The organism is Stutzerimonas stutzeri, from assembly GCF_000952685.1.
Lineage (GTDB): Bacteria > Pseudomonadota > Gammaproteobacteria > Pseudomonadales > Pseudomonadaceae > Stutzerimonas > Stutzerimonas stutzeri_E.
The window spans coordinates 57,202-114,872 of sequence record NZ_JYHV01000018.1; the positions used below are offsets into that span (position 1 = coordinate 57,202).

A 57,671-nucleotide genomic window follows, 5' to 3' on the forward strand; every position below is an offset into this window, starting at 1 on the left:
CCATCGCCAGTGCCAAACTACTGGGCGCCGGGCGCGTCTTTGCCATCGACCAGTTCGAGGACCGCCTGCGCATGGCGCAGCGCCAAGGCGCGGAAGTCATCGATTTCAATCGTGAGGATCCGGTCGAAACGTTGAAGCGGCTCACCGCCGGAATCGGTGTCGACCGCGTGATCGATGCGGTCGGCATTGATGCCGAACATGGCTGCTGCGGCGGTAAGCCGGCCGACGGTGCGCAGTCCGGTCAGGGTGCCCAGTGGCAGCCCGGCGACGGCCCATCGCAGGCCCTGGAATGGGCGGTGCAGAGCTTGGCGAAGGCCGGCACCCTGTCCATCATCGGCGTCTATCCACCAGATGCGATGACTTTTCCCATCGGCATGGCGATGAACAAGAACATCACCATGAACATGGGCAACTGCCATCACCGCAAATACATTCCGCGGCTGATCGAAATGATCCAGGCGCGGCGCATCGACCCTGCGAAGATTCTGACCCAGATCAAGCCGATGACCGACGCCATCGCGGCCTTCGAGGCGTTCGATCGGCGCGAGCGCGGCTGGATCAAGGTGGAATTGCAACCACAGCGGGGCCATTCCGCCGGGGCTGGATCGGAGGAGAACGTCGTCGATCAGGCGGTTGCCGACACCTTCCCCGCCAGCGATCCAACCAGCATGCAGAGTCCCGGCAGGTAGCAGGAGAAAAGCGATGGCGGCCATCCATATCGGAATATCGGGCTGGCGCTACGCACCCTGGCGAGGCGACTTCTATCCCAAGGGCCTTACCCAGAAGAACGAGCTCAGGTTCGCCTCGCGTGCGGTAAACAGCATCGAGATCAACGGTTCCTTCTACGCGCTCCAGCGACCTGAGCTGTACACCGGCTGGTACGACGAAACCCCGAAGGGCTTCGTCTTCAGCGTCAAGGCGCCGCGCTATATCACGCATATCCTGCGCTTGCGCGATGTGGAGAAGCCCATCGCCAATTTTCTTGCCTCTGGCGTACTGGCGCTCAAGGACAAGCTCGGGCCGATGCTGTGGCAGTTTCCACCTTCGTTCAAGTTCGACGCAGCGCTCTTCGAAACCTTTCTCAAACTGTTGCCGCACGACACCGAGGCAGCGCTGGAAATGGCCAAGGGATGCGAGGCGCGAATGGAGGGCCGCAGTTATTTGCAGATCGACCGCAAGCGCCGGCTGCGCCACGCCGTGGAAATTCGTAACCAGAGCTTCGTTGACCCCGCGTTCGTTGCGCTGCTGCGCAAGTACAAGGTCGCACTGGTCGTGGCGGACACCGCCGGCAAATGGCCCTATCGCGAGGATCTCACCAGCGATTTCGTCTACATCCGCCTGCATGGCGCCGAAGAGCTCTATACCAGCGGCTACAGCGAAGAGGCGCTGGACAACTGGTGCCAGCGCATAACGCTGTGGAACCAGGGCGGGCAACCCGACGACGCCCATCTCATCTCGGACGATAAGCCCCCATCACGCCAGGCGCGGGAGGTGTACTGCTATTTCGACAACGACGTGAAGGTCCGAGCGCCCTACGATGCGCGGCAGCTGTTGCGCCGGCTCGGGCTGGAGGAAAACCTGGAGACCACTCCGGGCCACCTGGAAGGAGCACTGGCTTGAATCTGGACAAGAATCACCCACTGGACAGCAGCGACCTGGACGCCCACATGTCCACGGCGGTCAACGCAGTCCGCCTGCTTACCGTCAACACCCACAAGGGCTTCACCGCCCTCAATCGCCGATTCATCCTGCCGGAGCTGCGCGAGGCGGTCAGGGCGGTCTCGGCCGACGTCGTATTTCTTCAGGAAGTGCTGGGCACCCACGAGAAACACGCCTTGCGCTTTCACGACTGGCCGAAGATGTCGCAGTACGAATTTCTCGCCGACAGCATCTGGACCGACTTCGCCTATGGCCGCAACGCGGTCTACCCGGACGGCGATCACGGCAATGCGCTGCTGTCGAAGTTTCCGATCACGCGCTACGAGAACCTCGACATTTCCATCGCCGGGCCGGAGCGCCGCGGCTTGTTGCATAGCGTGCTGCAGGTGCCGGGCCATGAGGAGTTTCATGCCATCTGTGTGCACCTGGGCCTGCGCGAATCGCACCGACAGCAACAGCTCGGTCTGCTGTGCGAGCTCCTCGACTCGCTGCCCCAGGGCGCCCCGGTGGTGGTCGCCGGCGATTTTAACGACTGGCGGCTGAAGGGCGCTCAGATCCTGGATCGTTGCGCCGGCATGCATGAGGTATTCGCCGTGTCCCAGGGCAAGGTGGCCAAGACCTTCCCGGCGCGTTGGCCGATGCTGCGCCTGGACCGCATCTATGTGCGCAACGCCACGAGTCATAAAGCACGGATTCTCGGTAACAAACCCTGGACGCACTTGTCCGATCATCTGCCCTTGGCGGTGGAGATACACCTATGAATTTTCACTGGAGAGACGGGAATCGTCTTCAGTTGCTGGAAAACGGCGAGGAGTTCTTCCCCGCCGTGTTCGAGGCCATTGCGGCCGCAGAAAAGGAAGTCCTGCTGGAAACCTTCATTTTCTTCAAGGACAAAGTGGGCCAAGAGTTGCAGAAAGTCCTGATCGCTGCTGCCGAACGCGGCGTCAGCGTCGACGTCACTGTAGACGGCTATGGCTCGGCTGACCTGAATGGCAACTTCGCCGCGGCGATGACGCGGGCCGGTGTACGCATTCATATGTTCGACCCGGGCAAACGGCTGCTCGGCAAGCGCGTCAACGTGTTCCGACGCATGCACCGCAAGATCGTCGTGGTCGATGGTCAGGTCGCCTTCATCGGCGGTATCAATTTTTCTGCCGATCACCTGGGCGATTACGGCCCTGCAGCCAAGCAGGATTACGCGCTGCAGGTCGAGGGGCCCATCGTCCACGACATCCATCGCTTCGCCCTCAGCACCATCGCGCCGAACCAGGCGAATCGGCGCTGGTGGCATCGACGGGTGCGTACGCAAAGCAACGGCTACGTTGGTGTCAGTCGGGGCGAAGCACGTGCGCTGTTCGTGACTCGAGACAACCACAACCACCGCAACGATATCGAGCAGCATTATTTGCAAGCGATTCGTGACGCTCGCTCGCGCCTGTTGATCGCCAATGCCTATTTCTTTCCCGGCTATCGGCTGCTGCGCGAGATCCGCAACGCCGCTCGGCGCGGCGTGCGGGTGCGGTTGATTCTGCAGGGTCAACCGGATATGCCGATCGCCAAGTTCGGCGCGCGCATGCTGTACAACTACCTGATGAACGACGGCGTCGAGATCCATGAGTACTGCCGCCGGCCGTTGCACGGCAAGGTCGCGCTGGCCGATTACGAATGGTCAACGGTGGGTTCGAGCAATCTCGATCCGCTCAGTCTGTCGCTCAACCTAGAGGCCAATCTGATCATTCGTGATCATGCGTTCAACCGCCAACTGCATGAAAATCTGGACCGTTTGCTGCAGGAGGATTGCCGGCGCATTCCGCTGGAACGCATGATCCGCGGTTATTGGTGGCGCGCACCGCTAGCCTTTTTCATCTTCCATTTTCTACGGCATTTTCCGCAGCTGGTCGGCCTGTTCCCAGCACACCGCCCCAAGCTGCAGCTGATCGACCCGGAGCCGCTTGAGCCCAGTCCTCCGGCACCCTTGCAACGAGACCATCAATGAGCGAGACCCAAGACGCGTCACGCAGCGGTTGGCGGCGACGCTGGCCGCTGATCAAGAAGATCCTGACCTATGTCTTCTTCGTGCTGGTCGCCGGGCTGCTGGTGGGCTTGGCGCGCAATGTCGACTGGCCTGAGGTCTATCGGACGCTGAGCAACTACAACGCCCGTACGCTCTGGCTCGCAGGCGCCGCCACCTTCGGCAGCTACGCCGTGTATTGTAGTTTCGACGTCCTCGGCAAGCGCTACGCGCAGCACAATTTGCCGGTGCGCCAGATCGTGCCGGTGACCTTCGTCTGCTACGCCTTCAACCTCAACCTGAGCGCCTGGGTTGGCGGCATCGCGCTGCGCTATCGGCTGTACTCACGATTGGGTTTGCGCGCTTCGCAGATCACCCGAGTGTTCACGCTCAGCGTGCTCACCAACTGGCTCGGCTATATCTGGCTGGCCGGATTGATCTTTTCGTTGGGCTGGATCACCCCACCGGAGAGCTGGGAGATTGGCGATACGGCGCTGCGCATGCTCGGTGCCGGCTTGCTGCTGCTCGCGCTGGTCTATCTTTGGGCGTGCGGCTTCTCCAAGCGCCGCCACTGGACGATACGCAAACATCAGATCCACCTGCCATCACTGCGATTGGCTGCCTTGCAGATGCTGCTGGGCGCTGCGAACTGGTCGCTGATGGCACTCGTGGTCTATTTCATGTTGTCGCAACAGGTCGCCTACCCCACGGTGCTGGGGATCCTCATGATCAGCAGCATCGCCGGAGTGATTGCCCACATTCCGGCGGGCCTGGGTGTGATCGAAGCGGTGTTCGTGGCAGCCCTTGGCGGCGAACTCAGCAACAGTACGATCGTAGCCGGCCTGATCGGCTATCGCGTCGTGTATTTCCTGGTGCCGCTGTGCTTGGCCACTATGCTCTACGTCGTGCTCGAAGCCCGGGCGAAGAAGTTGCGCTCCGGAAACGAGGCTCAACCCAGCGAAGAAAAAGCGCCGGGAGACCATCCGTCCAGCGCTCAAAAAGCCGTTAGCCGCTAAACGAGACGAATAAAAATAAGCCGGGACGATTGTCCCGGCTTCTGTCTTTCCGGCGTCCTGTTGGACGCTTGGGCATTACACCTGCGGTCGCAGGATGATCACGCCCAACGGTGGCAGTGTCAGCGAGAGCGATACGTCCTGCCCATGCGCCGGGACCGACTCGGCCAGCATGCCTCCGCCATTGCCCACGTTCGAGCCGCCGTAGCACTCGGCATCGCTGTTGAAGATTTCCAGCCAGCGGCTGTCCACCGGCACGCCGATCCGGTAGCCCTCACGCACCACCGGCGTGAAGTTGCCCACGACCAGCAGCGGATGTCCGGTCGAGCTCTTGCGCAGCCAGGCGAACACGCTATTGGTGCGGTCATCGCCGATAAGCCACTGGAAGCCCTGCGGGTCGCTGTCCAGCTCATGCAATGCGGGCTCTTGTCCGTACAGGCGATTGAGATCGCGCACCAGGTTCTGCGCACCCCGATGATCGGCCTCATCGAGCAGATGCCAGTCCAGTTCGCGGTCGTGGCTCCACTCACGCCATTGGCCGAACTCGCAGCCCATGAACAGCAGCTTCTTGCCAGGGTGCGTCCACATGAACGACAGGTAGGCACGCAGGTTGGCAAACTTTTGCCAGCGGTCACCGGGCATCTTGTCGATCAGCGAACCCTTGCCGTGCACCACTTCGTCATGCGAGATCGGCAGCACGAAATGCTCCGAATAGGCGTAGACCATGCCGAAGGTAAGCTTGTCATGGTGGTACTGACGATTGATCGGATCTTCCTGAATGTATTTGAGGGTGTCGTGCATCCAGCCCATGTTCCACTTGTAGGCAAAGCCCAGGCCGCCCTCGGACGTGGGTTTGCTGACGCCCGGGAACGCGGTGGACTCCTCGGCGATGACCAAGGCTCCAGGCGTCTCGGTCGCGACCACATCGTTCAGATGACGCAGGAACTCGATGGCCTCCAGATTCTCCCGACCGCCATGACGGTTCGGAATCCATTCGCCTTCTTTGCGTGAATAATCGCGATAGAGCATCGAAGCAACGGCATCGACCCGCAGCGCATCGACGTGGAATTCACGCAGCCAATGCAGCGCCGAGGCCAGCATGAAGCCGTGTACCTCGGTGCGCCCCAGGTTGTAGATGTAGGTGTCCCAGTCCTGATGGAAGCCTTCGAAAGGGTGCGCGTACTCGTAAAGCGCTGTGCCATCGAACTCGCCCAGACCGTGGGCGTCGGTCGGGAAATGCGCCGGAACCCAGTCGAGGATTACGCCGATGCCGGCGTTGTGGCAGGCATCGACGAAGGCAGCGAAATCATGCGCAGTACCGTAACGAGCGCTGGGCGCGAATTGCGACAGCAGCTGATACCCCCAGGATCCGCCAAAGGGGTGTTCCATGATTGGCATCAGCTCGATATGGGTGAAGCCCAGGTCCACGACATAGGGAATCAGCCGTTCGGCCAGTTCGTGCCAGTCGTACAACCGACCATCGTCACCGCCCTCCCGGCGCCAGGAGCCAGCATGCAGTTCGTAGATGGTCATCGGTGCCTGCAGCGATTGCCGCGCAACCCGCTGCTGCAACCAGGCATCATCTTTCCATTCGTACTCCAGCGGATGCGAGATCACCGACGCGGTGCCCGGCGGCAACTCGGTGGCCAACGCCACGGGGTCGGCCTTGAGCGGCAATATCCCGTGTGGGCCGAGAATCTCGAACTTGTAGCGGTCACCGGGTTGCAGACGCGGGATGAAAATCTCCCAGACACCGGCGGGAAACCGCAGACGCATCGGATGCCGCCGCCCGTCCCAGTCGTTGAAACTGCCGACCACCGAGACTCGCCGGGCGTTGGGTGCCCAAACGGCGAAGCGCACGCCCTGCACGCCTTCGACTTCCATCGGTTGCGCACCGAATACGCGGCCGATCTCCCGGTGGTTGCCTTCGGAGAACAAGTACATGTCCATCTCGCCGAGCTGTGGACCGAAGCTGAACGGGTCTTCGGTGACCTGCTCGCCGCCGGCCCAGCGAATCTTCAACAGATACGGCTGCGGGTTGGTCAGGCGGGTAAAGAAGAATCCGGGCACCTGACCCTGCTCCATCGCGGCCAGCACGCGGCCACCGGAGCGCTCCAGTACCTCGACGCCGAGCGCATTGGGCAGATAGGCGCGCACCACCAGCCCGTCCCCGTCCGGGTGTGGGCCGAGTATGGAAAACGGATCGCCATGTTCGGCGCGAACCAGCGCATCCACATCGGCATCGCTGGGTAGCAGGGTTTCCCCAGGCATGGTTACGACCGGTCGATCAATCATTAGGAACCTCCATCGGAAATCTGTTGTGCCAGAACTGCAAGCCCTTGCAACGGGACGGACAGCCAGGCCGGGCGGTTCTCTGCCTCATAGGCCACTTCATACGCGGTCTTTTCCAGGCTGAACAGGGCCAGCGCGGCGTCAGCACCGGCGGCATCCTTCCAGGCGTGCGGCAGTTGCGCGGTAGCCTCGCGATAAGCCTCGAGGAAGACGCTGCGCGCGCTCTGCTGGTAGGTTTCGGAAATCGTGCGCCGTGCCAGATCCGCGGCTTCGGAGCTGTCGCTGATCTGGGCATTGCGCAGTGTCATGGCGCTGGCGTATTCGAAGGAGCGCAACACGCCGGCCACATCCTTGAATGGGCTCAGCTTGCTTCTGCGCTCGTCGAGCGAGCGCGCCGGCTCACCTTCGAAGTCGATGAAATAGGCATCGCCCTGGGCGACCAGTACCTGGCCGAGGTGAAGATCGCCGTGCACCCGGGTTCGCAGCCCCCCGACGGTACGTTCTGCCAACCGTTTGACCTCAGCCAGCAGCGGCTTGCGTTGTCCAAGCAACTGATCCACAAGCGTCGCTGCCTTGCGGTCCAGATCGCCCCGACGGGCTTGCAATAGATCCAGTGCGCGCTCTACTTGAGCCGAGATCGCCTTGGTCCATTCCTTGGTGTCGGCCGAACGCGTCGGCTCGCTGGCAAACGCCAGATCGTCAGTCTGTGTCGCCAGGGTCATATGCATCTCGCCCAGCCGTTGACCGAGCAGGCGATTGAAGGCCTCAAGCTCCTCGAGGGCGCTGAACTGGTTCTCGTGCAGAGAGACCCCGCCGGCGATCTGGTCGCGAACAGCGCGATCCAGCGTGTTGAGCGTCCATTCCCACGCGTCGCCCTGGTTGTCGAGGAAGCGCTGTACCACCATCAACGCGTACTGCTCGCCCTGTTTGTCGACCCGGGTGACCTGTCCGAGCATCGCCGAGATGTGCATGAAGCCCTGCTCGGTCAGGAAGCGCCCCATCTCCAACTCCGGGTGTATCCCCGCCGAGACCCGGCGTAGTACCTTGATCATCATGCTGCTGCCGATGATTGCCGAGCTGTTGGACTGTTCTGCCGTGAGGTAACGAACCTCGGCATCGGCCGGCAATTCCACCTCGGCCAGTTTGTCCATCGGCTCGAAACGGATCTCCCCTTCGCCGCAAGGCAACACTTGCTCTTCACGCAGCGCCTGGATAACGCCCAGCACGAACTGGTTCAGCGCGAAGGCATCGGTCAACAGGCCGACCTGTGGGCCACGGCGCACCCGCGCCATGGCCAGCTGTTGCGGCAACGCAATGTCGAAATCGCCTTCGTCGAGGAAACCCAGCGGCAGCTGATAAAAATCGATGCGCCCTGCCGTTTCCACTGCAATCTCACTCAACAGCACGGGCCTGTGGGCATCGCCGAAGGGCACGCTGTAGCAGATCTTGATCGAGTCGATGGTCGCGTCCTTGCTGGCGAACCAGCGCCGTTTCGGCAAATACGCCGGTAACGACTCGGTCTCGAGAATGCGTTTGTTCGCAGCGGTGAGCGTGTCCAGACGTTTGAGCACAAGCGTTTGAAAGTCGGGCATGGTTTCCACCGGTGCCTGGTGCCAACTGGGCATCTGGTGACTGGTCGCCAACTGAAACCAGTAGAAGCCATAAGGTGGCAACGTCAGCAAATAGGGTAATTGGCCGATCGGCGGGAAGGCACTTCCGCCAACCATCTCCACCGGCACCATGCCGGCATAGTGAGAAAGCTCGAGCTCCGCCGCCTGAGCCGAACGCGAAACGTTGGCGACGCAGAAAATCACCTCGGTTTCCCCGCTGGGTGTCGTGTATTCGCGCAGATAGGCCAGAATGCGGCGATTGCTCGGCGCCAGCATCTTCAGCGTGCCGCGGCCGAACGCCTTGAATTGCTTGCGAATCGAAAGCAGACGGCGCGTCCAGTTCAGCAGCGAATGCGGATCGCGCTGCTGCGCCTCGACGTTGATCGCTTGATAGCCGTACAGCGGATCCATGATCGGCGGCAGTACCAGGCTCGGTGGATCGGCGCGGGAAAAACCGCCATTGCGGTCTACGGACCATTGCATGGGCGTGCGCACGCCATCACGGTCGCCGAGGAAGATGTTGTCACCCATACCGATCTCGTCGCCGTAATAGATCACGGGCGTACCCGGCATCGACAGCAACAGACTGTTGAGCAGCTCGATGCGGCGGCGGTCGCGCTCCAGCAGCGGCGCCAGGCGCCGGCGAATGCCGAGATTGATCCGCGCGCGTTTATCCGATGCGTAGTAGTTCCAGAGGTAGTCGCGCTCCTTGTCGGTCACCATTTCGAGGGTCAACTCGTCATGGTTGCGCAGGAAGATCGCCCATTGGCAATTCTCTGGAATATCGGGAGTTTGCCGGAGGATATCGGTGATCGGAAAACGGTCCTCCTGCGCCAGCGCCATGTACATGCGCGGCATCAGCGGAAAGTGGAATGCCATATGGCATTCATCACCCGGGCCGCCATCTTCGCCGCCGAAATACAGCTGGGTGTCTTCCGGCCACTGGTTGGCTTCGGCCAGCAGCATGCGGTCGGGGTAATTGGCATCGATCTCGGCACGGATCTGTTTCAGCACCACGTGGGTTTCGGGCAGGTTCTCGTTGTTGGTGCCGTCACGTTCGACCAGATAAGGAATGGCATCCAGCCTCAACCCGTCGATGCCCAGGTCCAGCCAATAGCGCATGACGCTGAGTACCGCCTTCATCACCTGAGGGTTGTCGAAATTGAGGTCCGGCTGATGCGAATAGAAGCGGTGCCAGAAGTACTGCTGGGCGACAGGATCCCAGGTCCAGTTCGAGACCTCGGTGTCGAGGAAGATGATCCGCGTGCCGTCGTACTTGTCATCCGTGTCGGACCAGACATAGAAATCGCGGGCTGCCGAACCTTTTTTAGCCTTGCGCGCGCGCTGAAACCAGGGGTGCTGGTCCGAGGTGTGGTTGATGACCAGTTCGGTGATGACCCGCAGGCCGCGTTTGTGCGCGGCGGCGATGAAGCGCCTCGCATCGGCCATGGTTCCGTAGTCGGAATGCACGCCGCGGTATTCGGCGATGTCGTAGCCGTCATCACGCCGTGGCGAGGGATAGAACGGCAATAGCCAGATGGTGTTGACGCCGAGGTCGGCAATGTAATCGAGCTTCTCGATCAGACCTTGGAAGTCGCCGACGCCGTCGTTGTTCGAGTCGTAGAAAGATTTGAGGTGGACCTGATAGACCACTGCGTCCTTGTACCAGAGAGGATCCTTGATAAAGGCGGCTGGTTTACGCGCTTTGGCCATGTTCTCGTTCCTTTCATGACCTCCAGAACCCGCTCCATCAAGGCATCGGGTGGAGACTCAAAACGTGCATCAGTACTAGAATATGGATTAACTAATACATATAACGTGCTGATATTTAAAGGTAAGCAGACACTTCCAAGAATTTACTTTAAGTCAGGATCCGGGGCGTCGGCGGTGAGCCGCCAAATGCCGAACGGCAGGTGCCAGGGTTCGATGCGCATCCACTGTGTCTTGCCGTACCAAGTCCAGCGATGCCCATTCATCAGGTCTTCGCCACGGGTTTCGGCATGGTCGGGCAGCCCCAACTCCCACAGTGGAAGTTCGAAATGGGCTTCCTGAGCGTTGTGTGGATCAAGGCTGATAGCGATCAAAATGAAGTTGGAGCGGTCCGGCGTACGCTTGCCGAAATACAGAATGTTGTCGTTGTAGGCCGTGTACGCGCTGAAGCCGAGGTGGGTCTGCAAGGCCGGGTTCTGCCGACGGATGCGATTGAGCTGAGCGATCTCGGCAACGATGTTGCCTGGCGCGTGATAGTCGCGCGGACGGATTTCGTACTTCTCCGAGTCGAGGTATTCCTCTTTGCCCGGAATCGCGGCGGACTCGCACAGTTCGAAGCCCGAGTACATCCCCCACAGCCCCGAGCCCATGGTCGCCAGTGCGGCACGGATGAGGAAACCGGGGCGGCCGGAGTCATGCAGGAAGAACGGGTTGATATCGGGCGTGTTGACGAAGAAGTTCGGCCGGTAGCAGTCGCGCAGCGGGGGCTCGTTGAGCTCAGTGAAATACTGGCTCAACTCCGCCTTGTTGTTGCGCCAGGTGAAATAGGTGTAGCTCTGGTTGAAGCCAACCTTACCCAGACGCGCCATCATTGCCGGGCGGGTGAACGCCTCGGAAAGGAACATGACGTCCGGATCGCGCTCACGGATGTCTGCAATCATCCATTCCCAGAACGGCAGCGGCTTGGTATGTGGATTGTCGACGCGGAAGATCTTCACGCCCTGCTGCACCCAATGCCAGACCACGTCGCGCAAGGCGATCCACAGGTCCGGCATGGCGTCCTCGGCGTAGAAATCGACGTTGACGATGTCCTGGTATTTCTTGGGTGGGTTCTCTGCGTAACGGATCGTCCCGTCCGGTCGCCAGGAGAACCAGCCCGGGTGTTCCTTCAGCCAGGGGTGGTCCTGGGAGCACTGAATAGCGAAGTCGAGCGCGATTTCCAAGCCGTGCTCACGTGCAGCGGTCACCAGCTCGCGGAAGTCTTCGAGCGTGCCCAGCTGCGGATGCACGGCGTCGTGACCGCCCTCCTCGCTGCCTATGGCATAAGGGCTGCCCGGATCGTTTGGCCCGGCCACCAGGGTGTTATTGCGGCCTTTGCGGTGCTGCCGGCCAATGGGGTGAATCGGCGTGAAATAGAGCACATCGAAGCCCATGTCGCGGATCGATGGCAGGCGCTTATGCACATCACGGAAGGTGCCGTGGCGATTCGGGTCATCGGTTTCGGAGCGCGGAAACAACTCGTACCAACTGGCGAACTGGGCCAGCGGCCGTTCGACTTCGAGGGGGAAGACCTGGCTCTGACTGCAATGCTCCCGTGGGTCGGCATCGGCCATGACAGCGGCTGTTTCTTCGGCCAGCAGAACCGACACGCGCTCGTCGTCCAGATGCGCCGTGCTCAGGCGGTGCAGCAGATCGTCGATGATGGCCTTGACTTCACCTTGGGCACGGCTGCTGGCCCGTTCCAGGAGCAAGCGGCCTTCCTCCAGTTCCAGTTGCACCGGCACACCGGCGGTATGCTTCTTCGATAGTTCGTAACGGTAGGTCTCGTAGATATCCCACCAGGCTTCGATCATGAATTCATGGCCCGCGACCTGCGTCGGGGTGAAATGTCCTTCCCAGCTGTCATTGCCGATCAGCTTGAGACGAGCACGGCGCCAGGTGTCTTCGTCCTTGGTCCGCCAGCAAATCGCGGCGGCGAGCTGGTCATGGCCGTCGGCGAATATCTTGCTGGTTACGTTGACCGGATGGCCGATGATGGCCTTGGCAGCGAAACGCCCACCGTCGAGCACCGGCTCGGTCGACTCGATGGCGATACGCGGCATCTTCAATGCTTGTTCCAGTCGAGGGTGAATCGTTGCGTGGGGCTGTGTATCGGTCATCGAGCGGGCTCCTGAGGCCTAAGTCGTTGCGATACGGCAAACCAACCGCGGCGGAGGCGGCAACCGTTCGGGTTGGATTTACCGTGTGAAAACCCGCGCTGCAGGCTTTCATGGGCTCTGTTCTTCCGAACCAACGGAGGCTGTAAAAGTTCAGCAGAACAGACCGCAGCGGTGCAGCCGAATGTCGCCGTACGACGACTGTCGGAAACTGCAACGCGGGATCCAAGAAAGGTCTGTACTCAAGCGAGGAGCGATGCGCAGTTGCCGCCGTTGTTCTGGCGTCCGCTCGCCCTTGGTTGATTGGCGATTAAACATTCCGACTGATGGGAGGCCGTCATGACTCCGCATGCCCGCCCCGATGTGCCCCAACCCGACCCTGTCGTGCACGACAAACCGGGGGATTTGCCGCAGGTGCCCTGTCCTGACGATATCGACGACTACAAACCCGGCACGCCATTCGGTGGGCAGGCTGTGGCTGACGAAGAGCCAGAACCCACTTGAGCGGCTACGCGCCCATGACCAACAGCGGGTTGTAGCCGCTGCGCGCGTACTCGTCCTGCTCGGCCAGCAGCATGTCCAATGCCAAACTGGCAAGATCATCGGCGACCGGGTCGGCGCGTCCATGCAGCTCGCGCTGCATGATTTTCAGATAGCTATGGCACTCGTTGCAGGCCTCCGCCTGGACCGGCAGGAAAGGCTTGCCCTGCTCATCGTCGAGGGTCAGATAGAGCAGCTTGCCGCCGGTATCGCATGCGCCGCAGGTAATGCGTTCCAGATGCCATTCGGTCGCACACAACGCGCAGTGTAGGTAGCGCACACCACTGCGATGGCGCTCGTTGTGTACTACGCTGGCAACAGGTGCAGCGCCGCAACACGGGCATAGCGCCTTCGCCTCGCCCGTCGGGCGCGCCGGCACACCGGTCATTCCAATGGCCAGACGCACCCAGGCGACCTGTAACGCCGCAGCCACAAATGGCAGCAAGGCACGGGTCGTCTCGTTGCCGGGGCGCATCTCGAACACATCGTCAGCCAATGCATCGAGCTGCTCGGGGAACATCTCGCGCAATCGAGCGAGCAATGGCCGCTGGCGCTCCCCTACGTGCAATTCCACCGCATCGAGAATGGCAAGCAAGTCCTGCTGCCAGAGTACATCGCGTCGCAATGCCTGAAAGCCCAGGGGCGGCATGCGGTGTTTCAGCGCCTGGTCGAACGCGTCCGCCGCTGGACGCCAGGCCGGCTCTCGTTCGTTCAGGACTTGGTGCTGGGCCTGTACCAGGCGCGCCATGAACGCGAGAAACTCGTCGAGCGGCGGCACCTGCAGAACCAGTTCCCTCAATCGGGTCGCCCGTTTGCTGAAGACCTTGGCATCCGGCAACACCACATGGGGGGCCTCCATGATCCCGGAAGGTGCACTTCCATAAGCGTGGTTCACTGCAGCTCCTTTCATCGGCGGCGGTCCTGTACTTCGCTGGTGGGCGACGCGCTTTGCGAATCGGTTTTACGGTTGCGCATGACGTCCTCGTACCACAGCCCGTGATGATGTCGCGCCCAGGCATGGCTAACGCGCCCCTGCGTCATGGCACGCACCGACCCTTTGACCCAGATGGCCGCATAGATATGAATGATCAAGGTGATGATCGCGATGAAAGCCGCAATTGCATGGATCATCACCGCCCAGCGCAACGCCCAGACCGGCATGCCGTCGGCGATCCAGGGGCGCCAAAGCACGATGCCGGTAATCAGCAGCACCGGCACGGTGGCCAGGAAGAGCCAATACACCAGCTTTTGTCCGGCGTTGTTCTTGCCCACCGGAGGGAGGCGCTCGTCACGGTTGCTGAGCACATCGCTGATCTGCCGCATCCATTGGACATCATGGCGTCTAATCAGGTTGTCGCCGAAAAAACGCACGGCCTGAATGACGAAGAACAGCGACATGAACACACCGATATAGGGGTGCACGATTCGCGTCGGCTCCGGGCCACCGAACAGTGCGGTAAGGCCGAAGAAAGCCGGATAAAACAACGCCAGCCCGCTCAATGTGAGCAGCACGAAGCTGATCGAGATGAGCCAGTGATTGACCCGTGTCCACCAGCCGTACCGCAGGATGCCGTGGTTGATATTGGAATGGCTCATAGCTGGTCCTCCCCACGCCGATCGAGCGCGCGATCTTCCGCTGCCAACTCAGGATCCGGATCGTCTTCGGGCTCTTCCTTCGGCCCCTTCATCACGTAGTGGAAAAACCCGGCCAGTACCGATACACCCAGCGCCACGGACATGATCGGCTTGGTCACGCCCTTCCACAGCTCCACCGTCGGGCTGATGTGCGGATCCTTCGGCAGGCCGCTGTAGAGCTCAGGCCTGTCAGCATGTTGCAACACATAGACGACGTGGGTGCCGCCCACACCGGGCGGATCGTAGATGCCGGCATTGTCGTAGCCGCGCCCCTTGAGATGCGCGACCCGGTGCGAACCGTAATCGAGCATGTCCTCCTTGGTGCCGAACATGATGGCCGAGGTCGGGCAGCTCTTCACGCAAGCCGGCTCGAGCCCATTGAACACCCGGTCCGAGCACAGCGTGCATTTGTAGGCCTTGTTGTCTTTCTTCGAGATTCGAGGAATGTCGAAAGGACACCCGGCTACGCAGTAGCCGCAGCCGATACAGTGCTCGGAATTGAAATCGACGATGCCATTGGCGTACTGCACGATCGCACCGGGCGACGGACAGGCCTTGAGGCAGCCCGGCTCGGCGCAATGCATGCAGTTATCCTTGCGAATCAGCCACTCGAGATTGCCCTGCTCATCCTCGTACTCGCTGAAACGCATGACCTCGAACGACTCCGGCGACAGGTCCTGCGGGTTGTTGTAGGTGCCGTCGCATTCGCCAACCTCATCACGCAGGTCGTTCCATTCGGAGCAGGCAACCTGGCATGCCTTGCAGCCGATACACACCGATACATCGATCAGCTTGGTGACGGCATCTACGCCCCCGTGCCGCACCTGCGGCGAGGGCGTGGTGGTCGCTGAGCGGGCGATGATGTTCTGCATATTGATCTGGTCACCGCGCATCAGACAGCCCCTCCAATCTTCTCCACGTTCACCAGAAACGACTTGAACTCTGGTGTCTGCGTGTTTCCGTCACCCACGAAGGGGGTGAGGGTGTTGGTCAGATGTGCCTTCTTGGCCACACCCTTGAAGCCCCAATGGATGGGAATGCCGATCTGGTGCACCGTCCGGCCATCGATCTGCAGCGGAATTAGCCGCTTGGTCACCACCGCGACCGCTGTAATGAAGCCCCGCTTGGACGTCACCCTTACCCGATCGCCTGCAGCTATGCCCAACTCCTCGGCAAGTACGGTACTGATCTCGACGAATTTCTCCGGCTGGGCGATGGCGTTGAGCCGGGCATGTGTCGTCCAGTAGTGGAAATGCTCAGTGAGGCGATAGGTCGTCGCCGCATAAGGGAAATCCTTGTTGGAGCCGAACGAGTCGCGATCCTGCTCGAACACACGGGCGATCGGATTGTGCAGCGCTAATGGATTGTTCGGACTCAGCGGGTTCCGGTCGATCGGGGTTTCCATGGGCTCGTAATGTTCCGGGAACGGTCCTTCGTTCAACCACTGCGAGGCGAAAAGCTGCCCGCATCCGGTCTGCGTGACGATGAACGGACCGACGCCCTGGGAAGGTGGCGAAGTCAGCGGGAAGTCCGGGACGTCCGCGCCCGTCCAGCGCTCGCCGTTCCACCAGATGAATGCCTTGTTGGGTGCCCACGGTGTGCCGTCGGGCCGCGCCGAAGCACGGTTGTAGAGCAGCCGGCGGTTCATCGGCCAGGACCAGGCCCACTCCAGCGTATTGCCGGTGTTATAGGGATCGGAGTTGTCGCGCCGGGCCATCATGTTGCCTTCTTCGGTCCAGGCGCCTGAGTAGATCCAGCACCCGCAAGCGGTCGAACCGTCGGCGCGAAGCTCGCTGAAGTCGTTGAGCAGTTCACCCTTGCGACGAACGACGTTACCGGCATCGTCGGTCAGGTCGACCAGCGCGCGGCCGTTGTACTCTTGCGCCAGTTCCGCCGCTTTGGGGAATTTCGGATCCTTGTAATTCCAGGTGAGATTCAGAATCGGATCCGGGAAAGCGCCGCCCTCCTCCTGATACAGATGCTTCAGACGCAACATGACCTCGCCAAGAATCTCGGAATCGGTCATCGACTCGCCAGGGCCAGGTGCTGCCTTCTCGTGCCATTGCAGCCAGCGCGAGCTGTTGGTGATGGAGCCGTCGTCCTCGGCGAAGCACGTGGTGGGCAGGCGGAAAACCTCGGTGCCGATCTTCGAGGGATCGACATCATGGTATTCGCCGAAGTTCTTCCAGAACTCGCCTGTCTCCACCTTCAGCGGATCCATGAGTACCAGGTACTTGAGCTTCGACAGGCCATCCATGACCTTGGCCTTGTTCGGGAACGCGGCCAGGATGTTGAAGCCTTGGCAGAAGGCGCCGGTCATCTTGCCCAGGGTCATGTCGTTGATGGCGTAGAGCACGTCATAGATCGGCACGGACAGCTTCGGCAACCAGTCGTAGCACCAGTCGTTTTCAGCGGTGGCGACATCGCCGTACCAATCCTTCATCAGGCTGACGAAGAAGCGCTCATAGAATTTCCAGTACGACACCTCACCTTCGACCAGCGGCTGTTTGATCCGCGTCTTCATGTAGTCGGCGTAACTTTGCAGATTCACCGATGGCAGGTTCAGGTAGCCCGGCAGCAGATTGGATAGCAGGCCGATGTCCGTCAGGCCCTGAATGTTGGAATGCCCACGCAATGCGTTCACGCCGCCGCCCGGCATGCCCATGTTGCCGAGCAGCAGTTGCACCATGGCACCACAGCGGATCATCTGCGAGCCGATGGTGTGCTGCGTCCATCCGAGCGCGTAGAGGATGGTCATGGTCTTGTCCGGCGCCGAGGTCTGCGCCATCAAATCCCAGATTTCCATCACTTTGTCCCGCGGCATGCCGCAGATATTCTCGACCTGCTCGACGGTGTAACGGCTGTAATGCTGGCGCATAAGCTGGAACACGCAGCGCGGGTGCTCGAGCGTTGGGTCGGAGCGAGCGAAGCCCCGCTCGTCCAGCTCGAAATTCCAGGTCTCGCGGTTGTAGGTCCGGTCTTCGGAGTTGTAGCCGGTGAACAGCCCTTCCTCGAAGCCGAAGCCTTCTTTGACGATCAGGCGAGCATCGGTGTACTCGCGGACGTACTCGTGAGCGTAGCGGTCGGATTCGATCAGGTAGTTGATGAAACCGCCGAGGAACACGATGTCCGTACCGGTCCGGAGCCAGGCGTGATAATCGGCAACCGCTGTGGTTCGGTTGTAGCGAGGGTCGATGGAAATCAGGATCGCGTTGCTGCGCTCCTTGGCATGCATGACCCAACGGAAGCCCACCGGATGCGCTTCGGCCGAATTGCCGCCCATCGACAGGATGACGTTAGCGTTGGCAATGTCGACCCAGTGGTTCGTCATGGCACCGCGACCAAATGTTGGGGCAAGACCTGCCACCGTTGGTCCGTGTCAAACGCGCGCCTGGTTGTCGATCTGAAGGATGCCAAGTGCCCGTGTGATCTTCTGCGTGAGATAGGCCGTCTCGTTGGTGCAGGCTGACGCCGCCACCATCGAGGTGGTCAACCAGCGATTGACCAGCCGCCCCTGTTCGTCATGCGTTTCGAAATTCTTGTCGCGATCGTCCTTCATGTGACGCGCGATGCGTGTGAAGGCTTCATCCCAGCTGATGCGCTTCCATTCGTTGGTGAACGGCTCGCGTACTTCCGGGTATTTGACCCGGGACTCGCTCTTGATGAAGTCCAGCACACCCGCTCCACGTGGACAGAGCGAGCCGCGGCTGACCGGGTGATCCGGATCGCCTTCGACGTGATAGATATCGTCGATGACATTGGCGGCACCATCGCCGCGGGAGTAGAGCAACATGCCGCAACCTACCGAGCAGTAGGTACAAATGTTGCGGGCTATCTTTGCGCCGGTCAGTTTGAACTGACGAATCGACGCGACGGCTTCATCAGGCGCAAATCCCATCATGGCCATGCTCGATGCGCCTACACCTGCCGCACCGAACTTGAGGAACTGTCGCCGGGATACTCGCACGGTCATCGGTATCTCCTGTTACTCGTTATGTTCTCCCCATCTGAATCATCGACTGCAGGCGCTCTGGGATGGTTCCTGCAGGGCGATCGATGAGTCGGCGCCTGTTCGCTGCGCTCGTTCAAGGCTAGCTGGAGATTCGGCGATGGAAAGGTCACCTGTCGAGTCAGGCGTCAAGCCCCTTCAACAGGCGCGCCGAAATGCCCTGGCGCGTCGATGCGTAGTCGGACCAGGGATCCTCTCGCATCTGCTCCAGGCGCTCGTGCAGGTTGTGAATGGTCCACTGATCCGCCCCGGCGATCTGCTCCAGCTCATCGCGCCTGATAGGTACGGAAACCGGCAATCCCGGTCTCGCACGAGCCGAGTAAGCCGCCACGGTGCTGGCGCCCCTCTGATTGCGCAGGTAATCGACGAAGATCTTTCCGACGCGATTCTTCGGCCCCATCTTTTCCACGATCTTTTCGGGCGCCTGTGTGGCGAGGCGCGCCGTCACGCCGCGCGCGAATTCGTTGATGCAGTCCCAGCCCTGGCGACGGTCGATCGGCACCACCACGTGCATGCCACGCCCGCCACTGGTTTTGAGAAACGCCTTGAGGCCCAGGCCGGCAAGCAGCTCCAGGGTCATCGACGTCGCTTCGATCATGCTCGACCATGGCAATGCGGGATCCGGATCGAGGTCGAAAACGATCCGATCCGGGCGATCGATACGGTCGCTGCGGGCATTCCATGTATGAAATTCGACGGTGCCCATCTGCACCGCCTCGACGACAGCGGTGATGTTGTCCGCCTGGATCAGACGCGCATGTTCAGGGTCCAGTGATTTGTCCAGGACGCGCATGTGCGGCATTTTCAAACGCCCGCAATGGCGCTGGAAAAAATTCTCACCATCCACCCCATCCGGAGCACGGACGATGGACAACGGCCGGTTGCGCAGATGCGGCGTCAGCCAGTCGCCGACGGCCAGATAATACTCAGCCAGTTGCAGCTTGGTGCCGCCGCTGCGTGCGTCGATGACCCGTTGCGGATTGCTGATACCAATGCCACCCACGTCAGGGCGGCCGCTCTTGCCGGATGCTGCGGACATGGCTACCTCATGAGGTCAGCTGGCCTTCTTGCTGCTGGATTTGCTAGCCGTGCTCTTGCGTGCAGCCGGCGCCTTGCTGCCGGATTTGCTTGCGGTCGACTTGCTCGCCGTCTTGCCCTTGCCGGAGGCACTTTTGCTCGGTGTGCGTTTAGCCGGTGCGGCCTGTTCTTCGTCGGCTTCCTCCTCGTTTTCGACCTCATCCGCAGGCGCGGCTTTTTTGGCGGTCTTGCCCGCCAGGCTGCGCTTGAGCAACTCGGTAAGGTCAATGACATCGGCGCTGCGACGGTCGACGGCTTCTTCCGGCCCGCCGACAGCCTCGATCTTGCCTTCGCGGGCCTTGGTTTCCACCAGATCCATGATCTGGTCCTGGAAGGTGTCCTTGTACTGCTCGGGATTCCATTCTTCGCTCATGTCCTCCACCAGGCGCTTGGCCATCTCCAGCTCGCGAGGATTCAAATCGGTGTTTAGCGCCTCGTCCTTCATCTCGAGGTATTCCACGCCGCGGACCTCATCGGCCCAGCGCAGCGTATTCATCACCAGAGCCTTGCCCAGCGGCATGACCACTGCCAGGTGCTGCTTGTTACGCAGCACAACGTTGGCGATACCGACTTTGCCGGTCTGGATCAGCGTTTCGCGCAACAGCGCATAGACCTTCTCGCCCCGTCGATCGGGCGTGAGGTAGTACGGCGTATCGATGTAGAGAAAGGATATGTCCTTGGCATCGACGAAGGCGACGATGTCCACCGTCTGCGTGGCTTTCGGATGGGCTGCCTTGATCTCTTCGTCGCTGATCACGACGTAATTGCCCTTCTCGTATTCCACGCCCTTGACGATATTCTCACTGTCGATGTCTTCGCCTGTGGTCTTGTTGATGCGCTTGTAACCGACCCGATCCATGCTGCGTTTATCCAGCCAGTCGAAGTCGATTCCCTGGCGCGTGGTGGCCGGCACCAACGCGACAGGGATATGCACCAGACCGAAACTGACCGCGCCCTTCCAGATCGTGCGAGGCATAGCCTTTCTCCTGTTTGCTGTTGGTCAGCCGTTCACCACCGTCCCGCCGTTCACATGGATCACCTGACCACTGACGTAGGAGGCGTCGCTGCTTGCGAGATAGACATAGGCCGGTGCGACTTCGTCCGGCTGGCCAGGGCGCTTGAGCGGTACGTTGGCACCGAATTCGGCAACCTTGTCCGCATCGAAAGTGGATGGAATCAGCGGCGTCCAGATTGGCCCCGGCGCAACTGAGTTCACCCGTATGCCACGTTCGGCCAGGCTCATCGACAGCGCCCGGGTAAATGCCACGATGGCGCCCTTGGTCGAGCTGTAGTCGATCAGCATCGGGTTGCCCTTGTAAGCCGTCACCGAACTGGTATTGATGATCGAGGCGCCTTCCTTCAGATGAGGCAACGCGGCCTGAGTCATCTGGAACATGCCGAACACATTGGTGCGGAAGGTTTTCTCCCACTGCTCCTGGCTGATGTCCTCGAAAGACTTTTGCGGATGCTGTTCCGCGGCGTTGTTGACCAGGATGTCGAGCTTGCCGAACTTGGACAGCGTCTCGTCGACGACCTTGCGGCACACGTCGCGATCGGCCACATCGCCGGCGAAGGTCAGACATTGGCGGCCATGACTTTCAACGACGCGACGGGTTTCGTTCGCATCCTGATCCTGATCGAGATAAAGAATCGCCACGTCGGCCCCTTCCCGGGCAAAAAGCACCGCGACCGAGCGGCCGATGCCGCTGTCGCCGCCAGTGAGAATGGCGACTTTGCCTTGTAGCTTTCCGGCAGCTTTGTAGTCTTCGCCACGGAACTCAGGTCGCGGATTCATCAAGCCCTCTTTGCCGGGCTCGGGTTGTTCCTGAGGGGGTAGGGTCTGGTTTTCGTCGGCCATGCAAAAATCCTCCGTCAAGGTGAATAACCTGTCTTCGGAGGACTTGAGCCGCGTGGGAAAAGTTTCTGTGAAGCGATGAGAGGGCCGCGGTATGGCCCTGCTCAGTCGACGCGAAGCGCGACTCGACCGCGCGGTATGCCACTTTCAACGTACCGATGCGCTTCGACCACGTCATCGAAACCAAACACCTTATCGACCTGAGGTGTAATCAACCGATCGACCGTGAGCTGGTTGATATGCAACAGCGCGCGCTCGACCGCTTCGCGATTCTGCTTGATGCCCAACTCCGGCTGCCCGGTGAAGTCGCATAGGCAGTGAAGAAAGAACTTGAAGTTCTTCTTGAAGGCCGCACACGCCGGAAATGCCGTTTCGTTGCCGCCGTTGAGCCCGTAGAGGATAAGTTTGCCACGCGGCGCGATAACGTCACCCAGAAGCTTCATCTGCGAGCCGCCACATGCATCGAGCACCACCTCGACGCCGGCACCGCCGGTAATCTTCTGCAGTCGTCCGACCAGATCCTCCTCTTCGGTCACGATCACCGTTTCGGCGCCCAGTTCGCGCAGGAAATCGCGGTCCTCGGCCGTCTCGCACGTGGCGATCACTCTTGCACCCAGCGCCTTCGCCACCTGGACTGCGGTCGGGCCGGTGCAATGGCGCGCCTGGGTCACCAGGACATATTGGTCGGGCTCGAGCTGCGCCAGTTCGACCAGCGCGAAATAAGACACCAGCGCCGGCGTGTAGTGAATGGAGGCTTCGATCGGTCCGAGCATGTCGGGGTAGTGAACGAGCGAGGTGTGCGGCAGCAGTGCATGCTCGCCGTACAGGGGATACTGGTTCAGGTCATGGGCGGGGAAGCTCGCCACCTGGTCGCCGATGGCGAAACCGTTCACCTCGTCGCCCACCGCCAGCACTTCGCCGGCGATCTCACTACCAAGCCCGGACGGTAGTCGCGCATGGCGCGGCGCAAGATCCTGCCGCCAGAGCACGTCGTTCCAGCTGATGCCGATAGCACGAACGCCGATCAGAACTTCGCCGGGACCTGGCCGTGGAACGTCCTGCTGCTCATAGCACAGGACCTCGGCCGGGCCGAACTGGTGGAAACGAATGATACGGGACATTGAAAGACCCCTCGGTTTACTACTGTGTTAGTGACTCTATCTGCACCTTCGGCACAACTCCAGCCGTGATTCCCGCATTCCGCTCGATAGTTGCCATGCGCAGGAATGATGGTGTTATGTATGTAAAGCCGCATCACAACCTGCAGGTTTGTGTAATTGCAAAGCGGAAATGGACATGCCGACGTCACGCCGATCTGTCTAGAATGCAGTCGCAACCTGAAGTCAGTCGCGCCCTTCGTCTGACCCCCGCTTGAAGTGAAAGGCATGAATCGCAACGACCTTCGCCGTGTGGATCTGAACCTGCTCATTGTCTTCGAAACGCTGATGCACGAGCGCAGTGTGACGCGAGCGGCCGAAAAGCTGTTTCTCGGTCAGCCGGCGATCAGTGCCGCACTGGCGCGGCTGCGCACCTTGTTCGACGATCCGTTGTTCGTGCGTACGGGTCGCAGCATGGAACCGACCGCTCGAGCCCAGGAAATCGCCAGCCTGCTCTCCCCCGCGCTGGACTCGATCTCCACCGCGGTCAGCCGTGCTTCGAGCTTCGACCCGGCCACCAGCGAGCTGGTGTTTCGGATCGGCCTGACCGACGAAGTCGAATTCGCTTTGCTGCCACAACTGCTCCGGCGCATCCGTGCCGAAGCGCCGGGCGTGGTGCTGGTGATACGGCGCGCCAACTACCTGTTGATGCCGGGCCTGCTGGCGTCCGGCGAGATATCGGTCGGCGTCTGCTATACCCAGGAGCTGCCAGCCAACGCCAAGCGCAAGATATTGCGCAGGCCGAAACCGATGCTGCTGCGTGCCGACAGCATTCCGGGCCGCATGACCATGGAAGACTACTGTTCGCGTCCGCATGCCATGGTCTCGTTCGCCGGCGACCTGAACGGTTATATCGACGAGGAGCTGGCGCTGCACGGCTGCAAGCGCAAGGTGGTGCTGGCCGTACCGCAGTTCAACGGATTGGCAAGCCTGCTGGCAGGAACAGACCTGGTCGCAACCTTGCCGGACTATGCCGCATCTGCCCTCGCCGCCAATGGTGGTGTGCGCGCCGAGCCGCTGCCATTCGAGACCAGTCAGGACTTCGAACTGTCCATGGCCTGGCGTGGCGCGCAGGACAACGATCCCGCTGAACGCTGGCTGCGCTCGCGTATTCAGATGTTCGTCGGCGACCCGGACAGTCTCTGAAGCTCCAAATCGCGAAGAGTTTCACCGACCCTACCGGACCGTAATCCACCAACCGTGAGTCCACACCGCCCCGATCCTCATCGAGGTTCGGATGCGCTGGCGACACCACCTAATAGGTACCGGCGCCTCGTCCGCCATCGATGAAGCCATCGGCAACATCATCCTGGATGATATTCATATTCGCCTTGTTCGATTTCTGCATCGCAAGGCCAGCCGGCACACTCCCGCCATCGATAAAAACCCGAGTTGCGGAGTCAAGCATGGAACGTTCACTCAAAGCCTTGCGTTACCCACTGGTTGCGGTTGCCGCTGTCCTCGTTGGCGCATGCGGCCAAGCGCCAGAGGCCACCGAAGCGGCAATGCCGGCGCCACAGGTCAGCGTGGCTGAAGTCATCGAACAGCAAGTCACCGAATGGGACGAGCTCACCGGCCGCCTGGAGGCTCCGGAGTCGGTGGAGATTCGCCCGCGAGTGTCCGGCTTCATCGACAAGGTTGCCTTCGAGGAAGGCGCACTGGTCAAGAAAGGCGATCTGTTGTTCCAAATCGACCCGAGGCCGTTCGAGGCGCAGGTGAAGCGCCTGCAAGCCGAGCTGCAGCAGGCCCGTGCTACTCAGCAGCGCACCGCCAGCGAAGCTCAGCGTGGTGAGCGTTTGCGCGCCAACAACGCTATCTCCGCCGAGCTCGCCGATGCCCGCGTCAGCGCCGCCAGCGAAGCGAAATCCGCCGTTGCTGCCATCCAGGCGCAACTGGAAGCCGCCAAACTGGATCTGAGCTTCACCCGTGTGACGGCACCGATCGATGGCCGTGCCGGGCGTGCCCTGATCACCGCCGGGAACCTGGTCAATGCCGGCGAGGCCTTGCTGACGACACTGGTTTCCACCGACAAGGTCTACGCCTACTTCGAGGCCGACGAGCGCACCTACCTGAAATACCGCGAGTTGGCACGCGAAGGCGCGCGGGGGGAAGAAACGCCCGTTTACCTCGGTCTTTCCAGCGAGGACGGTCATCCGCATCTGGGTCATATGGACTTCATCGACAACCAGGTCGATCCACGTACCGGCACCATTCGCGGCCGCGCCGTGTTCGACAACCGTGACGGGCGCTTCACCCCGGGGCTTTACGCGCGTCTGAAGCTGGTTGGTAGCGCCACCTACGAGGCGGTGTTGATCAAGGACGTCGCGGTGGGAACCGATCTCGGCAAGAAGTTCGTGCTGGTTCTGGGCGATGACGGCAAGGTGAGTTATCGCTCCGTTGAGCTGGGGCCGAAGCTCGAAGGTCTGCGCATCGTGCGCAACGGCTTGCATGAAGGCGAGACCATTGTCGTCAACGGCCTGCAGCGTGTGCGTCCGGGCAGCCCAGTACAGCCGCAGAACGTACCGATGGCTGATGCCGACACCCTCGCTGCGCTACGTGAGCAAAACCGTGCCATCACGGCAGCGTTCAAGACCGAAGTCGTCGAGCACAACGTGGCGCGCCGTCCAAGCAGCTGAGGCATCCGTTAACCCCCGTAGACCGTGCGCCTCGGCGCACCCTTAGAAAATCGATTCCGTCAGGGCGCGCCATGCGCGCCCTCGCCCCCGGAGTGCGTCATGAATTTTTCTCAGTTCTTCATTCAGCGGCCAATCTTCGCTGCGGTGCTGTCGCTGATCATCCTGATCGGTGGCGCCATCTCGCTGTTTCAGCTGCCGATCAGCGAATACCCCGAAGTCGTTCCACCCACCGTCGTGGTGCGTGCGAACTTCCCCGGCGCCAACCCCAAGGTGATCGGCGAAACCGTCGCCTCGCCGCTGGAGCAGGCCATCACCGGCGTCGAGGGCATGCTCTATATGTCCTCCCAGGCGACCGCCGACGGCAAATTGACCTTGACCGTCACCTTCGCCCTCGGCACCGACCTGGACAACGCCCAGGTGCAGGTACAGAACCGCGTGACCCGCACCATGCCGACGCTGCCGACCGAAGTACAGCGCCTCGGCGTAACGGTGGACAAGGCCTCGCCGGACCTGACCATGGTGGTCCACCTGACCTCGCCTGACGAACGCTACGACATGCTCTACCTGTCCAACTACGCGGCGCTCAACGTCAAGGACGAGCTGGCGCGACTGGACGGTATCGGTGACGTGCAGCTGTTCGGTATGGGCGATTACTCGCTGCGCGTCTGGCTGGACCCGAACAAGGTGGCCTCGCGCAATCTAACCGCGTCCGACGTGGTCAACGCGATCCGCGAGCAGAACCGCCAGGTCGCTGCCGGCTCGCTCGGGGCACCACCGGCACCGGGCGCGACCGACTTTCAGCTGTCGATCAATACCCAGGGCCGTCTGGTCAACGAAGAGGAATTCGAGAACATCATCATTCGTGCCGGCGAAGACGGCTCGATCACCCGCCTGCGCGACATCGCGCGCGTCGAGCTGGGCTCCAGCCAGTACGCCTTGCGTTCGCTGCTCAACAACCAGCCGGCCGTGGCCATCCCGGTATTTCAGCGTCCGGGCTCCAATGCCATCGCGATCTCTGACGCCGTGCGTGCGCGCATGGCCGAGTTGAAGAAAGATTTCCCGGAAGGCGTGGATTACGAGATCGTTTACGATCCGACCATTTTCGTGCGTGGATCCATCGAGGCGGTGGTGCACACCCTGCTTGAAGCCCTCGTACTGGTAGTGCTGGTCGTTATCCTGTTCCTGCAGACCTGGCGTGCCTCGATCATCCCGCTGGCCGCCGTGCCGGTATCGCTGATCGGTACCTTCGCCGTAATGCACATGCTCGGCTTTTCGCTGAACGCACTGTCGCTGTTCGGGCTGGTGCTGGCGATCGGGATCGTGGTGGACGATGCCATCGTCGTGGTGGAAAACGTCGAACGTAACATCGGCCTCGGCAAGTCTCCGGTCGAAGCCACCAAACAGGCCATGAAGGAGGTCACCGGGCCGATCATCGCCACAGCGCTGGTGCTCTGCGCGGTGTTCATCCCGACGGCGTTCATTTCCGGCCTGACCGGGCAGTTCTACCAACAGTTCGCACTGACCATCGCGATCTCCACGGTGATCTCGGCGTTCAACTCGCTGACCCTGTCGCCGGCATTGGCCGCAGTCCTGCTGCGTCACCACGACGCTCCGAAAGACGGCTTCTCGCGCTTGCTGGACAAGCTGTTCGGCGGCTGGCTGTTCGGCCCGTTCAACCGCGTGTTCGAGCGCGCCAGTCACGGCTATGTCGGGGCGGTAAGGCGCATCCTGCGTGGCAGCGGCATCGCGTTGGTGGTCTACGTCGGCCTGGTCGCTCTTGGTTACATGGGCTTCGCCAATACCCCGACCGGTTTCGTGCCCCCTCAGGACAAGCAGTACCTGGTGGCCTTCGCGCAGCTGCCCGATGCCGCCACCCTCGACCGTACCGAGGATGTGATCAAGCAAATGTCGGAAATCGCCGGCAAACACCCTGGTGTGGCGAACACCGTCGCCTTCCCCGGCCTGTCGATCAACGGTTTCACCAACAGCCCGAACAGCGGGATCGTCTTCGTCACCCTGAAGGATTTCGATCAGCGCAAGGAGCCGAACATGTCGGCCGGGGCCATCGCCGGTGAGCTGAACGGTCAGTTCGCGGGCATTCAGGAAGCGTATCTCGCGATCTTCCCGCCGCCTCCCGTGCAGGGGCTGGGCACCATCGGCGGCTTCCGGGTGCAGGTGCAGGACCGCGGAAATCTCGGTTACGAGGAGCTCTACAAGCAGGTGCAGAACGTTCTCGCCAAGAGCGCCGACTATCCGGAACTGGCCGGGCTGTTCACCAGCTATCAGGTCAACGTGCCGCAGGTGGACGCCGACATCGACCGCGAGAAGGCCAAGACCCACGGCGTACCGATCGATGAGATCTTCGACACCATGCAGGTCTACCTCGGCTCGCTGTATGCCAACGACTTCAACCGCTTCGGCCGTACCTACCAGGTCAACGTCCAAGCCGACCAGAAGTTCCGCCTGGCACCCGAGCAGATCGGCCAGCTGAAGGTGCGCAACAACCGCGGCGAGATGGTGCCGCTGTCGACCTTCGTCAAAGTCAGCGATAGCGCCGGCCCCGACCGGGTCATGCACTACAACGGTTTCCTCACCGCTGAAATCAATGGCGCCGCGGCACCGGGCTACAGCTCCGGCCAGGCGGAGGCCGCGATGGAGCGCCTGCTGAAGGCCGAACTGCCCAACGGCATGAGCTATGAATGGACCGAGCTGACCTACCAACAGATTCTGGCGGGCAACACGGCAGTCTTCGTCTTCCCGCTCTGCGTGCTGCTGGCCTTCCTGGTGCTGGCTGCGCAATACGAGAGCTGGAGCCTGCCGCTGGCGGTGATCCTGATTGTGCCCATGACCCTGCTGTCGGCGATCACCGGCGTGATTCTGTCCGGTGGCGACAACAACGTGTTCACCCAGATCGGACTGATCGTGCTGGTCGGACTGGCGTGCAAGAACGCGATCCTCATCGTCGAGTTCGCCAAGGACAAACAGGAAGAAGGCATGGACCGTCTGGCCGCTGTGCTGGAGGCCTGCCGGTTGCGGCTGCGGCCAATCCTGATGACCAGCTTCGCCTTCATCATGGGCGTGGTGCCGCTGGTGTTGTCCTCCGGCGCGGGCGCTGAGATGCGTCATGCCATGGGTGTCGCGGTGTTCAGCGGGATGCTCGGCGTGACCTTCTTCGGGCTGCTGTTGACCCCGGTGTTCTACCTGGTGATTCGCGCCTTCGTTGAGAAGCGCGAGGAGAAAAAGGCTGTACTGAAGGAGTCCCATGCATGAAAGCTGTCTTACTGCTTGCCGCGATCTTCACCTTGAGCGCGTGCGCCGTCGGCCCGGATTACCGGACGCCCGAAACGGCTCCAGCCAAGATTGAGCGAGCCAACGCCGAGGGTTTCGACCGCTCGCGCTTCGAATCCGCCTGGTGGCGTCAGTTCGACGACTCGACACTCGATGCGCTGGTCGGCGAGGCATTGTCGGAGAACCGCGAGTTGCGCATCGCCTTCGCCAGGTTACGCGCGGCGCGGTCGATTCGTGATGACGCGGCCAATGATCGTTTCCCGACCGTGACTGCCGGTGCCAGCGCCGAGTACGGCAAGGCTCAGCAGCCGGGTACTAGCGAGGAACGTAGCAATATCGAGCGTTACGATCTGGGTCTGGACATGGCCTGGGAGCTGGATCTGTTCGGGCGCATCCAACGCCGCATCGAGTCCAGCGAGGCACAAAGCGAGGCCGCAGAAGCCGAGCTCTATCAGCTACAGGTCAGCCTGATCGCCGAACTGGTGGATGCCTATGGCCAACTGCGTGGTGCGCAGCTGCGCGAGCGTATCGCCCGGGAAAACCTCGCCAATCAACGCGAGTCGCATCAACTGACCGAGCAGCTGCGCGAAGCCGGTATGGGCAGCGAATTGGATGTGTTGCGTGCCGATGCTCGTTTGGCCGCCACCGAAGCCAGCTTGCCGCAACTGCAAGCGACACAGACCCGCGCGCGCAATCGCATCGCCACCCTCCTCGGCCAGCGTCCGGAGCAACTCAGTGTCGACCTTTCGCCTCGCAAGCTGCCGGCAATAGCCAAGGCATTGCCGATCGGCGATCCCGGCGAACTGCTGCGCCGCCGCCCGGACATTCTTTCCGCCGAACGGCAACTGGCGGCCGCCACCGCTAACGTCGGCGTGGCGACGGCCGATCTGTTCCCGCGGGTAAGCCTGTCGGGCTTCCTTGGGTTCATTGCAGGTCGTGGCTCGCAGATCGGCTCGAGCGCTGCACAAGCCTGGGGGGTGGCGCCGAGCATCAGCTGGGCGGCATTCGACATGGGCAGCGTCCGGGCTCGCTTGCGCGGTGCCGAAGCGGATGCCGAAGGCGCGTTGGCGAACTACGAGCAACAAGTTCTGCTCGCGCTGGAAGAATCGGAAAATGCGTTCAGTGACTATGCCCGTGCTCAGGAGCGGCTGCTGGCGTTGTTACGCCAATCCAGCGCCAGCCGCGCTGCTGCGCAACAGGCGCAGATTCGCTACCGGGAAGGCACCGTGGACTTCCTGGTGCTATTGGATGCCGAGCGTGAGCGCCTCACCGCCGAGGACGCCCAAGCGCTGGCCGAAGTGGATCTGTACCGTGGAATCGTCGCGCTTTATAAAGCGCTGGGCGGCGGCTGGCAGCTGGCAGCTGGCCAGCGGTTGACCTGAAACAGCTCTGCGCCGTTGCTTCGGCGCAGAGCTGCGAGGCAAGCGGCAAACTGTGATCCATGCCCGCTCCCGTTCATCCAATCATGAATTTTGCGAGAAAGCGCTTTAGGTGGTTCGGCTTATTTGGCATAACTCCCCGTTGAAGCTCAATCGCGTCCTCGGACGCAATGCCAACCAACCAAAATAAAGAGCCTTTCAATGATCAAGCCGATCATCACCCTCGCCGGTCTGGTGCTGGCGCTAACCGCGACCGCCGTCGAGGCCGAGCCGATTGTCATCAAGTTCTCCCATGTCGTCGCTGAAGACACCCCCAAGGGCAAAGGCGCGCTGCTGTTCAAGCGACTGGTCGAGGAACGTCTGCCCGGCCAAGTGACCGTCGAGGTCTATCCCAACTCCACGCTGTACGGCGATGCCAATGAGCTGGAAGCCCTAAGCAACAATGATGTTCAACTATTGGCACCCTCGTTGGCCAAGTTCGAGAAGTACACCAAACAGGTGCAGGTATTCGACCTGCCGTTCCTGTTCGACGACCTGGAAGCCGTCAACCGCTTCCAGAAGCGTGCCAAGGGGCGTCAGCTGCTGCGTTCGATGGAAAAGGAAAACATCACCGGACTGGCATACTGGCACAATGGCATGAAGCAACTGTCGGCGACCAAGGCACTGCGCCTGCCGGGCGATGCAGCCGGTCTGGCGTTCCGCATCCAGCCTTCGGCGGTGTTGGAGTCACAGTTCTCACAAGTGGGTGCGACCACTAAAAAGCTCCCCTTCGCCGAGGTTTTCGCCTCGCTGCAGAACGGCACGGTCCAGGGCGCGGAAAACCCTTGGTCGAACATCTACAGCAAGAAGATGCACACCGTGCAGCCCTACATCACCGAGAGTAATCACGGCGTGCTCGACTACATGCTGGTGAGCAACGCACGGTTCTGGTTCGGCATTCCGCACCTGATCCGTACCGAACTGGAAGGCATCATCGATGAGGTGACCTACGAGGTGAACCGCGCCGCCGAGGAAGCCAACCAGGCCGACCGCGAGCGCATCCGCAAGGCGGGCACCTCGGAGATCATCGAGCTTACCCCCGAACAGCGCGAAGCCTGGCGGGAAGCCATGCGGCCAGTATGGAAGGAGTTCGAACCGGTAATCGGCGCCGACATCATCAAGGCGGCACAGACGGTGAATCGCAAGCAGCGTCAGTGATCGAGCACAGCAGAAAAAACCAGGCCTCGGCCTGGTTTTTTTTCGCCTGGTGATTATTGCGGATCCAGCTCGGTATCCAGTTGCTGGATGTCCCAGCCGCCACCCAGCGCCGCGATCAGCTGCACGCTGGCGGTCAAGCGATCGCCCAGTAATGTCAGATTGGTGCGCTCGTTGTTCAGCGCGGTGGTCTGCACCGTTGCCACGCTGAGGAAGTCGACGGTCCCGGCGCGATACTGGTTTTCGATCAGCCTTAGTGACTCTTGCGCCGCCTCCAGTGCTTCGCGCTGTACAACTGCTTCCTCGGCCAGCACACGCAGTTGCACAAGGCTGTCCTCGACCTCGCGGAAGCTGTCGAGCACGGTCTGCCGATAGGTAGCCACTGTCTGGTCATAGCTGGCTTCGGCCTGTTCCAGTTCGGCGCGACGTGCGCCGAAGTCGAGCACGGTCAGCGCGAGTTGCGGGCCCAGCGACCAGAAGCGATTGGGTAGGCTGATCAGGTTGCTGAAGCTGCTGTTTCGATAGCCGCCGCTGGCACTGAGGGTCAGGTCCGGATACCAGGCCGCTTCGGCCACGCCAATCTGCGCATTGGCGGCCATCACCTGACGCTCGGCCGAGGCGATGTCCGGACGGCGCTCCAGCAATTGCGATGGCAACGCCAGCGGCACGTCGGGCAACTGTGGAATATCGCGGCGCTCGGCGATGTTCAGTTCCGACGGTGGCACTCCGATCAGCACCGCAATAGCGTGCTCCATCTGCGCGCGCTGCCAACGCAAGTCGATGGCCTGCGCCTGGGTACTTTTCAGTTGCGTTCGTGCCTGGCTGACATCCGATCTAGGTACGATGCCGGCCTGGTACTGGTTGTCTGTCAGACGCAGGGAGCGCGCGTACGCCGCGACCGTCTGATCGAGCAAGCGCTGCTGCTCGTCCATTACGCGTAGCTGCAGATAGGTCTGTACCAGCTCGGACTGCAGGCTCAAGCGAACCGCGGCCAGGTCCGCCGCGCTGGCTTGCATGTCGGCGCGATTGGCTTCCAGATTGCGCCGCAGCCGGCCCCATATATCCAGTTCCCAGGATGCATCGAGCCCTACTTCATAGCTTTCGCTCACCCCGCTGCTACCAATGCCCGTTTGCGTGCTGCTGGTTGAACTGCCCTGTCCACCTCGCGATACGCCGCCACTGGCCCCAACCACTGGAAACAGCTGCGAACGCGCGCCACGCACCAGCGCGCGTGCCTGTCGATATTGCGCCTCGGCGGCAGCCAGATTTTGGTTGGAGACGTTCAGCCGCCCGACCAGCGCGTTCAGCTCGGCATCGCCGTAGAGCGTCCACCAATCGCCGCGTTGCAATACATCAGACGGAGTCGCGCTCTTCCAACCTTCGGCCTGTTTGAATGCTGCAGCCAGCGGCAGCTCAGGGCGCTGGTAGTCGGGGCCCAGGGTGCAGGCGCCCAGCGAAAACGCCATCACGAAGAGGGCCAGCGGGCGCACGGAATACTTCGAACACAACGAGGTCATAGCGGATTTTCCAGGGCGGCGTCGGTACGTATACCGCGCCAGCTATTGAAACGATGACGCGCCCGGTCCAGGTACAGGTAGACCACCGGCGTCGTGTAAAGCGTGAGCATCTGACTGAGCAACAAACCGCCGATGATGGTCAATCCCAGCGGTTGGCGCATCTCGGCACCTTCCGCGCCGCCCAATAGCAAGGGCAACGCGCCGAGAATGGCCGCCATGGTGGTCATCAGGATCGGGCGGAAACGTAGCAAGCAGGCCCGGCGGATCGACTCGGCTGGGGACAGTCCATCGTTACGTTCGAACTGCAGGGCAAGGTCGATCATCAGAATCGCGTTCTTTTTCACCACACCAATCAGCAGGAACAGTCCAAGCAGCGAGATGAGGCTGAACTCCTCTCGCGTCAGGATGATCGCCAACAGCGCGCCCACACCGGCCGAAGGCAGCGTGGACAGAATTGTCAGAGGGTGAATGTAGCTCTCGTAGAGAATGCCGAGCACGATGTACACCAACAGCAAAGCCCCCAGAATCATCAAGGGCTGGCTTTCCTGCGTGGACTTGAACACATCTCCGGTGCCGCCCAGGCGCCCCTGGACTTCGCTCGGCATGCCGATGGCGGCAACCGCTCGTTCGATGGCCCGTGTCGCCTGATCGAGGCTGACATCGGGGGCCAGATCAAAGTCTATGTTCTCGGCGGCGAACTGCCCGTCATGGCTGACCCGGTCCTCTTCCAGGCTGCGTTCGTAACGTGCGAAGGCTGCCAGCGGAACACGCCGGCCATCGCTTGTGATCACCTGAATCTGCTCAAGCACTTCGGGATGCTGGGCGTAACGCGGATCGATTTCCATCACCACCTGATACTGATTAAGCGATTCGTAAATGGTGGATATCTGCCGCTGGCTGAAGGAATTGTTGAGCAACGCGGTGACCGTGCTCATGTCGATACCGAGCCGCTTGGCGGCATCGCGATCCACCTTCAGGCTGATCTGCTGTGCGCCCTCGCCTTCATTGGCATCGATGCTGGTAAGTTCCGGCAGCGCCTTCAGCGCTCGGGTGACCTGCGGCACCCAGGTGCGTAGATCGTCCAGGTCGCTGGCCAGCAGGTTGTAGGAGTACGCCGAGCTGCTCTGCCGACCGCCACCGAACTGCAGGTCCTGATCGGCCATCAGGAACATGCGCCCGCCGGGCACTTTCGGCTGGTTCTTGCGAATCCGCTCGATCACTTTCTGTGCGGAGATCTTGCGCTCAGCCAGCGGTTTGAGCCGGACGATCATGAACGCATTGTTGATGCCGCCCTGGCCGCCGATGAAGCCCGCCACGCTTTCCACTCCTGGGTCGGCCAGCACCGCCTTGCGAAAGACTTCCATCTTCGGCTGCATGACCTGGAACGACAGCCCGTCGTCGCCGCGGATAAAGCCGGTCAGCTGGCCGGTATCCTGCTGTGGAAGGAAGGTTTTGGGAACCTGGATATACAGGAAGACATTGAGACCGATGGTCGCCAGCAAGGTAAAAAGCGTGATGCGGTGATGACGTAACGCCCATCCGAGGGACCGGTTGTAATGCCGCAACAGCCATTGGTGAGCGTCGTGGCTCCAACGATGCAGGCGGCCTTCGTGCTCAGGCTGATGTGGCTTTAGCCAGCGGGCGCAAAGCATGGGTGTTAGCGTCAGGGAGACCAGCAACGAGACCAGGATGGCGGCTGCCAAAGTGATGGAGAACTCGCGGAACAGCCGCTCCACGAGCCCGCCCATGAACAGGATCGAGACGAACACCACCACCAGCGAGAGGTTCATCGACAAAAGGGTGAACCCTACCTCACGGGTGCCGATATAGGCCGCACGCATCGGCGGTACGCCTTCGTCGATATGCCGCGCGATGTTTTCCAGCACCACGATGGCATCGTCCACCACAAGGCCTGCGGCCAGGATCAAGGCCATCAGCGACAGCACGTTGAGCGAGAAGCCGAACAGGTACATCACGGCAAACGTGCCGACCAATGATACCGGCACCGCCAGCGCCGGTATCAGTGCGGTACGCAACCTTCCCAGGAACAGAAACACCAGGACGATGACCAGGCCCACCGCGATCAGCAGAGTCCGTTCGGCCTCGTGCAGCGTTGCGCGAATGACCGGCGAGCGGTCCATCGCCACCGCCATGTTGACGCTGCCAGGAACGATGGCCTGCAGTGCGGGCAGCTCGTTGCGAATGCCTTCGATGGTCTCGATGATGTTGGCGCCGGCCTGGCGATTGATCACCAGCAGCACGGCCCGGTCGTTGTTGAAAAAACCGTCGTTGTAGCGATCCTCAACACCGTCGCGGACCTTGGCCACGTCGCTCAGGCGCAATGCCGCACCGTCTTGATAGCGAATGATCAGCGGCAGGTAGTCGGCCGCCTCGTGCAGCTGATCGTTGGCCTGCACCTGCCAGTGTCGATCATCGTCTTCGACCATGCCTTTGGGGCGGCGCACGTTGGCCGCAGCGATGGTCTGACGGACCTCGTCTAGGGACACACCGTATTGTTCCAGCTGCTGCGGCTGCAGCTCGACGCGCACCGCCGGCAGCGAACTGCCACCAACCTGCACTTCGCCGACACCCGGAACCTGCGAAAGCTTCTGTGCCAAGATGGTCGAACCAATGTCGTAGAGCTGCCCCTTGTTCAGCACTTCGGAGGTCAGCGACAACACCATGATCGGTGCCTGGGCAGGATTGATCTTGCGATAGGTCGGCATGCTGCGCATACCGCTGGGCAGCAAGTTCCGTGAAGCATTGATCGCCGCTTGCACGTCTCGGGCAGCGCCATTGATATCGCGCTCGAGGTCGAACTGGATGATGATCCGCGTCGACCCCTGGCTGCTGCGGCTACTCATCTGGCTGACACCGGCAATGCTGCCCAGCGAGCGTTCCAGCGGCGTCGCCACGCTCGATGCCATGATTTCCGGGCTCGCCCCTGGCAGGCTGGCCTGCACCGTGATGACCGGGAAATCCATGTTCGGGAGTGGCGACACCGGCAACAGCCCGAAGCTGACTCCGCCTAACAACAGGATCGCCAGACTCAGCAACATGGTCGCCACCGGGCGGGCGATGAAGGGCGCCGAGAGGTTCATGGATGCGAACCGGAAGCACGAAGCGAGAAGTGGGACGATAAACCGAAGCCCTGCCCGAGCCGATCCCTGCACCTAGGACGGGTGCAGCCCATCCGAGAAATAGCCACGGGATCGCATAGCGGTGCTGGCCGAATGTTGCCGGTCATACGCGCGCCTCCTGCCCTGCCGCGTCCTTGCGGGCAAAGCGATTGCCCAGGCGATCGAAGAACAGGTAGATCACCGGCGTGGTGAATAGCGTGAGCAACTGGCTGAGCAACAACCCGCCGACCAGCACCAGCCCCAGCGGCTGGCGCAGTTCTGCACCCGAGCCGGACGCCAGCATCAGCGGTACCGCACCGAACAGAGCGGCCAGGGTCGTCATCAGGATCGGACGGAAGCGCAGCAATGCTGCCCGATAGATGGCGTCTCGCGGGCTCATGCCCTGTTGCCGTTCGGCTTCGAGAGCGAAGTCGATCATCATGATCGCGTTCTTCTTGACGATACCGATCAGCAGAATGATGCCGATGATGGCGATCAGCCCCAGGTCGTTACCGGTCAGCAACAGCGCGAGCAAGGCGCCGACTGCGGCCGATGGCAGCGTCGACAGAATGGTGATCGGATGGATATAGCTCTCGTAGAGCACGCCCAGCACGATGTACATGGTCACCACCGCCGCCAGGATCAGCAGCAAGGTGCTCGACAGCGATGCGCGGAACGCCTCGGCGGCGCCCTGGAAGCGGCTCTGGATGCCGGCCGGCAGGCCGATCTCGGCTTCGATGCCTTCGATGACTTCCACCGCTTTGCCCAGCGACACACCGTCGGCCAGGTTGAATGACAATGTCACGGCCGGGAACTGGCCAATGTGATTGATCAACAATGGTGCGCTGCGTTGCTCCAGGGTTGCCAGGCTCGACAGTCGCACCGGGGTGCCTCCCTCGCTCTGCACGAACAGTTGTTCCAGTGCCTGCGGCCCGATACGGTTGCCCGCCTCCGCCTCGAGCACCACGCGGTACTGGCTGGCCTGGGTAAAAATGGTCGAGATCTGGCGTTGACCGAAGGCGTCGTACAGCGCATCGGTGATCGCTGATATTCCGATACCCAGCCGCGCCGCGGCGTCGCGGTCGATATCCAGATAGATCTGCAGACCATCGCTCTGCAGGTCGCTGGCGACGTCAGTCAGCTCAGGGCGTTCGCGCAGGGCCGCGACCAGGCGTGGCGTCCACTCCTTCAGCAGCTCGCCATCCGGTGATTCGAGGCTGAACTGGAATTGCGTGCGGCTGACCCGGTCCTCGATCGACAGATCCTGCACCGGTTGCATGTACAGCTCGATGCCCGGCAGTTTCGCCAGCTCCGGGCGCAGCCGATCGATGACCTGGCTCGCGGTGACGGCGCGCTCGGCGTGAGGCTTGAGGTTGATCAACAGGCGACCACTGTTGAGGGTCACGTTGTCGCCGTCGACACCGATATAAGACGACAGGCTGGCCACCGCCGGATCGGCGAGAATCACGCGGGACAACGATTGCTGCCGTTCGCTCATCGCTCGAAAAGAGATCGACTGCGGCGCCTCGCTGATGCCCTGGATCACGCCGGTGTCCTGCACCGGGAAGAAGCCTTTCGGCACAGCCAGATACAGCACCACCGTCAGCCCCAGGGTCACCACCGCGACCAGCAAGGTCAGCGCCTGATGGCCCAACACCCAGGTCAACCAGCGCGCGTAGCCGCCGATGAGGCGCTCGACCCAATCCGGCTTGGATTTCTCCACCGTGGCTGGCTTTAGCAACTTGGCGCACATCATCGGCGTCAGCGTCAGCGACACCACCAACGAGATCAGGATGGCTACCGCGAGGGTGATGGCGAACTCGCGGAACAGACGCCCCACCACGTCCTGCATGAACAGCAGCGGAATCAGCACGGCGATCAGCGACAGCGTCAGCGAGATCAACGTAAAGCCGATCTGCTTGGCACCTTTGAGCGCGGCCTGCAGTGGCGTCTCGCCCTCCTCCACGTGGCGGGCGATGTTCTCCAACATCACGATGGCGTCATCGACCACGAAACCGGTCGCGATGGTCAGGGCCATCAGCGTCAGGTTGTTCAGTGAGAATCCGGCAAGATGCATCACTGCGAAGGTGCCGATGAGCGACAGCGGCACCGCGATGGAGGGAATGATGGTCGCCGACAGACGCTTGAGGAACACGAAGGTGACCATCACGACCAGGAAGGTGGCCATCAACAGTTCGTGCTGCACATCGGTGATCGCGGCGCGGATGGTCTGCGTGCGGTCGGTGAGCACCACCACATCGAGACCGGCCGGCATGCTGGCGGTGACCTCGGGAAGCAGCGCCTGAATACGCTCGACCACCTCGATCACGTTGGCACCGGGCTGACGCTGGATATTCAGCAGCACGGCCTGGCTTTGATTGGCCCAGGCGGCGAGGCGCTCGTTCTCGGCGCCATCGATGATGTGAGCGACATCCTTCAGTCGCAGTGTCGCGCCATTCTCATAAGCCAATATGAGATTGGCGTATTCCTCCGGCGTTTTCAGTTGATCGTTGGCATCGAGCATCGATACCCGCGTCGGGCCGTCGAAATTGCCTTTGGGCTGGTTGACGTTGGAGCTGGTCACCAAGGTGCGTACATCGGCGAGCGACAAGCCGTAGGACGCGAGCGCCTCCGGATTGACTCGAATGCGCACCGCGGGGCGCTGCCCTCCGGCGATACTGACCATGCCCACGCCGCTGATCTGCGCGAGCTTCTGTGCCATGCGCGTATCGACCAGATCGTGGAGTTCCGGTAGTGCGAGGCTTTCCGAGGTGATCGCCAGCGTCATCACTGGTGTATCCGCCGGGTTGACCTTGTTGTACACCGGAGGCGCCGGAAGGTCGTTCGGCAGCAGGTTGCTGCCGGCATTGATGGCCGCCTGGACCTCCTGCTCGGCCACGTCCAGCTCGACCTCCAGCGAGAACCGCAAGGTGATCACCGACGCGCCGCCGGAACTGGTCGAGGACATTTGGGTTAGCCCGGGCATCTGCCCGAACTGGCGCTCCAGCGGCGCGGTCACGGCGCTGGTCATCACCTCTGGGCTGGCTCCTGGATACAGCGTCATGACCCGAATGGTCGGGTAATCCACCTGCGGCAACGCCGAAACCGGCAGCATGCGATAGGCGATCAACCCGGCCAGCAGGATCGCGATCATCGTCAGGGTGGTCGCCACCGGCCGGAGAATGAAAAGCCGCGACAGGTTCATCGCGCCGGACGCTCCTTGGCGCTCTGGGTATCGACTTTCGGATTTGCGGCCGCTTCTTCGGCGAGCGTCTGGCGATCCACCACTTCGACTTCGCTGCCGTCACGCAGGCGATCGGTGCCTTCCATGACGATCCGCTCGCCGACACTCAGCCCTTTGGTGACGACCGTCTTGTCACCATTACTCGGGCCCACCTCGAGCACCCGCAGCTCGACCTTCGAATCCTCCCCGACGACGTAGGCATAGTTTCCACGCGAGCCGAACTGCAACGCCGCTGACGGAATCAGAATCGCGTCGTCCAGGGTTTCCACGCGCAGGCGAATGTTGACGAACTGGTTGGGGATCAGCAGCTCCGCCTCGTTATCGAAGCGGGCCTTCATTTTCAGCGTACCGGTGGTGGTGTCGATCAGGTTGTCGAGGCTTTCCAGTACGCCTTCGCCGAAGAGCACCCGCTCGCCACGGTCCCAGGCCTGCACCGACAGCTCGTCGCCGCGACGAAAACGCGAAATGACCGGCGGCAGGTCGCTTTCCGGCAGAGTGAAGCTGATCGCCATGGGCTGAGTCTGGGTAATGACCACCAGCGGCGTGGTGTCGTTGGCCGCGACCAGGTTGCCCTGATCCAGCTGGCGCAAGCCGACGCGGCCATCGATCGGCGCGCGAATCTGAGTGAACTGCAGGTTCAGCTTGGCCTCGTTGACCGCCGCCTGATTCGCGGCGAGTGTGCCCTGGTACTGGTTGACCAGCGCCTGCTGCGTGTCGAGGGTCTGCTTGGCAATGCTGTCATCTGCAAACAAGCCCCGATAACGCTTGAGGTCGACCTGCGCGTTCTGCAACAGCGCGCGATTCTGCTGCAGCGTACCTTCCGCCTGTTGCAGCGCCACCTCGTAGGGGCGCGGATCGATCACGGCGAGCAAGTCGCCGGCCTGCACCCGCTGGCCTTCTTCGAAGCGCACTTCGACCAGCTCGCCAGCCACACGGCTGCGCACATTTACCGTGTTGAGGGGCGTAACGGTACCCAGCGCCTTGGCATAAACCTCGAACCGGCCCTGTTCGACCACCGCGACCCGTACCGGTGTCGGGCCACCGAACGCACCGAAAGCCGGACGCCCGCCAGGTTGCTGTTTCGGTTTCTCGGCGGCGGTTGGCCATAGCCACCAGAGCAGCAGTACGATCGCGATGATCATGCCGCCAATGATCAGCCAGCGCCATACGGAGCCGGTAGAAGAAGTGTTTGCCTCGGACATGAACGGGGTTCGCTTGGAAATGAGCGTGAACCATAAGCAGTCGCACGCCGCTCGCAAAGGAGATTTACGGCATTTTTACGTATCCGGAGTTGTCCTGAGCAAAACGGACCGCAAAACCTGCGATCAGGTCCCAGGAACCATGCTTGAGCCTTCCAGTCTATGTATCGTTCTCCGGAGCGCTGGCGAGCGAGACTCAGCGGAACTGCTCCGGCGAGCCACTGCATCTGGTCGACATACCGCTATTCATCAGGCCACCCGATAATGGTCTGCACAGGATCAAGGAATGAACGCATCACTGGTTATCCTGGCGCTGACTGTCGCCAGCTTTCTCCTCGGTTTTCTACGCGACCTGTTCATTGCCAAGGCCTTCGGCCTGAGCTGGGAAGCGGACCTTATCTTCGTCGCGCTGATCCTGCCGATGTTCTTCGAGAACTTCCTCGGTCTCGCCCTGCGCGATGCGATGATCCCGTACCTGCAAAAGCTGCGTAGCCAGTCCGAAGCCCTGTTTGAGACCGTCAGCCGCTGGCTCTACTGGCGGGTAATGCTTATGGGCGCAGCGGTGAGTGGCGTCGCCGTCGTCGGCAGCTACTGGATCCTCAACCTGCTGGCGCCCGGCTGGACAGACGCTCAAGTTGCCTCCGGCCAGATCGTGTTCTGCGTCGGCGCAGCGCTCATCGCCGTTCAGGCTGTCCTGTATTGCCAGGGGGCGCTGCTCAACATGGATGAAGTGTTCATCCTGCCGATGACGCGCACGGTACTGCTCAACGCCGGCGCGATCATCGGGATCCTGCTGTTCCAGCCCACCGGCATGGTGATCTTCATCGGCATGCTGCTGCCCCAACTGGGGTTGATACTGGTGCAACATCGGCGCATCGCCTATCTGCGTGGAGCCAAGACCGTAGAGACGACGGGGCATGCGGGCGGCTTCGGCCTCGCATTCGCGCCGGTTCTGCTGGCCGCCGGGGCGCAGCAAGGCTGCATTCTTGCCGAGCGCATGTTCGCTTCCTTCCTGGATGAAGGCAGCATCACCATGCTGTCCTTTGCGTTCCGCATCGTCACCATTCCGCTCACGCTCTATGCGCTGTCGGTGTTAGCGGTGCTCTTTCCTCGTTTCGTCTCGAGTTGGAACGACGACGATCTCAGCGGCCACGCCGCAGTGATACGCAAAGGATTGCTGGCCACCCTGCTATTCCTGGTGCCGGCGGCGGTGGTGCTATGTTCGTTCCCGCAAACGGTGGTATCGGTGCTACTCGAGCGAGGTCAGTTCGGTGCACCGCAAACCGACGCGACGGCATCGCTGGTGATCCTGTATGCGCTGGGCCTTCCTGCAATGGGGCTGGCGCTGCTTTGGGGACGCGCGCTCCTGGCTCAGCATCAGTCACGTCTGTTTCTGGTAATCACGTTGATCAGCTCTGCCCTGACGATCGGCCTCGACGCACTGCTCTACGCTCCGTACGGTGCAGAGGGCCTGGCGTTCGCCTTCTCCTGCGGCGCGACAATGCAGGCATTGTTCATGGGACTGTACGTCTATCGTGCGTCGCCCACAGGGCTGGCGCCGGGCGTGCTCTTGCGTTGGCTCGCCACCGCGGCTGCAGTCGCCACGGCGTTGCATTGGCTGCCCGCGCCGCAGGGGTTGCTGCAGTTGTGCCTGTATATCGCGCTGGTGCTCTGTGCCTTCGCTGTCGGCGTAGTGCTGCTGGGTGAGCGAGACCTGTTCAAACCCACCTATTGGTCGATGAAGAAAGCCTGACGGCTCCGTGCTCCGAGATGGGCTCCTTGCTGCAACCTTTGTCTACAGACACAACAAATGCTATGTTTGCGTCTACAGAATCAAAGCAGGCACATAAGCCATGACAGCAATTCTCCCAGCACCGGCGTTTACGAAGGATCAATGCGCAACGGGCCTGCGAGCCGCGGTGAATATTCTTGAGAAGTGGCAGGCGACCACCGAACAGGCTTGCAACATCCTGCGGATCTCGCGCAGCACCCATGCGCGCGCCAAGTTGGGTGACGCCAGTTGGTCGGTGAACCTCGACCCGGACCAGATGCAACGCATCAGTTTCGTGCTCAACATTCACGCCGCGCTACGGCTGGTTTTCGATAACCCGGAAAACGTCTACGGTTTCCCTGCCATGGCCAACCACAACGAGTTCTTCAACGGACGCTCGCCGTTGGAGATCATGGCCCAGGGCGACATGATCTCCTTGTACGAATCGTTCCGGCGCATCGATAGCCTACGGGGGGCTCAATGGTAGCGCTGGGCGAGTTGCCGGAGCGGGCTGACGCCCAGCTGCAGGCGTATCGGCTGGTTAACTCGAAGTTTCCGCCTATTGCCTTGTTCGATGATGTTGCAGACGCGGCCGAATTCGACACGCTGTATCAGTTGCAAGCCCTGACGAACCCGAGACTCCACAACGAGACCGGGCGCCTCGAGCTGATACCCCGTACGGAAATCCCCTTCGGCATTCCGGGCTGCTCATACGCAACCAGTCCCTTTACCCATGTGAACCCCGCGGGGTCGCGGTTCAGCGATGGCACCTTCGGCGTGCTTTACCTGGCCAGCACGATGGATACGGCCCTTGCCGAAGTGCGCTATCACCAGGACCAGTATTGGTCGAAAGTTCATGGCTTGAATTACGACCGGTTCGTCTTCCGCGGCTTGTCGTGCCGATTCAACGAAGCCGGGATGCTCGACGCAACGTCCGTCCCGATGACTGACCCCATCTACGATCCCGATGATTACGCTCAAGGCCGTCGCCTCGGACGCTCGGTGAAAGCCTCCGGCAAGCCCGGCTTGCGATACCGCTCGGTACGCAAAGAAGACCAGGAATGCTGGGCGCTGATGACACCAAAGCCGGTGCTGTCCATCGTCCAGACCGCTCATTACGAAATGATCTGGAACGGTCGAATTTCCAGCGTCAGTCTCGTCAGCGCCATTTAAGCGCGCCATAACAGCAAGCGCTCATAAATCCAGAAAATCTCCTGGGTTCAGGCCGCATCGCCCTGATCGCAAGCGGCGCGCCTATTGGCTCCATTCCCATCGCGCGAGCAGGCTTTATCGTCAAAATCAGACTCAGCGGTAAATTCCAAAACCCATGGGCAAAACTTCATAGCGACAGGCAAGGCGGCCTGGCCGGGCGCTCTTCGATACTCGGGACACATCAGAACAAGAGTCCCGTATGAACACCTACCAACCCACTGCCAAGAACGGGGTCGGCCAGATAGGACGGTCCCAGCGTCGCGTCGAGGACGCGGCGCTACTGCGCGGGCTGGGCCGCTATGCCGACGATGTCGCCGTTCCACCCGGCACGTTGCACGCTGCCATTGTCCGCTCTCCTCATGCCCACGCCCGCATCATCTCGGTAGACATGGACGCTGCGCTGGCCATGAAGGGCGTGCATGGCGTCCTCACCGGAGAAGATGTCAAACGCTGGGCAAATCCGTTCCCTGTGGGCGTTCGTGCGCCCATGGAACACTGGTGCCTGGCGATCGACAAAGCCCGTTACGTTGGCGAGCCGGTCTGTGTGGTGATCGCCGAAGACCGCTACCTGGCCGAGGACGCGCTGGATGCCGTGCGGGTCGAATACGAACCGCTCCCGCCGATCATCGATCCGGAGGCCGCGGCGGAAGACGGCGCCCCCGTGCTTCACGAAGCGGTCGGCAGCAACGTGGTCAACGAGCGACACTTCCACTATGGGGAGCCGGAGCAGGCGTTCGAAACCGCCCCTCACCGGGTCTCGATCAAGGTCCATTACCCGCGAAACTCCTGTACGCCCATCGAGTGTTACGTGGTGCTGGGGCAATACCAGCCTACAACCGGCACTTATGACGTCCTTTCCAATTTTCAGGGCCCCTATGCACTGCACTCGGTGATGGCGCGTGCGTTGAACGTACCCGGCAATCGTCTGCGCCTTCGTACGCCGCCAGACTCGGGTGGTAGCTTCGGCATCAAACAGGGGGTTTTCCCCTACGTGGTGCTGATGGGGTTGGCGGCACGCAAGGTCGGCGCACCGGTGAAGTGGGTCGAGGACCGGCTGGAACACTTGCAAGCCTCGTCCAGCGCAACCAACCGGGTCTGCGAGATTCAGGCAGCGGTCGAAAGCGACGGGCGCGTGACCGCCCTGCACTATGACCAGATCGACGACTGCGGTGGCTACCTGCGCGCGCCGGAGCCGGCTACCTTCTACCGCATGCACGGCAACCTGTCGGGTGCCTACGCCATCCGCAATCTGTCGGTGCGCAATCGCGTCGTGCTCACCAACAAAGTCCCAAGCGGTCTCAACCGCGGGTTCGGCGGCGGCCAGGTGTATTTCGCGCTCGAGCGCCTGATGCACAAGGTCGCCAGCCAGCTGGGGCTGGACCCGTTACAGGTCATTCGCCGCAATCTCGTACCAGCGGGCGTTTTTCCCTACCGGGCCGCTGCCGGGGCCCTACTCGACTCCGGCGATTACCCCGCGACGGTCGATCTCGCCGTTCGTGAGGGTGGGCTCGATGAACTGTTACGGCGCCGCGAACAGGCCCGTGCCGAAGGCCGCCTTTATGGCATTGGCTACACCGCAGTAGTCGAGCCGTCGATATCCAACATGGGCTATATCACCACGGCGATGACGCCTGAGGAACGACGCAAGAGCGGGCCTAAGAACGGTGCGGTCAGCACCGCCACGGTCAGCGTCGACCCGCTCGGTGGCGTCACCGTGCATATTTCATCAACGCCCCAGGGTCAGGGGCATCAGACCGTCGTGGCGCAGATCGTCTCGGAGGTGCTGGGCGTGGCGCTCGACAGCATCAACGTCAATGTCGAGCTGGACACCGGCAAGGACGCCTGGTCGATCGCATCCGGCAATTATTCCAGCCGTTTTGCCGGTGCGGTTGCCGGCTCTGTCTACAAGGCCGCCGTGAGAATTCGCGAGCGTATGGCCGATATTGCGGCGTCGATGTGGGACGTGCCGGCCGACCAGTTGCGCTTTGCCAACGGCAAGGTATTTGTCGAGGACGGCCCCAGCCAGGCGTTCCATCGTATCGCGGGGTCCACCCACTGGTCGCCAGGCCTGCTTCCCGATAACGAGGAAGGTGGGCTACGCGAAACCGCATTCTGGACGCCGTCGCAGCTGACCGCTCCGGATGACAACGACTGCATCAACAGCTCGCTGTGCTACGGCTTCATCTTCGACTACTGCGGTCTTGAGGTGGACCGGATCACGGGCGAGGTACAGATAGACCGCTACGTCACCTGCCACGACGCCGGCCGCATCCTCAACCCGATGCTGGTCGACGGACAAATCCGCGGGGGCTTCACCCAGGCGCTCGGCGTGGCGCTGATGGAAGAATTCGCGTATGGCGAAGACGGCAGCTTCCTGTCGGGTACCTTTGCCGACTACCTGGTGCCAACCGCTCCCGAGGCTATCGAGCCGCTGATCCTGCATATGGAAACGCCCTCGCCCTTCACTCCGCTTGGCGCCAAGGGCGTGGGCGAAGGCAACAACATGAGCACACCGGTGTGCATCGCCAATGCCATGGCCGACGCACTGGGACGTTCCGATATCAAGCTGCCGCTGACGCCTTCACGGGTCCGCACCATGATCGGCATCGACGAGCCGCCTCCGCCCGAAGGTGTCACGCTGCACAGTCCACGGGTGGCGGGCGGCTCTGCCCTGCAGGCCCAGGATTCGGTCGAGATTCCGGCACCGCCGCAGGCGGTGTTCGACGCCCTGCTCGATCCGGAAACACTCAAGGCGATCATCCCCGGTTGCCACGCGCTCGAGCTGGAAAGCGAGCACCACTACCGCGCCGACGTGACGGTGGGCGTTGGCATGATTCGCGCGCGCTTCGCCGCTCGCGTCGGGCTTACGGACCTTGAGCCTCCGCATTCATTGCGGCTGTCCGGTTCAGGCAACAGCCCGATGGGCTCCGCTACCGGCAGCGCCAAGGTGAGCTTCATCGAGTTGGAAAGCGGCTATACGCGCCTGGATTACGCCTACGACGCCGCGGTCAGCGGCAAGGTCGCCGCGGTCGGCGGACGCATGTTGCAGAGCGCTTCGAAAGTGATCATCGGCCAGATATTCACACGGCTAGCGCATCGACTGACGGGCAAGCCAGTGGAAACCAGCCTGTGGCAGCGGCTGCGCACGTTGCTGGGTCTCGGAGGTGAGAAATGAAACCCGCCGCATTCGATTACATCCGTGCCGCTGACAAGCGCGAGGTGCTGCAGCTACTGGCCGAACACGGCGAGCACGCCCGCATCATCGCAGGCGGGCAGTCACTCATGGCGGTGCTGAACATGCGCCTGGCGCAACCCAAGGTGCTGATCGACATCAACCACGCCAGCGACCTGCATTATCAGAAGCTGGAAAAAAACCGCCTGGTCGTGGGTGCTGCCGTGCGCCAGGTGGAGCTGTTGGACCGCTCCAGCCTGGTCCATGAAGTGCCCCTGCTGGCTCAAGCCATGCCGTGGATCGGTCATTTCCAGACCCGCAACCGGGGCACCGTCTGTGGCTCGGTCGCCCATGCCGACCCTAGCGCCGAGATCCCGCTGTGCCTGGTCACGCTAGGCGGCACGGTGGTACTCGAATCACTCAAGGGTAAACGTCGAGAGCTGCCGGCCGAGCAGTTCTTCCAGGGCGTGCTGACCACAGAAAAACGCCCAGACGAGCTAGTCGTCGAAGTGCACTTTCCGCTGCTCGAACCCGGTGTCAGCTATCGCTTTCGTGAGGTTGCGATGCGCCATGGCGACTTCGCGTTGGTTGCGCTGGCCGCCTGCATCAGACAGGACCAGGTGGACCTTGGCATTGGCGGCGTGGCTGATCGCTCGGTCCTACGCCGGTTGCCATTGGGCGCGGAACTCAAGGACGCACTCAACACATTCGCCTGGTCGCTTGGCGCGCAGGACGATGTACACGCCAGCGCGGCGTACCGGCGTCAGCTGGTGCGCGAGCTAGGCCAACAACTGATCGAAGGTACCGACCATGCACGCGCCAGCTGACCAGCGCTTCCCCGTCAAAGTGGAACTCAACGGCCGCCAGCGCGAAGCCCCGGCCGAGCCTCGCATGCAGCTGTGCGACTTTCTGCGCCACGAGCTGGGCGCCACCGGCGTGCACGTGGGCTGCGAGCACGGCGTGTGCGGGGCTTGCACGGTACTGGTAGACGGCGTGGCCTCGCGCTCATGCCTGATGCTGGCGGTACAGGCTCATGACCGCCGCGTGGACACCGTGGAATCGCTGGCCCGCGACGACATCATGAACGACCTGCAACAGGCGTTCAGCCGTCATCACGCCTTGCAATGCGGGTTCTGCACCGCCGGGATCCTCATGTCATGCGTCGAATTCCTGGAGCGTATGCCGAATCCGGATGAAACGCAGGTCCGCGACATGCTTTCCGGGCATCTGTGTCGCTGCACCGGCTACACCGGCATGGTCCAGGCGGTACTGGAAGTGTCACGACAACGACAAGAAAACACCGTGGAGAACGACAACCATGTTTGACCTTGGACGCAGCTTTCTCGCCGCGGTCGAGCGCCGACCGCACGCGATCGCGATCAGCGATGGCGAGCTCAGGAAAACCTACGAGGCCTGGTTCGATGACATTCAGCGCGCGAGCTTCGGCCTCGAGCAATTGGGCCTGACGAAGGGCAACCATCTGGTCACCGTCATGCAGAACCGTTGGGAAATGGCCACGCTGCACTGGGCCTGCCAGTTCAGCGGGATCATCATGACGCCCCTGAACTGGCGCTGCACCACGGAGGACCTGACATGGTGCCTCAAGGACGCCGAGGCTCGCGTGCTGGTCTATGACGACTCTGGGCGGAGCGCCGTGGAGGGATGCGCAGTCGAGAATATCCGCTGTATCAGCCTCGGCGGGCCGGTGTGCGACAGCGTCATGAGTTTTCAGCAGCTCTGCGCTCAGCCACCGAACGAAACGATCCTGCGTGCCTCCCCTGAAGATTGGTCGCTCATGCTCTACACGTCAGGCACGACCAGCCGGCCCAAGGGCGTGCCCCGCCGCCATCGCGCCGAGCGAGCCTCCGCCGTGGCGCATGTGGCGCAGAATCTCTACGGCCATGAGGAGCGCACCCTGGGCGTCATGCCGCTGTATCACACCATGGGTGTGCGTTCCCTTCTGTCGATGGCCTTGCTCGACGGTCATTTCGTGTGCGTGCCCAAGTTCGATGTCGAAGCGACGCTGGATGCCATCGAGCGCGAGCGCATCACCAACCTGTATCTGGTACCAACGCTGTATCACATGCTCATCGAGCATCCCGCCTTCAACCCCGAGCGTGTCGCCAGCGTGACCAAGCTCGGCTTCGCTGGCGCGCCGATGAGTGATGGCCTGATGCAGCGGGTCGATCAGGCGTTCAAGCCGGAGCTGTTCGTCAACCACTACGGCAGCTCCGAAATCTACACCTTCACCATCGACCAGAAGGCCAGCAGCAAGCCGGGTTCATCCGGGCGCAGTGCGCTCAATCAGCGCATCCGTGTCGTCGCACTGGGCAGCACCTCGCCGGACGACCTCTGCAAGCCGAACGAGGAAGGTCAGATCATCGCCGACCTGGCCAGTGATGAGGCCTTCGAAGGCTATTGGAAGCGCCCCGATTCCGACGCCAAGGCAATCCAGGCGGGCTGGTACTTCACCAGCGACACCGGCTTTTTCGACGAGGATGGCGACCTCTTTGTGACCGGCCGAGTCGATGACCTGATCATCACCGGCGGCGAGAACGTCAGCCCAGCCGAGATTGAAAACGCGCTGTCGCTGCACCCGGCCGTCGAGGAGGTCGCGGTGGTCGGGCTCCCCGATGAGCAGTGGGGCAAATTGATCGCAGCCTTCATCAAATTACGCCACCCGGTGACCGAAGCCGAACTGGACGCCCATTGCGTCTCCTCGGGACTCGCTCGTTTCAAGCGTCCACGCCGTTACGAATTCATTGACCAGATCCCCAAATCCCCGGTCGGCAAGATCTTGCGCCGCATGCTGGTGGCGCAATACGGCTCCGAAACCGTCAGCTGATCCCCTTCACAATGAGGAAACACGATGAATAACCAGCAGATCGAACAATTTATGGAAACCCAATTCGACGGCTTCACCGTTGAGCTCAGCCTCGACCGCGAACGCGCCGATGTGATTCTGGGTCGCCCGCCGTTCAATGTGATCGCCATGAGCCAACGCGACAGGTTGCGCGAAGTATTCGAAGCCCTGGATGCACACAACGGGATTCGCGTCATCGTGCTGCGCGCCCAGGGCGAACATTTCTCCAGCGGGGGCGACATCAAAGGCTTTCTCGAGGCCTCCCCGGAGCATGTCTCCAAGCTGGCCTGGAACGTCGCGGCACCGGCGCGCTGCACCAAGCCGGTCATCGTCGCTAACCGTGGCTACACCTTTGGCGTCGGTTTCGAGCTGTCGCTGGCATGTGATTTCCGCATCGCGTCCGAGACCACCCGCTACGCCCTTCCCGAGCAGAATCTCGGCCAGATTCCAGGGTCCGGCGGCTCCGCTCGCCTGCAGAAAATCATCGGCATCACTCGCACCAAGCACATGGTCATGCGCGCCAAGCGCATTACCGGTCAGCAGGCCTACGACTGGGGCATCGCCACTGAATGCGTACCGGACGGCGAGCTGGAAAGCACCGTGGACGCGCTGGTCGACGAACTGCGTCGTTTCTCGCCCTTGGCCCAGCGCACCGCCAAGAAGCTGATCAATGACAACGAGGACGCGCCGCTGACAGTCGCCATAGAAATGGAAGGCCACTGCTACAGCCGGCTGCGCAGCTCGGCAGATTTCAAGGAAGGCGTCGAGGCGTTCCACGGCAAGCGTCAGGCGGTCTTTCGTGGTGAATAAGCGCCGCGGCGGGTAACTCTCACACGTGTGCCGTCCACCGCGGGCGGCGCTCGGCGAACGCACAACAACAAAGCGAAGGCGTTGCCATGTCCCAGAACCTTTCCCATCCGGCAGTCGATATAGCCGCCACCACCGGCGAGCCGACGCTGCGCCGAGCATTCAATTCCAAATCCATCAGCGCCGGCGTGGTCGCTGCCCTGTTCGGCTGCACCGGCCCGGCACTGGTGGTGATCAACGCCGCTGAAGCCGGCCGTCTGAGCAATGCGCAGACGGTCGCCTGGCTGTTCGCAATCTACGTCCTCGGCGGGCTGATCAGCCTGTTTCTGGCGCTGCGCTATCGACAGCCAATCTGCGGCGCCTACACCATTCCCGGCGCGGCGATCCTCGCCGCATCGCTGACCGTCATACCGTTCAGCGATGCGGTGGGTGCCTTCATCATGAGCGACCTGCTGGTCTTCATACTGGGCATCACCGGGCTGATCGGAAAACTGATGCGCTGGCTGCCGATGCCGATCGTGATGGCCATGATTGCCGGCGCACTGATCCGCTTCGCCACCGGCGCGATCGATTCCATCGTCAGCGCGCCGCTGATCGCCGGCGTCGCCGCACTGAGCTTCTTCCTGGTCACACGGTTCACCCGTGCGGTGCCGCCAGTGCTGGTCGCCGGCGTGATCGGGCTGGTGATGGCCTTCGCCCTGGGCCAGCTGCAACCGGCGGACGTGAACATCGCCTGGGTGATGCCGGCCTTCACCGCGCCGAGCTTCTCGCTCGATGCCTTCCTGGCCATCACCGTTCCACTGACGGCGCTGGTGATCGGCGCGGAAAACGCCCAGGCCACCGGAGTGCTGATGGCCGAAGGATATCGCCCGCCGGTCAACGCGATGACGGTTATCAGCGGCATCGGCGGCGTGCTGGCCGGGCTGCTCGGTGGTCACAACGCCAATATCGCCGGTCCGATGACAGCCATCTGTTCTTCCGAGCAGGCCGGCGACGATCCGCGCCTGCGCTACGGCGCGGCGATCGTCAATGGGGTGCTGTTCGGGCTGTTCGGATTGTTCGCGGGGCTGGCGGTGCCCTTCATTCTGGCCTTCCCCAAGGCGTTGATCGTGGTGGTCGCCGGGCTGGCCATGATCGGCGTGCTGCTGGGCGCGCTGCAGCAGGCATTCCAGAAAGGCGGCGTCTGTCAGATCGGTGCATTCGTGGCGTTGGCCGTTGCGATGAGCCAGTTCTCGTTGCTGGGCATCAGCTCGCCATTCTGGGCACTGCTGTTCGGCGTCGCGGTGTCCGCGCTGCTCGGTGAAATCCGCGCTGAACGGCGCCAATAGCCCCTGCGCGAATAGCTAGAGCACTGCCTGATGGCCCGTATCAAAAATCGTTAATGGCCAGGCCATCCGACAGGCAGCAAGATGAATCCGCCGCCGATGCCCTGCATCGGCCGAGCAGACAACCGATAAGAAAAACAACGGTGAACCGTCATGATCCTTCGCCAGACCTCCGGGTTGCCGGCCCGTCTCGCCGCCTCCAGTGCTCCTATCCCAGGCTCGAACTGCGCGCACGCCCGCCCTCCGCGCAGCGCCACCATGTTCCGGCCTCAAGCCGCCACCGTGCAGGACTGACCCCATGAGAAAATTCGTCAATCCCGCCTCTTTCGTAGCGCTCTGCTGGTCGGCGTTCCAGATCTACATGGTTTACGGCACGCCGCTGGACCTGATCGTCGCCGTGCCGATCCACATCATGTTCGGCCTGGTGCTGACCTTCATCACCCACCCCCTGCGCAAGCAGGACCTCGGTCATTTCAACGTGGTGCGCGCCTCGGACTACTTGCTGGCCACCGTGGCGGTCGCTATCGGCCTGTTCTACCTGTTCAACGCTGAACAGCTGACGATGCGCATCGCCATGGTCGATCCTCTGCGGCCGATCGACCTGGTGATCGGCATCACCACCATCGTCCTGGTGATCGAGGCCGTGCGCCGCGCGCTGGGCTTGGGTCTGACCGTGGTCATCTTGGTGTTTCTGGTCTACCAGTTCATCGGCCCGCAGCTGCGTGACATCCCGATGCTCGGCATCATCGGCCACGATGGCGAGCCGACCCGCCTGTTCCTCGAAACCTTTCTTGATGTGCAGGTACTGCAGAACGAAGGCGTGTTCGGTATCCCCAGCATCGTCTCCTACGGCCAGGTCTTCTACTTCCTCCTATTCGGCGCCTTTCTCCAGTTGTTCGGCGGCGGTCAGCTGTTCATGGACCTGTCCGTGCTGTTGGTCGGTCGCTTCCGTGGCGGCATGGCCAAGGTCTCGATCGTCTCCTCGACGCTGTTCGGCTCGGTCAGCGGCAGCGCCACGGCCAATGCCGCGGTAATGGGCATGTTCACCATCCCGGCGATGAAGAAATCGGGCATGAGCGCCGAGCAGGCCGCAGCCGTCGAAGCGGCCTCCTCCACCGGCGGCCAACTGATGCCACCCGTCATGGGCGCAGCGGCCTTCTTGATCGCCCAGTTCATGGGCATTCCCTACGCCGAGGTGGCGATCGCTGCGCTGATTCCGGCGCTGCTGTTCTACGTCGCGCTGTATTTCGTCGTCGACCTGCTGGCGCGGCGCAAGGGCCTGGCCGGCCTCAAGCGCTCGGAGCTGGGCACTACCTGGAACAGCGTGCTCAAGCGGTTGTACCTGCTGGTCCCGGTGTTCGTGCTGGTCTACCAGATCATGGCCGGCCGGGCTCTGAGTTCGGCGACCCTCGAGGCTATCTGGATCACCCTGGTGTTCGGCCTCTGCACTCGCGCTTGGGAAGGCTTTCGCGCCGAGGGCGGGCATGGCGTGTTGAAGGCTGCGGGCTCGGTAGTCAGCGATTCGATACAGGCGCTGGACTCCGGTGCGCGCGGTGCCATCGCCGTGGCCATCCCCTGCGCCGGAGCCGGCATCGTGGTCGGCATCGCCTCGATGACCAACCTCGGCCTGACCTTCGGCAGCTTCGTCACCGCGCTGTCCGGCGGCATGCTGATCCCGGCGCTGCTGCTGGTGATGTTCATGGTCATCGTGATGGGCATGGGCATGCCGACCACTGCGGCCTACATCATGGGCGCCATCCTCGCGATTCCGGCGCTCGACAAGCTCGGCATCCCGGCGCTGTCGTCGCACTTTTTTGTGCTGTATTTCGCCGCGCTGTCGATGGTCACGCCACCGGTGGCCCTGGCCGCGTTCGTCGCAGGCGGCATCGCCAAGGCGGATGTCTGGAAGACCGGCTGGGTGGCGTTCCGCTACAGCCTGGCCGGGTTCCTGGTGGCCTTCGCCTTCGTCTTCAGCCCAGCGTTGCTGCTGCAGGGCGACTGGCAGGCCATCGTTCCCGCCGTGGTCACCGCGGTGATCGGCTGCTACGCCCTGGCCGGGTGTGTGGCCGGCTACCTGCGCGCCCACAACTCACTGCTGGAATCGGCGCTGTTGCTGGTCGCCGCTGCGTTGCTGATTGCACCGGTGCTCAAGGCGTCGCTAGGCGGGCTGGTCCTGCTCTGCGCGGTCTGGGTGTGGCAGAGCCGCAAATCCAGAGCCGCGCGGGCGGGCTGTGTGCTGGGACGATCCGGGGTCTAGCGCCACGGGATCAGCTGAATTCAACCAAGGAGAACAACAAGATGAAAAAGATCCTCGCGAAATACGCGGCAGTTGCCCTGCTGGGCACCGTCGGCCTCTGCGGCGACGCGCTGGCCGCCGAACCCGTGAACGTCAAGTTCGCTGCCGGCCCCACCGGTACCACCTGGTACGCCTACGCCGGCGCCCTGCGCGGCGAAATGCTCCAGCGCCTGCCAGAAGGCTCAACGGTCGATATCCAGGGCACGCCAATGGCAATCGCCAACACCAAGCTGCTGGCGGCCAAGCGCGCCGACATCGGTCTGATATTCCCCCCGGTGGCCGCCTGGGCCCAACAGCCCTTCGGCCCATTCGACCGCAAGATCGAAAACGTGCGCGGGTTGGTGGGCGGCATCGACCAGTACTACCAACGCATCACCGTGCAGACTGACAGCGATATCCAGTCCATCGCCGAGATCAAGGAGAAGAAACTGCCAGTGCGCATCGGTACCGGTCCGCAGGGCAGCCTGAATGAATACATCGCCAAGTTGATCCTCGAAGCCAACGGCCTGAGTTATGAAGACATCGAGTCCTACGGCGGCAGCATCGGAAAATCGAACCTGAGCATCCTGCAGGACCAATTCGGCGACAAGAAGCTGGATATGATCATCGGCATCACCACGGCCGGACACCCGAACACCGCGCAACTGTCGATCACCCCCGGCCAGCGCTTCCTCGACCTCAGCGAGGAAGCTATCGCCTATCTGGAGAAATTCGGATTCGTGCGCGCCACCATGCCGGCCAACATGTTCGAAGGTCAGGATGCAACCGTAGAAGGCGTCGGCTTCAGCACCTCGCTGTACGCCACGCAGTCGATGTCCGACGATGACGCCTACGCCATCACCAAAGCCGTCATGGAAGGCCAGGACGCCCTCAAACGTTCGTTCGGCTCGATGAAGGACTGGACCGCCAAAGGCTCGGCGCAGCCGGCCAATCTTGCCGCCCCGCTGCATCCAGGTGCACGCAAGTACTACCAGGAAGCGGGACTGCTAGAGTGAATCCGACCTGCACGGGCCCGGTCCGTGCAGCCTTTGTCAGCCGACTCAGCGAGGCCCCGATGACAGAAGACAACAGACCCGACGGCGGCCAGGCCATCGTCGAGTTGCTCCGGCGCAACGGCGTCGACAGAGTGTTCACGGTCCCTGGAGAAAGCTTCCTGCCCGTGCTCGACGCGTTGCACGACGCCCCCGACATCGCCCTGGTAGTTTGCCGTCAGGAAGGCGGGGCCTCGATGATGGCCGAGGCCTACGCCAAGACCACCGGACGCCCAGGCGTCTGCTTCGTCACCCGCGGGCCGGGCAGTGCCAATGCGTTGGCCGGGCTGCATGTCGCCGCGCAAGACTCGACGCCGCTGCTGATATTCATCGGCCAGGTACCGCGCAACTTCCAGCAACGCGAAGCCTGGCAGGAAATCGACGTCGGCGCGCTGTTCGGTTCGGTGGCCAAGTGGGCCACTGACATCCAGGAGGCCGCGCGTCTGCCGGAATACTTCTCTCGCGCCTTCAGCACCGCCCGTTCCGGACGACCGGGCCCGGTGGTTCTCGGCCTGCCGGAGGATCTGCTGTACGAACGCATCGAGCCGGTCCAGGTCGGCCCTGCGCCGATCAGCCAGGGCTACCCAGCGCCACAAGCGATGACCCGGCTGCGTGAGATGCTAGCCGAAGCCCGGCGACCATTGGCGATCTTTGGTGGCTCCGGCTGGAGCGCCGAGGCTCGTCAGCAATTGCAGAGGTTCGCCGAAACCCAGGGCCTGCCGGTGGCCACCGCCTTTCGGCGTCAGGATCGTTTCGATAACGGCCACCCCAACTATGCCGGTGACGCGGGTCTGGGCATGAACCCCGAACTCGCCAAACTGATCGATGAGGCCGACCTGCTGATCGCCGTCGGCACCCGGCTGGGCGATATCACCACCCGTCATTACGAACTGGTGAAGGTGCCCAAGCCAGGGCAGAAACTGATCCACATCCATCCCGACCCGCACGAGCCCGGACGTGTGCGGGTACCGGATCTGGCGATCTGCGCCGCGGTGCAAGGCTTTGCCGAGGCGGCCGCCGGGTTCGAATCAAGCGATATCTCTGCCGAGCGCCAAAGCTGGCTGGCGCGCGCGCGTGAAAGCCGCGTCGCCTGGCAGCAGCCGACCGAGCTGCTCGGACCGGTACAGCTCGGTGAGATCGTTGCCTGGCTGGGACGCCGGTTGCCGCCCGAGGCGGTGATCAGCAATGGCGCCGGCAATTACACACTCTGGGTGCACCGGTTCTACCCGTTCCGCGGTTGGGGCAGCCAACTGGCACCGACGTCCGGTTCGATGGGCTACGGCCTGCCTGCGGCAATCGCTGCCAAGCTCGCCCAGCCGTCACGACCGGCGGTGTGCTTCGCTGGCGATGGCTGCTTCCAGATGACCTGCCAGGAACTGGCGACCGCCATGCAGTACGGCGCCAACGTCATTGTCATCGTGGTGAACAACGGCTCCTACGGCTCGATCCGCATGCACCAGGACAAGCACTACCCGGGCCGCCGCTATGGCACCGATCTGGTCAACCCGGACATGGTTGCCCTGGCCCAGGCATACGGCGCTGGTGCCACGCGGGTGGAGCGGACCGAAGCATTCGCCGAAGCGTTCGAACAGGCGCTGGCCGCGGACCGCCCGTACCTGATCGAGCTGGTGTTGGATCCCGCGATCCTGCGTCCCTGAAAACCTCCCCGGTAGGCCTGCCCTTACGGCGATGGGCAGCCGCACTGAGGCGTTTGCACTGGGCCTCCCGGCCGCAGGCCAACCGACAGCTACCGCTACGCCAAGGTCAGATCGCAGGGCGTCCGGGCGCCTTTTCGACCAGATGATCAGACATCGCCGATGCTGATGGCGAGCATCAGAAAACCCTAATAGGCAGACTTGTTCGGCGCTCCTAGCATGGCCAAAACAATAACCACGAGAGAACTCGCCATGCCGTCCACGCCCTCCTCCTCGGTCGATTCCACTGCAGCTACCCAGCCGGTTGGCGCCAGTCTGCGCGGCTGGCTGGATCATCTACAGAAGACTCAGCGGCTGAGCGTGATCCGCCCGGGTACCGAGCTTCGCTTCGGCGTTGCGGCCATCGCCAATCGCCTGGACGGTCACAGCGCGTCGCTGTTTCTGCAACCCGATGGGCACATGATTCCGGTGATTTCGGGGCTGCTCTCGGACCGTCAATGGATGGCCGAGGCGATGGGCGTCGAGCCCAGCCAGGTCCTGGCCCGCTTCGAGCAAGCTTGCCTCGAGCCCTCGCCCTGGCAGGAAGTGACCGAGCCCGCCTGTCAGCAAGTGGTGCATCACGAGGTCGACCTGCTCACGCAACTGCCCATCCCCACGCACAACGAACACGACAGCGGTGCCTACATCACGGCCGGTTTGCTGATCACCCGAAATCCACGTACAGGCGTACAGAACGTTTCCATCCATCGGCTGCAAGTCAGCAGCGCCAATCGTCTCGGTGCTTTGTTGCTGCCACGCCATACCCTGGCCTATTTCCAGGAGACCGAGCGCAACAACGAAGACCTCGAAGTCGCCGTGGTGGTCGGCTGCGACCCCCTGACGCTCATGGCCTCGCAGGCTATCGTGCCCATCGATCACGACGAACTGGAAATCGCCGGTGCGCTGCGGGGCCGGCCGCTGCCAGTGGCGAAATGCGTGACCAACCGCATTCGGGTGCCGGCCGATGCTGAGATCGTCATCGAGGGTCGCCTGCTGGCCAACACACGCGAGGAAGAAGGCCCGTTCGGCGAATTTCCGCAGTACTACGGCGAGCGCGCCGAGCGCCATGTGATCGAGGTGGACGCCATCACCCACCGCCAATCGCCGATGTTCCACACCATCGTTGGCGGTGGCCTGGAGCATTTGCTGCTCGGCGGCATTCCGCGCGAAGCGACCATGCTCGCTCACCTGCGACGCAGC

40 protein-coding genes (2 of these 40 only partly in view) are annotated in these 57,671 nt (G+C 62.0%); 24 read left to right on the top strand and 16 right to left on the bottom strand.

Translation table 11 applies throughout. The annotated features are described in order from the left end of the window. The 5 genes in view from UF78_RS11095 to UF78_RS11115 are tightly spaced (at most 13 nt apart) and all read left to right on the top strand, a layout consistent with a single transcriptional unit that may run on beyond the window. Positions 1 to 689 carry the 3' portion of a zinc-dependent alcohol dehydrogenase gene (locus tag UF78_RS11095; protein WP_045162281.1) on the top strand. The gene continues 580 nt to the left of window position 1, outside the view, so the window shows 689 of its 1,269 coding nt (coding positions 581-1,269); the start codon falls outside the window, past its left edge; its stop codon occupies positions 687 to 689. A 13-nt stretch (positions 690 to 702) separates the two neighbouring features. Then, positions 703 to 1,620 (top strand): DUF72 domain-containing protein, encoded by a 918-nt coding sequence (locus tag UF78_RS11100; protein WP_045162282.1) that lies wholly within the window; start codon positions 703 to 705, stop codon positions 1,618 to 1,620. Next, positions 1,617 to 2,420 carry an endonuclease/exonuclease/phosphatase family protein gene (locus UF78_RS11105; protein WP_045162283.1) on the top strand — a complete coding sequence of 268 codons (804 nt, stop codon included), beginning with the start codon at positions 1,617 to 1,619 and terminating at the stop codon, positions 2,418 to 2,420. Before UF78_RS11100 ends, UF78_RS11105 begins: the two co-directional genes overlap by 4 nt. Further along, positions 2,417 to 3,655: a cardiolipin synthase ClsB gene (gene clsB, locus UF78_RS11110; RefSeq protein WP_045162284.1), complete on the top strand. Its 1,239-nt coding sequence runs from the start codon at positions 2,417 to 2,419 to the stop codon at positions 3,653 to 3,655. Before UF78_RS11105 ends, clsB begins: the two co-directional genes overlap by 4 nt. After that, on the top strand, positions 3,652 to 4,686 hold the full coding sequence (locus UF78_RS11115; RefSeq protein WP_045162285.1) for a lysylphosphatidylglycerol synthase domain-containing protein: 1,035 nt from the start codon (positions 3,652 to 3,654) through the stop codon (positions 4,684 to 4,686). Before clsB ends, UF78_RS11115 begins: the two co-directional genes overlap by 4 nt. A 75-nt stretch (positions 4,687 to 4,761) precedes the next feature. Here the strand turns inward: UF78_RS11115 and glgB are convergent, their stop codons facing one another. From glgB to UF78_RS11130, 3 genes are all read right to left on the bottom strand, one after another. Then, positions 4,762 to 6,978, bottom strand: a complete 2,217-nt coding sequence (glgB, locus tag UF78_RS11120) for a 1,4-alpha-glucan branching protein GlgB (RefSeq protein ID WP_045162286.1) — start codon at positions 6,976 to 6,978, stop codon at positions 4,762 to 4,764. After that, positions 6,978 to 10,298 (bottom strand): maltose alpha-D-glucosyltransferase, encoded by a 3,321-nt coding sequence (gene treS / locus UF78_RS11125; RefSeq protein ID WP_045162287.1) that lies wholly within the window; start codon positions 10,296 to 10,298, stop codon positions 6,978 to 6,980. The genes glgB and treS overlap by 1 nt, the downstream gene beginning before the upstream one ends. Positions 10,299 to 10,441: 143 nt before the next feature. Then, positions 10,442 to 12,454, bottom strand: a complete 2,013-nt coding sequence (locus UF78_RS11130) for an alpha-1,4-glucan--maltose-1-phosphate maltosyltransferase (protein ID WP_045162288.1) — start codon at positions 12,452 to 12,454, stop codon at positions 10,442 to 10,444. Positions 12,455 to 12,790: 336 nt separating this feature from the next. Here UF78_RS11130 and UF78_RS22995 point away from each other — a divergent pair, with 336 nt between their 5' ends. Then, positions 12,791 to 12,955, top strand: coding sequence for a hypothetical protein (locus tag UF78_RS22995; protein WP_196298658.1), 165 nt, complete (start codon positions 12,791 to 12,793; stop codon positions 12,953 to 12,955). 4 nt (positions 12,956 to 12,959) lie between these two features. On the opposite strand, the gene fdhE is transcribed toward UF78_RS22995, so the two are convergent. From fdhE to UF78_RS11175, 8 genes are all read right to left on the bottom strand, one after another. Then, positions 12,960 to 13,901 (bottom strand): formate dehydrogenase accessory protein FdhE, encoded by a 942-nt coding sequence (fdhE, locus tag UF78_RS11135; RefSeq protein WP_045162289.1) that lies wholly within the window; start codon positions 13,899 to 13,901, stop codon positions 12,960 to 12,962. After that, on the bottom strand, positions 13,898 to 14,587 hold the full coding sequence (locus UF78_RS11140) for a formate dehydrogenase subunit gamma (RefSeq protein WP_045162290.1): 690 nt from the start codon (positions 14,585 to 14,587) through the stop codon (positions 13,898 to 13,900). Before UF78_RS11140 ends, fdhE begins: the two co-directional genes overlap by 4 nt. Next, positions 14,584 to 15,519 (bottom strand): formate dehydrogenase subunit beta, encoded by a 936-nt coding sequence (gene fdxH, locus UF78_RS11145; RefSeq protein ID WP_045162291.1) that lies wholly within the window; start codon positions 15,517 to 15,519, stop codon positions 14,584 to 14,586. Before fdxH ends, UF78_RS11140 begins: the two co-directional genes overlap by 4 nt. Continuing rightward, a complete protein-coding gene (gene fdnG, locus UF78_RS11150; RefSeq protein WP_155397633.1) occupies positions 15,519 to 18,593 on the bottom strand; it encodes a formate dehydrogenase-N subunit alpha in 3,075 nt (1,024 codons plus the stop codon). The genes fdxH and fdnG overlap by 1 nt, the downstream gene beginning before the upstream one ends. 163 nt (positions 18,594 to 18,756) lie before the next feature. Then, positions 18,757 to 19,674: a non-homologous end-joining DNA ligase gene (gene ligD / locus UF78_RS11160; RefSeq protein WP_052679317.1), complete on the bottom strand. Its 918-nt coding sequence runs from the start codon at positions 19,672 to 19,674 to the stop codon at positions 18,757 to 18,759. A 15-nt stretch (positions 19,675 to 19,689) separates the two neighbouring features. Continuing rightward, positions 19,690 to 20,688 carry a Ku protein gene (locus tag UF78_RS11165; protein ID WP_045162294.1) on the bottom strand — a complete coding sequence of 333 codons (999 nt, stop codon included), beginning with the start codon at positions 20,686 to 20,688 and terminating at the stop codon, positions 19,690 to 19,692. Positions 20,689 to 20,712: 24 nt separating this feature from the next. Continuing rightward, on the bottom strand, positions 20,713 to 21,570 hold the full coding sequence (locus UF78_RS11170) for an SDR family oxidoreductase (protein WP_045162295.1): 858 nt from the start codon (positions 21,568 to 21,570) through the stop codon (positions 20,713 to 20,715). Between the two features lie 101 nt (positions 21,571 to 21,671). Then, positions 21,672 to 22,688: a zinc-dependent alcohol dehydrogenase family protein gene (locus UF78_RS11175; RefSeq protein WP_045162296.1), complete on the bottom strand. Its 1,017-nt coding sequence runs from the start codon at positions 22,686 to 22,688 to the stop codon at positions 21,672 to 21,674. A gap of 264 nt (positions 22,689 to 22,952) precedes the next feature. On the opposite strand from UF78_RS11175, the gene UF78_RS11180 reads away from it, so the two are divergent. Continuing rightward, the gene (locus tag UF78_RS11180; RefSeq protein ID WP_045162297.1) at positions 22,953 to 23,870 is read left to right on the top strand and encodes a LysR family transcriptional regulator; all 918 of its coding nucleotides are present in this window, start codon (positions 22,953 to 22,955) and stop codon (positions 23,868 to 23,870) included. Between the two features lie 109 nt (positions 23,871 to 23,979). Here UF78_RS11180 and UF78_RS22880 read toward each other — a convergent pair whose 3' ends face one another. Then, positions 23,980 to 24,132, bottom strand: a complete 153-nt coding sequence (locus UF78_RS22880; RefSeq protein ID WP_155397630.1) for a hypothetical protein — start codon at positions 24,130 to 24,132, stop codon at positions 23,980 to 23,982. On the opposite strand from UF78_RS22880, the gene mexE reads away from it, so the two are divergent. From mexE to UF78_RS11200, 4 genes are all read left to right on the top strand, one after another. Then, a complete protein-coding gene (gene mexE / locus UF78_RS11185) occupies positions 24,131 to 25,360 on the top strand; it encodes a multidrug efflux RND transporter periplasmic adaptor subunit MexE (protein ID WP_045162298.1) in 1,230 nt (409 codons plus the stop codon). The genes UF78_RS22880 and mexE overlap by 2 nt on opposite strands. A 99-nt stretch (positions 25,361 to 25,459) precedes the next feature. Continuing rightward, positions 25,460 to 28,630: an efflux RND transporter permease subunit gene (locus UF78_RS11190; protein ID WP_045162299.1), complete on the top strand. Its 3,171-nt coding sequence runs from the start codon at positions 25,460 to 25,462 to the stop codon at positions 28,628 to 28,630. Then, a complete protein-coding gene (locus UF78_RS11195; protein ID WP_045162300.1) occupies positions 28,627 to 30,030 on the top strand; it encodes an efflux transporter outer membrane subunit in 1,404 nt (467 codons plus the stop codon). The genes UF78_RS11190 and UF78_RS11195 overlap by 4 nt, the downstream gene beginning before the upstream one ends. 201 nt (positions 30,031 to 30,231) lie before the next feature. Beyond that, positions 30,232 to 31,224, top strand: coding sequence for a TRAP transporter substrate-binding protein (locus UF78_RS11200; protein ID WP_045162334.1), 993 nt, complete (start codon positions 30,232 to 30,234; stop codon positions 31,222 to 31,224). 53 nt (positions 31,225 to 31,277) lie between these two features. On the opposite strand, the gene UF78_RS11205 is transcribed toward UF78_RS11200, so the two are convergent. From UF78_RS11205 to UF78_RS11220, 4 genes are all read right to left on the bottom strand, one after another. Continuing rightward, positions 31,278 to 32,738, bottom strand: a complete 1,461-nt coding sequence (locus UF78_RS11205) for an efflux transporter outer membrane subunit (RefSeq protein WP_045162301.1) — start codon at positions 32,736 to 32,738, stop codon at positions 31,278 to 31,280. Beyond that, complete coding sequence (locus tag UF78_RS11210) at positions 32,735 to 35,839, bottom strand: efflux RND transporter permease subunit (RefSeq protein WP_045162302.1); 3,105 nt, start codon at positions 35,837 to 35,839, stop codon at positions 32,735 to 32,737. The genes UF78_RS11205 and UF78_RS11210 overlap by 4 nt, the downstream gene beginning before the upstream one ends. A 142-nt stretch (positions 35,840 to 35,981) precedes the next feature. Further along, a complete protein-coding gene (locus UF78_RS11215) occupies positions 35,982 to 39,062 on the bottom strand; it encodes an MdtB/MuxB family multidrug efflux RND transporter permease subunit (protein WP_045162303.1) in 3,081 nt (1,026 codons plus the stop codon). After that, the gene (locus UF78_RS11220) at positions 39,059 to 40,303 is read right to left on the bottom strand and encodes an MdtA/MuxA family multidrug efflux RND transporter periplasmic adaptor subunit (protein WP_045162304.1); all 1,245 of its coding nucleotides are present in this window, start codon (positions 40,301 to 40,303) and stop codon (positions 39,059 to 39,061) included. Before UF78_RS11220 ends, UF78_RS11215 begins: the two co-directional genes overlap by 4 nt. Positions 40,304 to 40,586: 283 nt before the next feature. Between UF78_RS11220 and UF78_RS11225 the strand changes: the two genes are divergently transcribed. From UF78_RS11225 to UF78_RS11285, 13 genes are all read left to right on the top strand, one after another. Continuing rightward, on the top strand, positions 40,587 to 42,053 hold the full coding sequence (locus UF78_RS11225; RefSeq protein WP_045162305.1) for a lipid II flippase MurJ: 1,467 nt from the start codon (positions 40,587 to 40,589) through the stop codon (positions 42,051 to 42,053). 100 nt (positions 42,054 to 42,153) lie between these two features. Continuing rightward, positions 42,154 to 42,558, top strand: coding sequence for a hypothetical protein (locus tag UF78_RS11230; RefSeq protein WP_045162306.1), 405 nt, complete (start codon positions 42,154 to 42,156; stop codon positions 42,556 to 42,558). Next, positions 42,552 to 43,244 (top strand): RES family NAD+ phosphorylase, encoded by a 693-nt coding sequence (locus UF78_RS11235; protein WP_045162307.1) that lies wholly within the window; start codon positions 42,552 to 42,554, stop codon positions 43,242 to 43,244. Before UF78_RS11230 ends, UF78_RS11235 begins: the two co-directional genes overlap by 7 nt. A 238-nt stretch (positions 43,245 to 43,482) precedes the next feature. Then, positions 43,483 to 46,458, top strand: a complete 2,976-nt coding sequence (locus tag UF78_RS11240; RefSeq protein WP_045162308.1) for a xanthine dehydrogenase family protein molybdopterin-binding subunit — start codon at positions 43,483 to 43,485, stop codon at positions 46,456 to 46,458. Further along, positions 46,455 to 47,282, top strand: coding sequence for an FAD binding domain-containing protein (locus tag UF78_RS11245; protein WP_045162309.1), 828 nt, complete (start codon positions 46,455 to 46,457; stop codon positions 47,280 to 47,282). The genes UF78_RS11240 and UF78_RS11245 overlap by 4 nt, the downstream gene beginning before the upstream one ends. Beyond that, positions 47,266 to 47,781, top strand: coding sequence for a (2Fe-2S)-binding protein (locus tag UF78_RS11250; protein ID WP_045162310.1), 516 nt, complete (start codon positions 47,266 to 47,268; stop codon positions 47,779 to 47,781). Before UF78_RS11245 ends, UF78_RS11250 begins: the two co-directional genes overlap by 17 nt. Beyond that, on the top strand, positions 47,774 to 49,300 hold the full coding sequence (locus UF78_RS11255; RefSeq protein WP_045162311.1) for an AMP-binding protein: 1,527 nt from the start codon (positions 47,774 to 47,776) through the stop codon (positions 49,298 to 49,300). The genes UF78_RS11250 and UF78_RS11255 overlap by 8 nt, the downstream gene beginning before the upstream one ends. Before the next feature lie 24 nt (positions 49,301 to 49,324). Next, positions 49,325 to 50,128 carry an enoyl-CoA hydratase/isomerase family protein gene (locus UF78_RS11260; RefSeq protein ID WP_045162312.1) on the top strand — a complete coding sequence of 268 codons (804 nt, stop codon included), beginning with the start codon at positions 49,325 to 49,327 and terminating at the stop codon, positions 50,126 to 50,128. A gap of 86 nt (positions 50,129 to 50,214) precedes the next feature. Continuing rightward, positions 50,215 to 51,453 (top strand): benzoate/H(+) symporter BenE family transporter, encoded by a 1,239-nt coding sequence (locus tag UF78_RS11265; protein ID WP_045162313.1) that lies wholly within the window; start codon positions 50,215 to 50,217, stop codon positions 51,451 to 51,453. A gap of 295 nt (positions 51,454 to 51,748) precedes the next feature. Further along, the gene (locus UF78_RS11270) at positions 51,749 to 53,707 is read left to right on the top strand and encodes a TRAP transporter permease (protein ID WP_045162314.1); all 1,959 of its coding nucleotides are present in this window, start codon (positions 51,749 to 51,751) and stop codon (positions 53,705 to 53,707) included. A 41-nt stretch (positions 53,708 to 53,748) separates the two neighbouring features. Further along, the gene (locus UF78_RS11275) at positions 53,749 to 54,741 is read left to right on the top strand and encodes a TAXI family TRAP transporter solute-binding subunit (RefSeq protein ID WP_045162315.1); all 993 of its coding nucleotides are present in this window, start codon (positions 53,749 to 53,751) and stop codon (positions 54,739 to 54,741) included. A 59-nt stretch (positions 54,742 to 54,800) separates the two neighbouring features. Next, a complete protein-coding gene (locus tag UF78_RS11280; protein ID WP_045162316.1) occupies positions 54,801 to 56,435 on the top strand; it encodes a thiamine pyrophosphate-binding protein in 1,635 nt (544 codons plus the stop codon). Between the two features lie 249 nt (positions 56,436 to 56,684). Beyond that, positions 56,685 to 57,671: the 5' portion of a UbiD family decarboxylase gene (locus UF78_RS11285; RefSeq protein ID WP_045162317.1), read on the top strand. The gene runs 441 nt beyond the window's last position; only the first 987 of its 1,428 coding nucleotides appear in the window; it begins with the start codon at positions 56,685 to 56,687; the stop codon falls past the right edge of the window.

Coding starts and splice junctions, on each gene's coding strand:
- UF78_RS11180 (WP_045162297.1), top strand. CDS start 22,953: ATGAATCGCAACGACCTTCGCCGTGTGGATCTGAACCTGCTCATTGTC.
- UF78_RS11255 (WP_045162311.1), top strand. CDS start 47,774: ATGTTTGACCTTGGACGCAGCTTTCTCGCCGCGGTCGAGCGCCGACCG.
- UF78_RS11240 (WP_045162308.1), top strand. CDS start 43,483: ATGAACACCTACCAACCCACTGCCAAGAACGGGGTCGGCCAGATAGGA.
- fdxH (WP_045162291.1), bottom strand. CDS start 15,519: ATGCGCGGTGACCAGATCAATATGCAGAACATCATCGCCCGCTCAGCG.
- UF78_RS11175 (WP_045162296.1), bottom strand. CDS start 22,688: ATGTCCCGTATCATTCGTTTCCACCAGTTCGGCCCGGCCGAGGTCCTG.
- UF78_RS11265 (WP_045162313.1), top strand. CDS start 50,215: ATGTCCCAGAACCTTTCCCATCCGGCAGTCGATATAGCCGCCACCACC.
- glgB (WP_045162286.1), bottom strand. CDS start 6,978: ATGATTGATCGACCGGTCGTAACCATGCCTGGGGAAACCCTGCTACCC.
- mexE (WP_045162298.1), top strand. CDS start 24,131: ATGGAACGTTCACTCAAAGCCTTGCGTTACCCACTGGTTGCGGTTGCC.
- fdhE (WP_045162289.1), bottom strand. CDS start 13,901: ATGAAAGGAGCTGCAGTGAACCACGCTTATGGAAGTGCACCTTCCGGG.
- UF78_RS11275 (WP_045162315.1), top strand. CDS start 53,749: ATGAAAAAGATCCTCGCGAAATACGCGGCAGTTGCCCTGCTGGGCACC.
- UF78_RS11165 (WP_045162294.1), bottom strand. CDS start 20,688: ATGCCTCGCACGATCTGGAAGGGCGCGGTCAGTTTCGGTCTGGTGCAT.
- UF78_RS11250 (WP_045162310.1), top strand. CDS start 47,266: ATGCACGCGCCAGCTGACCAGCGCTTCCCCGTCAAAGTGGAACTCAAC.
- UF78_RS11270 (WP_045162314.1), top strand. CDS start 51,749: ATGAGAAAATTCGTCAATCCCGCCTCTTTCGTAGCGCTCTGCTGGTCG.
- UF78_RS22880 (WP_155397630.1), bottom strand. CDS start 24,132: ATGCTTGACTCCGCAACTCGGGTTTTTATCGATGGCGGGAGTGTGCCG.
- UF78_RS11215 (WP_045162303.1), bottom strand. CDS start 39,062: ATGAACCTGTCGCGGCTTTTCATTCTCCGGCCGGTGGCGACCACCCTG.
- treS (WP_045162287.1), bottom strand. CDS start 10,298: ATGGCCAAAGCGCGTAAACCAGCCGCCTTTATCAAGGATCCTCTCTGG.
- UF78_RS11115 (WP_045162285.1), top strand. CDS start 3,652: ATGAGCGAGACCCAAGACGCGTCACGCAGCGGTTGGCGGCGACGCTGG.
- UF78_RS11280 (WP_045162316.1), top strand. CDS start 54,801: ATGACAGAAGACAACAGACCCGACGGCGGCCAGGCCATCGTCGAGTTG.
- UF78_RS11230 (WP_045162306.1), top strand. CDS start 42,154: ATGACAGCAATTCTCCCAGCACCGGCGTTTACGAAGGATCAATGCGCA.
- UF78_RS11170 (WP_045162295.1), bottom strand. CDS start 21,570: ATGGCCGACGAAAACCAGACCCTACCCCCTCAGGAACAACCCGAGCCC.
- UF78_RS11190 (WP_045162299.1), top strand. CDS start 25,460: ATGAATTTTTCTCAGTTCTTCATTCAGCGGCCAATCTTCGCTGCGGTG.
- ligD (WP_052679317.1), bottom strand. CDS start 19,674: ATGTCCGCAGCATCCGGCAAGAGCGGCCGCCCTGACGTGGGTGGCATT.
- UF78_RS11235 (WP_045162307.1), top strand. CDS start 42,552: ATGGTAGCGCTGGGCGAGTTGCCGGAGCGGGCTGACGCCCAGCTGCAG.
- UF78_RS11225 (WP_045162305.1), top strand. CDS start 40,587: ATGAACGCATCACTGGTTATCCTGGCGCTGACTGTCGCCAGCTTTCTC.
- UF78_RS22995 (WP_196298658.1), top strand. CDS start 12,791: ATGACTCCGCATGCCCGCCCCGATGTGCCCCAACCCGACCCTGTCGTG.
- UF78_RS11220 (WP_045162304.1), bottom strand. CDS start 40,303: ATGTCCGAGGCAAACACTTCTTCTACCGGCTCCGTATGGCGCTGGCTG.
- UF78_RS11100 (WP_045162282.1), top strand. CDS start 703: ATGGCGGCCATCCATATCGGAATATCGGGCTGGCGCTACGCACCCTGG.
- UF78_RS11245 (WP_045162309.1), top strand. CDS start 46,455: ATGAAACCCGCCGCATTCGATTACATCCGTGCCGCTGACAAGCGCGAG.
- UF78_RS11140 (WP_045162290.1), bottom strand. CDS start 14,587: ATGAGCCATTCCAATATCAACCACGGCATCCTGCGGTACGGCTGGTGG.
- UF78_RS11195 (WP_045162300.1), top strand. CDS start 28,627: ATGAAAGCTGTCTTACTGCTTGCCGCGATCTTCACCTTGAGCGCGTGC.
- clsB (WP_045162284.1), top strand. CDS start 2,417: ATGAATTTTCACTGGAGAGACGGGAATCGTCTTCAGTTGCTGGAAAAC.
- UF78_RS11205 (WP_045162301.1), bottom strand. CDS start 32,738: ATGACCTCGTTGTGTTCGAAGTATTCCGTGCGCCCGCTGGCCCTCTTC.
- UF78_RS11210 (WP_045162302.1), bottom strand. CDS start 35,839: ATGAACCTCTCGGCGCCCTTCATCGCCCGCCCGGTGGCGACCATGTTG.
- UF78_RS11260 (WP_045162312.1), top strand. CDS start 49,325: ATGAATAACCAGCAGATCGAACAATTTATGGAAACCCAATTCGACGGC.
- UF78_RS11130 (WP_045162288.1), bottom strand. CDS start 12,454: ATGACCGATACACAGCCCCACGCAACGATTCACCCTCGACTGGAACAA.